The following is a 41,312-nucleotide window of genomic DNA, read 5'->3' as shown; positions in this document are numbered from 1 at the left end:
ACGCTTTCCTCCTTCAGAGTCAAACACTTTTTTCAGCGTTTTTCTCCGGCGGGCCGAATCACTCCGCGCCCTGCTGAGCCGTCTGCGTTGCCGCTTTGCCGTCTCAGTGGTGGCGCATTATAGGGCGAGTCTGAGGAAGCGCAAGTGCAAATTTAAACTTTTTTATCGTTCGCTTATAATTTGAGCTAATCGCCCTGTTTTAGCCCTTTTTAAGGCGTGCAGGTAGATCCGCGAGGCTATCAATCACCCAATCTGCGGCTGCCTCGCCCTCTTCTGTCACCGGTTTACCGGTGCGCACCAGCACTTTTGTGCCGACGCCAGCGGCCAATGCAGCCTGCATATCTTCCAGCTTATCGCCCACCATATAAGAAGCAGCCATGTCGATATTCAATTCCTGCTGCGCAGAGAGCAGCATGCCTGGCTGCGGTTTCCGACAATCACACTGCTGGCGATAGGCCTCGACCTTGGCATCAGGCAGATGTGGACAGAAATAGATGCCATCCAGATCCACATCGCGATCGGCCAATGACCAATCCATCCACTCCGTAAGCTGCATAAACTGATCTTCAGAGTACATGCCCCGCGCAATGCCAGATTGATTGGTGACCAATACCAGCGCGAAACCCATCTTTTTCAGCGCTTGCAGCGCCTCAATGGTGTCGTCGATAAACTCAAAATTATCGATTTCATGAACATAGCCGTGATCGACATTCAGGGTGCCATCACGATCGAGAAATATAGCCGGGACTTTGTTCGCCACGTAAAAACTCCTGCTGCAAATAATGCTGCACAGTATCGCATGATTGCGTTGAACGAGAGAATGGCAGATTGATTGACTTCGATTGATTTAGCCGTCTGGATGCCTTACCATCCATTCAAATTTCACACAGCGTGGCTGGGTGAAAGCCGACACACCACGGAAAACGCATTGCGATAACAATTAAACTAATGATTAAACTCGAAAATATCACCAAAGTGTTTCAGCAAGGTTCCCGAACTGTACAAGCGTTGTCAAACGTTAGCTTGCACGTTCCTGCTGGACAGATTTATGGCGTTATCGGCTCATCTGGAGCGGGTAAGAGCACGTTGATTCGCTGCGTCAATCTATTAGAGCGCCCCACCTCGGGCCGCGTGTTAGTGGACGGTCAGGATCTCACCGCCCTTTCATCCAGTCAGCTTACGCTGGCGCGTCGTCAGATTGGCATGATCTTCCAGCATTTTAATCTGATGAACTCACGCACCGTTTCTGGCAACGTGGCGCTGCCGCTTGAGCTGGGCAATTTGTCACGCGCTCAGATCAAACAGCGCGTCACCGAGTTACTGGAGCTGGTTGGCTTGGCGGACAAGCATGACAGCTGGCCGGCTAACCTCTCGGGCGGTCAGAAGCAGCGCGTGGCGATTGCCCGCGCCTTGGCCAGCAACCCCAAAGTGCTGCTGTGCGATGAAGCCACTAGCGCACTCGATCCCGCCACCACGCGCTCGATTCTTGAATTGCTCAAAGATATTAATCGCCGTCTTGGTATCACCGTTCTGCTGATCACGCACGAAATGGATGTGGTTAAGCGCATTTGCGATCAGGTCGCGGTGATCAGCCACGGGGAATTGATTGAAAAAGACAGCGTGAGCGAAGTGTTCTCGCACCCGAAAACGCCGCTGGCGCAGCAGTTTATTCAGTCAACGCTGCATCTGGATATTCCAGAAGATTACCAACAGCGCATGGCCGCGACGGCCTCAGCGCAGAGCGTGCCCTTGCTGCGCCTGGAGTTCACGGGAAAATCGGTCGATGCGCCGCTGTTGTCTGAAGTCGCGCGACGCTACAACGTCAATAACAATATTATTAGCGCGCAGATGGACTACGCCGGTGGCGTCAAGTTCGGCATTATGCTGGCGGAGATGCACGGCAGCGCGCCAGATACACAGGCTGCCATTGCGTGGCTGCAGGAAAATCATGTGAAAGTAGAGGTATTGGGTTATGTCTGAAGCGATGATGTGGTTACTGACGCGCGGCGTCTGGGAAACGCTGATGATGACCTTTGTCTCCGGCTTTTTTGGTTTTGTACTCGGTTTGCCAGTCGGCGTTTTGCTCTACGTCACTCGCCCAGGCCAAATTTTGGCCAATACAGCCCTGTATCGCGTGCTGTCCGCGGTAGTGAATATCTTCCGCTCAATCCCGTTCATTATCTTATTGGTGTGGATGATTCCCTTTACGCGGGCCATCGTCGGCACGTCGATTGGTCTGCAAGCGGCCATTGTGCCCCTCACCGTTGGCGCCGCGCCTTTCATTGCCCGTATGGTAGAAAACGCGCTGCTGGAGCTGCCAACGGGTCTGATTGAGGCATCACGCGCCATGGGTGCGGCACCGCTGCAGATCATCCGTAAAGTGCTGCTGCCTGAAGCGCTGCCGGGGCTGGTCAATGCCGCAACCATTACGCTGATTACCCTGGTGGGCTACTCGGCGATGGGTGGCGCGGTGGGTGCAGGCGGCTTGGGTCAAATAGGCTATCAGTATGGTTACATCGGCTATAACGCTACCGTAATGAATACCGTGCTGATTTTGCTGGTTGTACTGGTGTATGTCATACAGTTCTGTGGTGACCGCATCGTGCGTGCTGTGTCCCATAAATAAGTTAACAACGTCGATACTCCTCTATTAAGGAAGGGATATGTCTTTTACATTTAAAAAGATTGCCGCTGTGGGTGCTCTGATTGGCGCTATCGCGCTGGCTGGATGCGATCAAAAAGCCAAAGATCCAAATCATATTAAGGTTGGCGTCATCGTGGGCGCGGAGCAGCAGGTCGCGGAAACCGCAGTTAAAGTGGCCAAAGAGAAGTACAACCTGGATGTTGAACTGGTGACCTTCAACGATTACGTGCTGCCAAACGAAGCGTTAAGCAAAGGCGATATCGATGTGAATGCGTTCCAGCACAAGCCGTACCTCGATCAGCAAATCAAGGATCGTGGTTACAAGCTGGTACCGGTTGGCAACACCTTCGTTTACCCGATCGCGGGCTACTCCAAGAAAATCAAATCGCTGGATGAGCTGCAGAACGGTGCGCAGATTGCTATCCCGAACGATCCTACCAATCTGGGCCGTTCACTGCTGCTGCTGCAGAAAGTGGGCCTGATCAAGTTGAAAGATGGCGTGGGCCTGCTGCCGACCTCACTGGATATCGTGGAAAATCCCAAGAACCTGAAGATTGTTGAGCTGGAAGCGCCGCAGCTGCCGCGCTCTCTGGACGACCAGCAGATTGCGCTTGCCGTCATTAACACCACCTATGCCAGCCAGATTGGCCTGACGCCAGCTAAAGACGGCATCTTTGTCGAAGATAAAGATTCGCCTTACGTTAACCTGCTGGTTAGCCGCGAAGATAATAAAGACGCGGAAAACGTGAAGAAATTTGTTCAGGCCTATCAGTCTGATGAAGTCGCTGAAGCCGCAAACAAAATCTTCAACGGTGGCGCGGTAAAAGGTTGGTAATCTCCTTTTACGCCATTGGGCAGCTCAGGCTGCCCTTTTTTATGGGTTTGGCTTCCCCAGCCGCGCCTTCCGTGCTGTCAGCGGCATAACCGCGCGAAAAATTTGGCTTATGCCGCTGACTTGTTATTTAATCCCGTCCTTGTTTCAATAACGCCACTTTTTGCCATATGAGGATGTTGCCATGCGCTTTTTACCGCTCTGCTTGTTAGCATTAATGCTAACCGGGTGCGTTCATGAATATCACCCCATAAGCAGTGCCCCCGTTCGTCCGCAGCATTCATCCAGCGAACCACAGCGTAAGCCTGCCACGCGACCGGCCCCGGTTAAAATTTATACCGACGCGACTGCGCTCGTGAGCAACCCATTCCGCGATCTCGGCGAGGTGTCCGCGGAAGACTGCCAGAGCAGCAATCAGGATTCGCCCCCGAACATGAATACCGCGCGTAAACGCCTGCAGATCAAAGCCGCAGGAATGAAAGCCAACGCCGTGTTGCTGCACAAATGCGAAATCGTCTCCAGCACGCCGGGCTGCTACCGCCAAGCCGTTTGTCAGGGCTCAGCGCTGAAAGTCTCTAATCAATGAGCGACTTTGCCTTTGCGCAAATCGGCGTGATTCATTCCCCGTGGAAAGAGAAATTCGCGGTGCCGCGCCAGCCCGGCTTGGTGCAAGACGGCGGTGGCGAGTTGCATTTGCTGCCGCCGTATAACCAGCCGGAAGCCGTGCGCGGGCTGGAGGCGTTCAGTCATCTGTGGGTGCTGTTTGTGTTTCATCAAACCCAAGCGGGCGGCTGGCGGCCCACCGTGCGCCCACCGCGCTTGGGGGGAAATGCGCGCATGGGCGTATTCGCCACGCGCTCAACCTTCCGCCCAAATCCGATCGGTATGTCGTTGGTTGAGCTGAAAGGCATTCGCTGTGACAAACAGCAGGTGATTTTGCAACTCGGCAGCCTGGATCTGGTGGACGGCACGCCAGTGGTAGATATTAAGCCTTATCTGCCGTTTGCCGAAGCCCTGCCAGACGCGCGCGCGGGCTTTGCGCAGCACGCACCGGATGCCAGCATGCCGGTACGTTTCTCGGCGCTGGCGCAGAGTCAGCTACAGCAGCAGCAGCACACCCATCCGCATCTGGCGCGTTTTATCAGTGAGGTTCTGGCGCAGGATCCCCGCCCCGCCTACCGAAAAGGCGAAACGCAGGAGCGTGAGTATGCCGCCTGGCTGCTCGACTTTAACGTGCGCTGGCGCATCGACGATCGCGGCACGGAAGTGATCGCCCTGGACCCGCGCGAAAACAAGCTTTTGAGTGATTGATCTCGCTGGTACACTAGCCGCCAGCAAATTTTTCGTTCGTATCCTTCCGTACAACTGGAATCGTAATCAATGCGTACTACTCAATATCTGCTCTCCACCCTTAAGGAGACGCCTTCCGATGCGGAAGTCATTAGCCACCAGCTGATGCTGCGCGCCGGGATGATCCGCAAACTGGCTTCTGGACTTTATACCTGGCTGCCAACCGGCATGCGCGTGCTGCGAAAAGTTGAAAACATCGTGCGCGAAGAGATGAATAACGCCGGTGCTATCGAGATTGCCATGCCGGTGGTTCAGCCTGCTGACCTGTGGGAAGAGAGCGGCCGTTGGGAACAGTATGGCCCGGAGCTGCTGCGCATTAAAGATCGCCACGAGCGCCCTTTCGTGCTGGGTCCCACGCACGAAGAAGTGATCACCGATCTCATCCGTAACGAACTGAGCTCGTACAAACAGCTGCCGCTGAATCTGTACCAGATTCAGACCAAATTCCGCGACGAAGTGCGCCCGCGTTTTGGCGTCATGCGTTCACGCGAGTTCATCATGAAAGATGCGTACTCGTTCCATACCTCGCAGGAATCACTGCAGGAAACCTATGATGCGATGTATCGCGCCTACAGCCAAAGCTTCAGCCGCATGGGGCTGGACTTCCGTGCGGTTCAGGCGGACACCGGCTCCATTGGCGGCAGCGGTTCGCATGAGTTCCAGGTGCTGGCGCAGAGCGGTGAAGACGATGTGATCTTCTCTACCGAGTCCGATTACGCGGCCAACATTGAGAAAGCGGAAGCGGTCGCGCCTGCCGGTGAACGTGCCGCGGCCACCCAGGCGATGACGCAGTTTGCCACCCCACATGCCAAAACCATTGCGGAACTGGTCGAGCAGCATCAGATTCCGGTTGAGAAAACCGTGAAAACGCTGATCGTGAAAGGCGCAGAAGAGAGTGGTCACGCGCTGGTTGCCCTGCTGGTGCGCGGCGATCACGAACTCAATGAAATCAAGGCGGAGCATCTGGATATTGTTGCTGCGCCACTGGAGATGGCCAGTGAAGAAGCGATCCGCGCCGTAATCGGTGCCGGTTTTGGCTCGCTGGGCCCAGTGGGATTAACCATGCCGATCGTCGCCGATCGCACCGTGGCCAAAATGAGCGACTTCGCCGCGGGCGCAAACATTGATGGTCAGCATTTTGCTGGCATCAACTGGGGCCGCGATCTGCCCGAACCGCGCGTTGAAGATATTCGTAACGTCGTAGAAGGCGATCCTAGCCCGGATGGCAAAGGCGTACTGCAGATCAAACGCGGTATTGAAGTCGGCCATATTTTCCAGCTCGGCACCAAATATTCTGACGCGATGAAAGCTGCGGTGCAGGGCGAAGATGGCCGCAACCAGATCATGACCATGGGCTGCTACGGCATTGGTATCACGCGCGTGGTGGCTGCCGCCATTGAGCAGAATCACGACGAGCGCGGTATTATTTGGCCAGCGGCGCTGGCGCCGTTTGAAGTGGCGATTCTGCCCATGAACATGCACAAATCTTTCCGCGTGAAAGAGCTGGCCGAGAGCCTGTATAACGAACTGCGCGCCAAAGGCGTTGACGTGATTCTGGACGATCGTAAAGAGCGTCCGGGCGTGATGTTCGCGGATATGGAACTGATTGGCGTGCCGCACACCATCGTTATCGGCGATCGCAACCTCGATAACCAAGAGATCGAGTACAAGGCCCGTGCCGCCAGTGAGAAGCAGATGATCAAGCAGCATGAGATCGTCGACTTCCTGACCCGCGCGCTGAACAAGTAATGGCAAACGCCTCCTGCGGGAGGCGTTTTTTTTAGCGCACTTTCCCGCGCAGGGCTTTAACGCTGCTGCGTCGGGTTTTCCCCTCCAGTCGTCGCTCTTTAGACGCACGCGTCGGCCGTGTGGCCCGCCGCGCTTTCTCTACGGTGGTCAGCTCGCGAATCAAATTGATCAGCCGCTGAATAGCCGCCTCGCGATTCATCTCCTGGCTGCGGTACTCCTGCGCTTTAATGATCACCACGCCTTCCGCCGTGATCAAATGGTGACGGGCCTCGAGCAGCCGCGTTTTATAAAACGGCGGCAGCGACGACGCCTGTATATCGAACCGCAGGTGAATGGCCGTGGACGCTTTGTTCACATGCTGGCCGCCCGCGCCTTGGGCGCGGATGGCGGTAATTTCGATTTCGCTGTCCGGTAGCAGCACGGTACGTGAAATTTCAATCATGCTGCGTTTGACCCAGCGCAAAGCGCGTTGTTGCAAAATCCCCTTTTGATGGCCTTCTCCTTTTTAGTGCCGCTTCGCCGTACCATACGCGGCGGCCATTCTCTTTTTTCTTCGTGTGCTGCGCCGATGCGCTGGCTGATTTCCATGAAAATCCTGTGATATAGTCGCCAGTCAACCAGAGTATTTATGCTCTGCTGAGGAGGTGTACGTGCAAAAGTATTGTGAGTTAGTTCGCCAAAAATATGCCGAAATCGGCAGTGGCGATCTGGGTTATGTGCCAGACGCAATCGGCTGCGCGCTGAATGCACTGAATGATATTGCCGCTAATTCTGCGCTAAACTCTTCTGTCAGGGAACAGGCAGCCTACGCTGCTGCAAACTTATTGGTGAGCGATTATGTTGACGAATGAAGCTTATAAACCCATCAATTGTGATGACTACGACAACCTCGAACTCGCCTGCCAACGACACTGGATGCTGAAGCTGGAGTTAAAAAACGGCAGTCGGCTTGAGGCAAAAGCCGTTGATATGGTCTCACGGAAAAATGTTGAGTACCTGCAGGTTGATCTCTCCGGCGAGTCCCGTGAGTTGCGTCTCGACCACATCGCCAGCTTTAGCCATCCTGAGCTCGGCACCGTTATCGTCAGCGAAGACGAGTAGCGCCTTCAGGCGGGAAGTCCCTTCCCGCCTTCTCCCTCAGGGCTTCATCGCCGCGTAATACGCCGATAAATCCTCCATATCCTCATCACTCAATCCGGCGACAAACGCCTTCATCACCTCTGCCTGACCACCGTTGCGCTCGCCGGTTTTATACGCTTGCAGCGCATGCTGAAGGTAAGGCGCGTTTTGTCCCGCCAGATGCGGATAGATCGGCACCGCACTTTTGCCATCGCCACCGTGACAAGCTACGCAGCGGGCCGCTTTCGCCGCCCCCGCGCTGGCCTCACTAGCGGCCAGAACCGGCCATGCTGCGCTGAGAATCACCCATGTGAATGCCTGCTTGATCATGCATGTGCCTGTTGTTGTGATAACCAGATAGCTCGCCAGGCTGGCATCCCCTGACGTGCGGCACCTTCCCGTGTAACAAACAGTCCCGGCGCGGCAATCAACGTCTGGTTGTAGTAAATCAGGGGCGTGCGTTCCCGCTGCCACGGCGGCACACCCAGCTCCTGCCATAGCTTTTTCATCTCTCGCCCGCCGGCACGTCCCTGCAAATGGTAGTAGCCGTGCGCCGCAAAGCGTATGGTCACCCCCTCATCCGGCGTAGGGAGCCGCATTTCGCCCGCGTCGTGGCTGGCGCGAAGTTCACCCAATCCATCCGGCAAGCGCAGCGATGCTTCGCCGATATGCCAAGTAAGCACATACTCACGTAATGACGGCTGCGGCGGCAGCCAGTAAAGCCGCTGGCGATAGCGCCGCAGCGTAAAGGTGCCGAAACGCAGGCAAGGATTCGCATCCTCCCGGCTTTGCATCACTTCTGTGGTAATGCGTTTCAACGCCTCGCGTGAGGGCATGGCGCCGCCTTGCTGGGCGATCCAGCGCCGCAGCAGCGCATGACGCCGCGCCTCGCTGGCCGCCAGCAGCGGATGAAACGCCAGCGCGCCGTGGGGATCGCACAGTTCTGTCAGCTGCTCGGCGAGCAGTTCATCCAGCAGCTGTTCTTGCTCTGCACATAACGCCGCGCTGCGGGCGCTTGCGGCGCTGAAATGCGGCCAGCGCGCCTGAAGCAGCGGTAAAACATGCAGGCGCAAAAAGTTGCGATCGAAGCGGCTATCGCCGTTGCTCTCATCTTCAATCCAGCGCAGCTGATGCGCAGCGGCGTAGGCTTCCAGCTGCTCACGCGAGGTGTGCAGTAGCGGCCGCAGATGCCAAAAACCGTCCAGCTGGCGCTGGGTCGGCATCGCCGCTAATCCCGCAGGACCGCTGCCGCGCTTGAGCGCCAACAGCAGCGTTTCGCACTGATCGTCCAGATGCTGAGCGGTAAGTAAGCGCTCACCGGGTTGCAGCTGATGCCGCAGCGCCTGATAGCGCGCCTCGCGCGCGGCCGCCTCAACGCCCTGCATTTTGGCATCAAGCTGCACATGGAGCACATCACAGGCGAGATGCCACTCTTGGCACAGCGCCTGACAGTGCGCTGCCCAGCGATCCGCGTTGGGGCTTAAGCCATGGTGAACGTGCAGCGCGCGCACCCGCAGTTGCGGCTGCTGACGCTGCCAGCTCAGCAGCTGATGCAGTAATACCGTGGAATCGAGCCCGCCGCTAAAGGCCACAACGCAATGGGCGTCCGGCGGCAGCAGTGAGGCAAGATGAGAGAAGGACATGCGCACGTTCCATCAGGGCGAGCCGCCTGATTGCGGCTCGCGGGCGCTATTTTACGCCTGATACAGCTCCAGCGGCAAACCGTCTGGATCGCGGAAGAAGGTACACGCCTTGCCGGTGAGCGCATCAATGCGGATCGGTTCGCACGTGACGCCTTTGGCTTCGAGCGCCGCCACCGACTGTGCTACGTCCTCAACGCTAAAGGCCAAATGGCGCAAGCCACAGGCTTCCGGTCCGCTGACGCGCGGCGGCGGCGTGGGAAACGAAAACAGTTCAATCATGTACTCGCCTTTCAACGCCAGATCGCCTTTCCATGAGTCGCGCTCGGCGCGGTAATATTCACGCAGTAACGCAAAGCCCAGCACGTCGCAATAAAAAGCCTTACTGCGCGCATAGTCGGTGGCGATGATGGCAATATGGTGGATCTTTTGCAGTTGCAGCATAGCGGCTCCGAATGTCTCGTCAGCCGCCTACCCTACCCGTTCAGCACGGCGCTGAAAAGAGGCAAATATCTGAAGTTATTCTGTATTCTCTTCACGCAGCACGCGCACCAGATAGCGCCCGTCCTCGGTGAGCGTGGCGCCGTGAATGTCCGTTTCAAAACCGGGATAGTGCCGTCCGATAGTGCACAGCATCAGCAGGAAATCCAGCACCGCCCGGCTCTGCGCGGTGATCATCTCCCCCGGCATCACCAGCGGCACGCCCGGTGGATACGGCAAGATCATATTGGCTGATACGCGTCCCACCAGTTCGCGCAGCTCCACCGTTTCCACCTGCCCCTGCACCTGGCGCTGGAATGCCTGATGCGGCGTCATTTTGGCTTCCGGTAGCACGTCAAATGCTTTCAACATCAGGCGCGGCAGGTCGTGCTGCACGATCAGCTGATGAATGCCCTGCGCCAGCGTTTGAATACGCATCGTGCGATAGAAGTCGGGATCTTCGGCATACAGATCCGGCAGCATGTTTTTGACCCGCAGATTGAGATCGTAGGCGCGTTTAAATTCGGTCAGTCCACGCAGCACGCTCATGGCTTTGGTTTTATCAATACCGATGCTAAACAGGAACAATAGGTTGTATGGCCCAGTTTTTTCCACCACGATCCCGCGCTGATCGAGGAATTTCGCCACCAGCGCTGCGGGTATCCCCTCCTGTGCCATGTCGCCCAGCTCGCTCATGCCTGGCGTCAGAATAGTGACTTTGATGGGATCGAGATACATATGATCGCGATCGGCCTGCTGAAAGCCATGCCACGCTTCTTCGCCCGGCTGGATCGGCCAGCATTCCGCTTCGTCGATCTCCTCAGGCTGCCAGATATCAAAGAACCAGCCGTCACACTCCTCACGCAGGCGTTGGATCTCCCGGCGGAAATGCAGCGCCCGTTCCACCGAACGGTTGATCAAGCGCTTACCTGGATTACCGCGCAGCATGGCCGCCGCCGTCTCGATCGAAGAGACAATGCCGTAGCTCGGCGACGTGGTGGTGTGCATCATATAGGCTTCGTTGAAGGTGTCATGATCGTAGTCGCCTTTGATGTGGATCAGCGAGGCTTGTGAAAACGCCGCCAGCAATTTGTGCGTGGATTGCGTCTCATAAATCACTTTGCCGGGAACGCGATCGCCGCTCATGCCGCTTTTACCGGCATAAATGGGATGGAAATTGGTGTAAGGCACCCATGCAGAATCGAAATGAATGGAGGGGACGTCGAGCGTCTTTTTGATGAACTCGGTGTTGTACAGCAGTCCGTCGTAGGTTGAGTTGGTGATCACCGCGTGCACCGGCCAGCTGGCGCGCGGTGTGCTCTCCACCTTTTGCTGAATGCTGTCGCGGGTAAATTCCCGTTGAGGAATACCGCCCAAGATGCCCAGCGCATTGCGCGTGGGTTTGAGCCAAACCGGTACGATGTCGCTCATCATCAGCAGGTGCGTGAGCGACTTATGGCAGTTGCGGTCAATCAACACGGTGCTGCCGGCGGGCGCGGCGTACATGCCAACGATCTTGTTCGAGGTTGAGGTGCCATTGGTCACCATGTAGCTCTGCTCGGCCCCGAAGGTGCGCGCGATATACTCCTCGGCTTCCAGGTGCGGGCCGGTGTGATCCAGTAGCGAACCCAATTCAGTGACGGAAATCGAGACATCCGCTTTCAGCGTGTTTGCGCCAAAAAAGTCGTAGAACAAACTGCCTACCGGGCTTTTCTGGAACGCCGTGCCGCCCATGTGGCCCGGCGTGCAAAACGTGTATTTGCCCTCTTTCACATAGGTGAAAAGCGCGCGGGTGAGCGGCGGCATAATCTTGTCGATGTATTCATCGGTGTACTGACGGATATGGAGCGCAATGTCATCCGCGGCGTTGAGCGTGTATTCAAAAAAGTGCAGCGCCATGCGCATCTCATTGATACTGACGTCCATCTGGGAGTGGGTATTGATAAACGCGTACAGCGGGAGCGACTCGTTGAGCTGATGAATGTCGCTGCACAGCGCCAGGCTGTAGTCATCCCAGTCAAAAATCACGCCACAAATACGCGGATTGTGTTCAATCAGCTTGAGTAAATCGCTGGCATTGCTGGGGTAAACCGTCTGGAAGCCCTGTAGCTTAAGCGCCGCATCCAGTTCACGAATGGGTTCATCTTTGTAGAACGCGCCGTGCGGTCCCATGATTGCAATGATATTCAATGCTCACCTCCTGTGGTGTTGTCGCACTGAATAAGGATAGCGAAATGTGGCGCAGCGCAGACCTGGAATGCTCTGCTGTTGTCATTTTCGGGAAAAATAACGGATTGCAGCCATAAAAAAAGCGGACCGAAGTCCGCTTAATCAGCCTCTGAGCCGATCTATCAGGCGTAGCCGTAGCTCATCAGGCGCTGATAGCGACGGTCGAGCAGCTCTTCGGTGCTCAATCCATCCAGTTCTGCGAGGTCAGACAGCAGCTGAGTTTTCAGTGAAGCCGCCATGTCAACCGGATGACGGTGCGCACCGCCCAGTGGCTCGGGCACGATGGAATCAATCAGTTTCAGCTCTTTCAGACGCTCAGCCGTAATGCCCATCGCTTCTGCGGCCAGCGGCGCTTTGTCAGCGCTTTTCCATAAAATCGATGCGCAGCCTTCCGGTGAAATCACCGAGTAGGTGCTGTACTGCAGCATGTTGACTTTGTCGCCCACGCCAATGGCCAGCGCGCCGCCGGAGCCGCCTTCGCCGATCACCGTGCAGATCACGGGAATTTTCAAGCCAGACATTTCGCGCAGGTTGCGAGCGATGGCTTCAGACTGACCGCGCTCTTCCGCGCCCACGCCCGGGTAGGCACCCGGCGTGTCGATGAAGGTGATCAGCGGCATCTTAAAGCGCTCGGCCATTTCCATCAGGCGCAGCGCTTTACGATACCCTTCTGGCGCGGGCATACCAAAGTTACGACGAATTTTCTCTTTGGTTTCACGGCCTTTTTGATGACCAATGATCATCACGGGACGGCCGTCAAGACGCGCAATCCCACCAACAATCGCTTTGTCGTCGGCATAGGCGCGGTCACCTGCCAGCTCGTCAAACTCATCAAACGCGTGACGAACATAATCCAGCGTGTAGGGACGCAGCGGATGGCGCGCAAGCTGCGCAACCTGCCATGCTCCTAAGTCCGAGAAGATTTTACGGGTCAGCTCAACGCTCTTCTCGCGCAGACGCTGCACTTCTTCATCCAGATTAATATCGTGTTTTTCATCCGAACGGCCAATAGACTTCAGCGAATCAATTTTCGCTTCCAGTTCAGCAATAGGCTGCTCAAAATCCAGGTAATTAAGACTCATAATGTTCCTGTTTTAGTCAAACTCCAGTTCCACCTGCTCCGATCCCACCAACGACCGTAAATCGTTAAGTAGACGATCGCTGGGCGAAATGCGCCACGCAGCACCAAAACGTAGCTTCGCCCGCGCATCTGCTCTCTGATAGTAGAGATGCACCGGAATTGTCCCCGAGCGATGCGGCTCCAGGGACTGGCGGAGACGGTTTAAAAGCTGGTCATCAATTTGCCTGTCCGTCAGCGAGATAGCAAGTCCGCGCGCGTATTTTTCCCGCGCTTCGTCGATGTCCATGACTTCACGGGCGGTCATTTTAAGCCCACCGCTAAAGTCATCAAAGCTGACCTGTCCACTGACGATCAGGATACGGTCTTTCTCCAGCAACTGCTGGTATTTGTCTAACGCATCGGTAAATAGCATCACTTCAAGACGACCTGAACGATCGTCCAGCGTACAAATACCAATTCGGTTTCCGCGCTTGGTGACCATTACGCGGGCAGCGATGACCAGCCCCGCCGCCACGGTAATTTTACCACGTTCCGTTGGGTGCATGTCTTTCAGGCGCATGCCGCCAACGTAGCGCTCGATTTCTTTCAGATACTGATTGATCGGATGGCCGGTGAGGTAGAGGCCAAGCGTTTCCCGCTCACCGTCCAACTGCACCTGTTCAGGCCACGGCGTGATGCTGGCATACGATTTCTCTACCTGTTCAGGCTCTTCCGCCAACACGCCGAACATGTCAGCCTGGCCTATCGCTTCCGCTTTAGCATGCTGATCCGCCGCTTTGAGCGCATCGCCCAGCGCGCTCATCAACGCTGCGCGGTGCGGCCCGAGGCGATCAAACGCACCGGACATGATCAGCTTTTCCATGACGCGGCGATTAAGCTTTTTGGTGTCCGTACGGGCGCAGAGATCAAACAGCTCTTTAAAGTAGCCGCCCTGATTTCGCGCCTCAAGGATCGCTTCAATCGGGCCTTCGCCTACGCCTTTGATCGCGCCGATGCCGTACACGATTTCGCCTTCATCATTCACGTGAAACGGGTAAAGTCCGGCGTTGATATCGGGCGGCAACACTTTCAGCCCCATCCGCCAGCACTCGTCCACCAGGCCGACCACTTTCTCGGTGTTATCCATATCGGCCGTCATGACCGCTGCCATAAACTCGGCGGGATAGTGGGCTTTCAGCCAGAGCGTCTGGTAGGACACCAGCGCGTAGGCTGCCGAGTGCGACTTGTTGAAGCCATATCCCGCAAACTTCTCAACCAGGTCAAAGATTTTCATCGACAATTCGCCGTCGATGCCCATGCTCTCCGCGCCGTCTTTAAACACCGAGCGCTGTTTAGCCATCTCTTCCGGTTTCTTTTTCCCCATCGCACGGCGCAGCATGTCTGCGCCACCCAGCGTGTAGCCGGACAGCACCTGCGCAATCTGCATAACCTGTTCTTGATACAGGATGATGCCGTAAGTGGGTTCAAGTACCGGCTTCAGTGACTCATGCTGCCACTGGATGTCAGGATACGAGATCGCCTCACGCCCATGTTTACGGTCAATGAAGTTATCGACCATGCCGGACTGCAGCGGGCCGGGACGGAACAGCGCCACAAGCGCGATCATATCTTCAAAGCAGTCTGGCTTCAGGCGCTTGATCAGATCTTTCATGCCGCGCGATTCAAGCTGGAACACCGCCGTGGTTTCTGACCGCTGCAGCATGTCGAAACTTTTCTTGTCATCCAGCGGAATGGCCGCAATATCAATCGGTGGTAATCCCTGCTTTTCACGGCGCGGGTTAATCATCTTGAGCGCCCAGTCGATAATCGTGAGCGTGCGCAGCCCCAGGAAGTCAAACTTCACCAGCCCGGCATATTCCACGTCGTTTTTATCAAACTGCGTGACCGGGAACTGACCGTTTTCGTCGCAGTAGAGCGGCGCGAAATCAGTAATTTTGGTCGGGGCAATAACGACGCCCCCGGCGTGCTTACCGGCGTTACGCGTGACGCCTTCCAGCTTGCGCGCCATGTCGATCAGCGCCTTGACCTCTTCGTCTGCCTCATAGATTTCGGGCAGTTGCGGTTCAGCCTGGAACGCTTTCTCCAGCGTCATGCCGGGATCGGGCGGGATCAGCTTGGAGATACGATCGACGAAACCGTAAGGGTGGCCCAGCACGCGTCCAACGTCACGAATCACCGCTTTCGCCGCCATGGTACCGAAGGTGATGATCTGCGAGACTGCCTCACGTCCGTACATCTCGGCGACGTGATCGATCACCTGATCGCGTTTCTCCATGCAGAAGTCGACGTCAAAGTCGGGCATGGAAACGCGCTCAGGGTTAAGGAAGCGTTCAAACAGCAGGTCAAATTCCAGCGGATCCAGGTCGGTGATTTTTAACGCATAGGCCACCAGCGAGCCCGCGCCGGAACCACGGCCCGGTCCAACCGGAATGCCGTTGTCTTTCGACCACTGGATAAACTCCATCACGATCAAAAAGTAGCCGGGGAAGCCCATCTGGTTAATGACATTAAGTTCAATGTCCAGACGCTCGTCGTATTCCGGACGGCGTTCGGCACGCACTTGCTCATCCGGGAAGAGAAATGCCAGGCGCTCCTCAAGACCTTCTCGCGATTTCATCACCAGAAAATCTTCGGTAGACATCTCTCCTGTGGGGAACTGCGGCAGGAAATATTCGCCGAGACGCACGGTAACGTTACAGCGCTTAGCAATCTCTACGCTGTTCTCCAGCGCTTCGGGAATGTCCGAAAACAGCTCGCACATCTCCGCTTCGCTGCGTAAGTATTGCTGAGGACTGTAATGACGGGGACGCTTGGGATCGTCGAGCGTATAGCCGTCGTGAATAGCCACGCGGATCTCATGCGCATCAAAGTCGTCGGGTTCCAGGAAGCAGACGTCATTGGTGGCCACCACGGGAACGCCCTGCGACACGGCAAGCTCCACTGCCGCATGCAGATACGTCTCTTCGTCCGGCCGGCCCGTGCGGGTCAGTTCGAGGTAGTAGCGATTCGGAAAATACGTTTGATAAAAGCTCAAACACTGCGTGACCAACCCAGCATTGCCGCGCAGCAGGCTGCGCCCCACATCGCCACGACGACCACCCGACAGCAGAATCAACCCTTCGTTGAGTTCCGCCAGCCACTCACGATCGATGATGGGGCCGGCAATGCCGTAACCACGCTGATAGGCACGGGAAATCAGCAAGGTGAGATTCTGATAACCCGTATTGTTGGCTGCCAGCACGGTGAGCGGCGTGAGTTCGTCGCCCATCAGCTCGCTCGCGATCTGGAAGTCTGCGCCGATAATCGGTTTGACCCCTGCATCGTGGGCGCTGCCGTAGAAACGCACCAGCCCGCAAAGGTTCATGTAGTCGGTGATGGCGATTGCAGGCATGCCCAGCGCCGCGGCTTTTTTCACCAGCGGTTTGGTTTTCGCCAAGCCATCAACCATGGAGTAATCGCTATGGACGTGCAGATGTATAAAACGGGGTTCAGCCATATCAGTTTCCGGTTAAAACAGCGTCAGGCTAGTACAGCGTAGCGGGCTGCGAGGCGGCCAGCACCTCAGCATCAATCAGGGCATTACGCACCGGCGCAAAGCTGCGTCGGTGATGCGGAGTCGCCCCGAACTGCATCAGTTTTTCTCGGTGCAGCGCGGTAGGATATCCTTTGTGTTGCGCAAAGCCATACTGCGGAAATAATCGATCCAACTCGGCCATTTCACCATCGCGCGTGACTTTGGCGAGGATGGACGCGGCGCTGATCTCCTGTACCACACTGTCGCCCTTCACCACCGCCTGCGCAGGCATCGCCAATGCCGGGCAGCGATTGCCGTCAATTAACACAAAATCTGGCGTGATGGATAAGCCAGCGACCGCGCGCTGCATCGCCAACATAGTGGCGTGCAGAATGTTTAACCGATCGATCTCCTCTGGAACCGCTCGGCCAATGCACCACGCCAGCGCTTTATCCTTGATTTCGTGATACAGCGCCACGCGGCGTTTTTCAGAGAGTTTTTTGGAATCCGCCAATCCTGCAATCGGCCTGGCCGGATCGAGGATCACCGCCGCCGTGACCACATCGCCCACCAGCGGACCGCGTCCGACTTCATCGACACCCGCAATGTACTGCGCGACAGGATACGTAAACTCAGCCATGGGCGATCTCCAGCACGGCATCCGCTGCCTGTTCGTCAGCATTCCAGCGAATGTGTTGGTGTAATTCCGTGAAAGTGTGCAGCAGCGCATCCCGCTCAGGGCCCGCGTGCAGCAGCGGCTCCAGGGCGGTGGCCAAGGCTTCTGGCTGACACGCCTCCTGGAGCAGCTCTTTAACCAGCTCGCGTCCAGCCAGCAGGTTGGGCAATGAAACGTAAGGTGTTTTCACCAGACGTTTTGCCAGCCAGTAGGTGAAGGGCTTCATGCGATAGCCCACCACCATCGGACATTTCGCGAGCATACACTCTAACGCTGCGGTCCCGGACGCCAAAATCGCGGCATCGCTGGCGATCATCGCCTGGCGGCCTTTGCCATCCAGCAGATGCATCGGCAGCTCGGGCGCCACCTCCGCTTTAATCTGTTCAAACTGCGTGCGCCGCCTGGCGTTCACCAACGGCACAACGATTTCAAGCTTCGGATAGCGCTGGCGTAATAGCTGCGCGGCGCGCAAAAAGTCTGCGCTGAGCATCTCCACTTCCGCCCCGCGGCTGCCCGGCAATAATCCTAAACAGAGCGCGTCGTCGGCAATGCCCAGTTCGCGCCGCGCAGCAGATTTGTCCGGCTGCAACGGCATCGCATCAGCCATGGTATGACCAATAAAGCGGCACGGTACGTTAAAGCGATCGTAAAACGCCTTTTCAAACGGCAGAAACGCCAACACTAAGTCAGTGTTGCGGCCAATTTTAAACACGCGCTTCTGGCGCCACGCCCAGACGGAGGGGCTGACGTAATGAATGGTACGAATGCCCGCGCGTTTGAGGTTGCCTTCAAGCGTGATGTTGAAATCTGGCGCATCAATGCCGACAAACACGTCCGGCTGAAGATCGATAAAGCGCTGCGTTAAGGTTTTACGGATGTGCAATAATCGGCGCAGCCGTCCGAGCACTTCCACAATGCCCATCACCGCCAGCTCTTCCATCTCGTACCAGGCTTCACACCCTTCTGCCTGCATGAGCGGTCCCGCCACGCCCACAAAGCGCGCATCAGGATGACGAGCTTTAAGGGCGCGAATCAGGCCGGCACCAAGAATATCGCCGGAGGTTTCTCCGGCGACCAGGGCAATCGTTAAGGGACGCACTGACATGAACTAACGAATCAATCCACGGGTTGAACGGGCAAAGAAGTCGTAGAAAGGCTGCACTTCACTGTGCTGCTGCGCCAGTGCCTCGATTTCAGGTTTTACCTCATCCAGCGTTCTGCCGCTGCGGTAAAGCAGTTTGTAGGCATTACGGATGGCATGCAGCGCTTCTTTGCTAAAGCCGCGACGCTTCAGGCCTTCGATGTTAATACCGAATGGCGTGGCGTGGTTGCCCTGTGCGATCACGTACGGCGGTACGTCCTGCGCGACGCCTGAGCATCCGCCCACCATCACGTGGGCACCAATAGTGCACCACTGATGCACCGCCGTCATGCCGCCAATAATGGCGAAATCGTCCACGGTAACGTGACCACCGAGCGTGGCATTGTTAGCAAAGATACAGCGATTGCCAATCACACAGTCATGCGCGATGTGCGCGTTGACCATGAGCAGGTTATCACTGCCAACTTTGGTCACGTTGCCGCCTTGCGTGGTGCCGCGATGAATCGTCACGCTTTCGCGAATACGATTACGATCGCCAATTTCCACACGGGTTGGCTCGCCAGCATATTTGAGATCCTGGTTCACCTCACCGATGGAAGCGAACTGGTAAATCTGGTTGTCTTTCCCAATACGCGTATGGCCGTTCACCACGACGTGCGATTTGAGCATCGTGCCTTCACCAATCTCCACGTTCGCCCCGATGAAACAAAATGGGCCGATGTGAACATTGGCGCCAATTACGGCACCCTCTTCAATAACGGAACTGGGATGGATGTTGGCAGTTGGATCAATCACTAATTATGCCTCCCGGCTACGGGCACACATCATGGTTGCTTCACAGACAATTTTACCGTCTACGGTGGCGACGCCCTTGAAGCGCGTCAGACCACGACGGGTTTTCTCGAAGGTCACTTCCATGATCATCTGATCGCCTGGAACGACAGGACGCTTAAAGCGCGCTTCATCGATTCCGGCGAAGTAATAGAGTTCACCTGGCTCCAGTTTTCCCACGCTTTTAAACGCCAGAATACCGGTTGCCTGCGCCATCGCTTCCAGAATCAGAACGCCTGGGAAAATCGGCTTACCAGGGAAATGGCCCTGGAAAAACGGTTCATTAACAGAAACATTCTTCACCGCGCGCAGGTACTTGTGCTCTTCAAACTCCAGCACGCGATCAACCAGTAAGAAAGGATAGCGGTGCGGCAGCAGTTCTAAAATCTCTTCAATTTTCAGAGTATGCGTTTCAGTTGTCAAAATACTCTTCCTGTCCTAAAAATTCTGATGGCAACAATAATACGGCCTGCACGGATCGTAACGATCTCCCGCAGGCCGCAAATCAGTTCGGTGGCGCAAGCTTACCAGCGTTACCTACTTTGGCATGGGACCAAGCCCGATGCGGAGAGGAGGTACGCAGCTTTGTTATGTAAGCCGTTAGCGTGGGATGTGCTTAGTCGTCTTTGCCGACCTTGCGCTCAATGGCTTTTAAGCGTTTGCTCATGTCATCGATGTTCATCACCAGCGCTGCTGTTTTACGCCAGGTTTTGTTGGGTTGCAGTGGAATCCCCGACGAGTAAACCCCGGGCTCTGTGATGGGACGCATAACCATGCCCATGCCGGTGACGGTCACTTTGTCACAGATTTCCATATGGCCGTTAATGACGCTGGCGCCGCCAATCATACAGTAACGTCCAATCTTCAGACTACCCGCCATGATCACACCCCCTGCAACGGCGGTGTTATCCCCAATCACGACGTTATGCGCAATCTGACACTGGTTGTCTATGATAACACCATTGCCGATCAGAGTGTTATCCAGCGCACCGCGATCGATGGTGGTGCAGGCGCCAATTTCCACTTTATCGCCAATAATCACCGTGCCTAACTGGGGGATTTTCACCCAATTACCGCGATCGTTAGCATAACCAAACCCGTCAGCACCGATAACGGTACCGGACTGAATCAGACAATCCTGACCAATCTGTACCTCGTGATAAACGGTGACGTTGGCCCATAAACGGGAGCCGCGGCCAATACGCGTCTGCTTACCCACAAAACAGCCTGGGCCAATCACGGTATCATCACCCAGCTCTACGCCGGACTCAATGACCGCATTTGCACCCACCGAAACGTTCTTACCCAGCTTTGCTGTGGGATCAATCACCGCACTGGGCGCGATATTTTGCGCGGGCTGCGGCGTTGTGTCCAGCAGTTGTGCCATACGTGCATAGGTAAGATAAGGATTTTTCACCACCAAGGCGGCCGTTTTACACCACGCCAGATCCGCTTCCGTCAGCACCACGGCTGAAGCCTGAATGTGTTCGAGCTGCTCGCGGTAGCGGCTGTTTGCTAGAAAAGTGATTTGACCAGTGGTGGCGGATTGCATAGAAGCAATGCCGGAGATGGCGATATCGCCATCTCCGTGCAATTCTGCATCCAACTGCTGGGCTAAATCAGCCAGTCGAATCGATGACATTAATTATTTAACCTGTTTAACAACGTCAGCAGTGATGTCTTTGGCATCAGAAGAGGAGTACAGCACGGCCTGAGAATCCAGCACCAGATCGTAACCCTCGCTTTTCGCTACAGACTGAACGGCTGTCTGGATTTTAGCCAGCAGCTTGTTACGCTCTTGCATCTGGCGAGTCTGATTGTCTTTGTCGAAAGCCTGCGCTTTTTGCTCAAAGGCAGCACGCTCAGAAGCGATCTGCTTCTCTTTTTTGCTGCGGTCGCTGGCTTTCATGGTTGATGCATTGCGCTGCAGATCTTGCATCTCACCCTGGATTTTTTGCTGCTGGGCCTGCAGCTCAGAGGCACGGCCTTTGAACTCGCTTTCCAACTGCTTGGCAACCGTCGCGCGCTGCGGAGACTGCTGGAACACCTGGCTCAGGTTAACAACGGCGATTTTATCGGCCGCCTGGGCACCCGCAGAAGCAGCTAATGCAACACCCAGAGCAGCAGCACAGAACAACTTTTTCACTATAAACTCCTTACCTCAACGTGTGTGTTTGCAGCGTGTCGCCCTCAAGGCGACACGGGTGCAAGACGGTATTTACACTTCCTTGTTCAGAGCCTTACCAGGTTTTACCAATGTTAAACTGGAACTGCTCTGACTTGTCTCCCTCGACTTTCTTCACCGGCTGGGCATACGAGAATACCAACGGGCCCAGCGGCGACATCCACTGCAGGGCAACACCTGCAGAGACGCGGATATTGTTTGGATCGCTGTAATCTGGAATACCCGCTGCACGCGACTCAGGGGTGTTCTCCCATTTCGTATCCCACACGGTACCGGCATCCATAAACACCGAGGTGCGCACCGAGTTTGCATACTTCTCGCTCAGGAACGGCGTGGGGGTAATCAGCTCCAGGCTGGCAATCGCCATGGCGTTACCGCCGACGGCATCGCTGGATTTACAGATACCGTTTGGATCGGTCAGATTACAGTTCGAAGAGTGGTCATTAAAGTACGCCGCTTTTGGACCAATGGTATTGGACTGGAAACCGCGAACCGTGCTTGAGCCACCGGCATAGAAGTTCTCGTAGAACGGCATCTCTTTGCCATCCAGGCCACCGCCGTAACCAACGCGTCCACGCCCCAGCACAACCCACGTCCCATCGCGATTCAGCGGAACATACTGTTGCGAATCCAGCGTCGCTTTGTAGAACGCATTATCTGAGCCAGGAATAGTCACTTTACCGTTCAGGTTAGTGCGGTTACCGCGCGTTGGGAAGAAGCCGCGGTCCAGCGTGTTATACGTCCAACCGTAGTTGAAGGTATAGTCATCGGCGGAGAAATCACCGCGGCTGTTGATGCTTTGCGGATGGCCTACGGAATCAAGATAACGCCACATCGCCACCTGCGGACGCATGTCCGACAGATCGTTATGGACGTAGCCTAATCCTACACGCAGCGTATTGTTTTCATTGACCGGGAAGCCCAGCGTACCGTCTAAGCCATAGCTTTTGTTGGTATAGTCAGACAGGTCAGCGTTGTCGGCTTTGAAGTCGTTATAGAACAGACGTCCGCCCAGGCTCACGCCATCGACCGTAAAGTAAGGATCGGTCAGGGAGAATTCTGCGTAAGTCTGGTAGTCGTTTTTGGTACCGCTGATGCCGACCGTATTACCGGTGCCCAGCCAGTTGTCCTGGGTGACACCCACCTGGAAACTGACGCCGCTCTCGGTACCGTAGCCCACACCAAAGTTAAATGTTCCGGTGTTACGCTCTTTTACTTTGTAGACGACATCCACCTGATCTGGCGACCCCGGAACGCGCTGAGTGTCCACATCGACCGTCTCAAAATAACCGGTGCGGTTAAGACGCTCTTTACCCTGGTCTACCAAGTCGCTGCCCAGCCACGCGCCTTCCATCTGTCGCATTTCACGACGTAAAACCGCATCTTTAGACGTGTCATTCCCTTCAAAGCGAACTTTACGGACGTAGTAGCGGTTACCCGCATCGACGTTGATGTGGAGCTTAACGGTTTTATCGGCGTCATTGATTTCAGGCTGCGTCACCACGCGTGGGTAAGCATACCCGTAGCGGCCCAGCAGCTTTTTGATGTCATCTTCCATCTGCGTCACCTTGGTGCCGTTGTACAGCTCACCATTAGGGATTTGCGTCAGATGTTCAATTTCTGCCGAATGACCAGCCATGCTGCCGTTCACGATCACGCCGGCAATTTTGTATTGATCGCCTTCGGTGACGTTAACGGTAATGTAGATACCTTTTTTGTCTGGCGTCAGGCTGACCTGCGTCGAATCAATGTTGAAGCGCGCGTAGCCGCGATCCAGGTAGAAGCTGCGCAGGGTTTCGAGATCGCCTGCCAGTTTCTGTTTCTGGTATTTACGATCGCCCACGACATTCCACCACGGCACTTCATCACGCAGCTGGAAACGTGAGATCAGTTCGTCAGAGCTAAACGCTTTGTTGCCAACGATGTTGATCTGCTGAATTTTTGCAGAAACGCCTTCCTGGAAGACAAATTTCAAATCAACGCGGTTACGCGGCAGCGGCGTTGCAATGGCTTTGACGCTGGCGGTGTATTTTCCGACGCTGTAGTAGAAATCTTCCAGCCCCTTCTCAATGGAAGAGAGGGTGGTGCGGTCAAGCGCTTCGCCCACGCGCACGCCTGAAGCTTCAAGGTTCTGCTTCAGCTGCTCCTCTTTCACGGCTTTGTTACCTGAAAAAGTGATGCTGGCAATGGTTGGACGTTCTTTCACCTGAACAATCAGGGTTGTTCCGTCGCGCAGAACCTGAACATCTTCGAAGTTACCGGTGGCAAACAGTGACCGAATGGTATTTCTGATGTCATCATCATTCACCGTGTCGCCGACGCGAACTGGCATGCTGAGGAGAGCCGCGCCGACGGCGACTCGCTGTAGACCTTCGAAATGAATGTCCTTCACTACGAAATCGTCTGCACCGTAAACGGTGGCGCTGCTAAACAGCAGCGACGCTATGAGCAACTTTTTCATCGCCATCGTTGTTATGCGTTTTCCTAACACATCCCTCACCTGCTTGCGTTCCAGCATTACAGGCGTGAGAAATCATTGAAAAGTGCAAGCCCCATTAACAGCACCAGCAAAATAGAACCGATGCGATAGCTGAAGTCCTGAACTCGTTCGGACACCGGTCCACCTTTGATCTTTTCGATCGCCAGAAAGAGCAGATGTCCACCATCTAAAACCGGCAGAGGGAAGAGATTAATGATGCCCAGGTTAACGCTGATCAGCGCCAGGAACATCAGATAATAAATCACCCCGTACTCTGCTGATAAACCCGCCCCCTGCGCGATCGAAATCGGTCCGCTGAGGTTATTGAGTTTGACGTCTCCGGTTATCAGCTTGCCCAGCATGGAAACCGTGAGCTTCATCAGCTGCCAGGTTTTGACACTGGCTTCGCCAATCGCGGCAAACGGCCCATATTGTTTTACCGTCTTGTACTCATCTGGCAGCGGGATTACGCGTGGTATAACGCCCGCAAAGCCCGCTGCTTTATCCCCGGCTTTAGCCTGCGGCGTAAGCGTTACCGCGAGCGGCTCCCCGTTGCGCTCAATATCCAATGCCATGGGTTTACCCGGATTATCGCGAACCTGCGCCGCAAAATCCTGCCACTGCATCAATGGCTGACCCTCGACTTTAACGATCCTGTCGCCAGCTTGCAAACCAGCGAAACTGGCTGGTGAGTCAGGCTGAACCTCTGCCAGCGTCGTTTCAATCTGCGGCCCGCGAGGACGGATACCTAAAGCGACCACGGGGTCCTGTTTATCCGGTTCAAACTGCCAGTCGCGCAAATTTAACTGCTTTTGCTGCGTCGCGTCCTGACCAAATTGAGAGACGGTAAGTGTCGCGCTGCTGTCACCAATTTTGCCCACCAGCGCCATGCGCACCGCATCCCAATCAGGCGTTTCGATACCATCTACCGCTTTAAGTTCCATGCCGGAAGTAATTTGCGCTTCGGCGGCGACGGAGCCGCTCATTATTTCGCCAACAACCGGCCGAACGCCGGGAACGCCGTGAATAAAAACGACCCAGTAGGCGAACACCGCAAAGATAAAATTCGCGACAGGACCTGCGGCGATAATCGCGGCGCGCTGCAGCACCGTTTTATTGTTGAACGCCTGATGACGAAGCTCTGGGGGCACGCTCTCGACGCGCTCGTCCAGCATTTTGACATAGCCGCCGAGCGGAATCAGCGCAATCACGTACTCCGTCCCTTGGCGGTCAGTACGTCGCCACAGCGCTTTACCAAACCCCACCGAAAAACGTTCCACCTTCACGCCGCAGCGACGCGCGACCCAAAAGTGGCCAAATTCATGCACGGTAATCAATACGCCCAGCGCGACGATAAAGGCGACCAAACTCCAGAGAATACTTAACATGGCTGCCGAGTCCTCAGAGTGTGCGGAAAACCAGCAGCAGCAAGCAGGCGAAAACCGGCACTGCCGCTGTCAGGCTGTCTATACGATCGAGGATACCGCCGTGTCCAGGAATCAAGTTTCCGCTGTCTTTGATACCCGCTTCGCGCTTGAACATACTTTCCGTCAGGTCGCCGAGCACCGAGGCCAGCGTAGCAACAACGGCACAGATGATGAGCGTAACCGGCGCCACCGCCAGCGGGGCAAACACGGCAAACAGCCAGGCAATGATCGCCGAGGAGAGTAAACCGCCAAAAAAGCCTTCCCACGTCTTACCGGGCGAGACTTTGGGCGCCAGCTTGTGCTTGCCAAACAGCCGGCCGAACATGTAAGCGCCTGAATCAGCGCCCCACACCAGTACCATGATGAACAGCAGCCACCATGCGCCCGCAAAGTGGTCGCTTTCGTAGTGATATTGACGCAGCGCCACCATGCCCCAGAAAAACGGCACCACGGTCAGCACGCCAAAAATCAGACGCAGCGGACGCGATGAACGCCATAGCGCGGCGGACGCTGGATAAGACAAAACGAGAAGCAGCGCAACCAGCCACCATCCCAGCGCGGCCCAAAGTGAGCCTTCAACTTGGTACTGATGCAAATTGCGTTGATAAGGTTGAAGCGTGAAGAGCATTGCCGCGAGCAGCAGGCCGCAAATGACGGCCAGCCAAATACGCTGCTGGCGAGTTTTTAAACCCGCCAGTTGCCCCCATTCCCAGGCGGCAAGCATGCAAATGACAATTGTGGTAATCGCAAATCCGGACAGCGGTAACCAAAAGAGTGCAGCAATCACCAGCGGAATGAGAATGAATGCGGTGATTAAACGAGACTTCAGCAAAGATTACCCCCAGGTAGCTTAGGCGCCGCCTGGTGCAGCGCCGCCGTAGCGTCGCTCCCGCAGAGAGAATGCATTCAGTGCACCTTCAAAAACGTGTTCATCAAAATCAGGCCAAAGAACATCGGTAAACCAAAACTCAGCATAGGCGATTTGCCACAGCAGGAAGTTGCTAATCCGATGCTCTCCCCCGGTCCTTATCACTAAATCTACCGGCGCCAGTTCCTGCATACAAAGATGCGGTGCCAGGCTCTCTTCGGTTATTTGGTCAGGACGTAACAAACCTTCCTGCACCTGTTCAGCTACCTTCTTCACTCCCTGAATAATATCCCAACGCCCACCATAGTTAGCGGCAACGTTAAGCGTTAGTCCATCATTATGCTGAGTGAGTTCCTCGGCGCGACGAATACGTTCCTGGATGCGATTGTTGAAGCGACTGATGTCACCAATGATGCGCAGCCGGACATTGTGCTTGTGTAGGCTTTTGACTTCGCTGTCCAATGCCCAAACAAACAGTTCCATTAAAGCCGTGACTTCCTGCACGGGCCGGCTCCAGTTTTCACTGCTGAACGCATAAAGCGTGAGCGCTTCTAGCTTATGGCTAACCGCAAAGCTGACGGCCCGGCGTACTGATTTTACGCCGGCTTTGTGGCCTGTAATACGCAGTTTGCCCTGATTTTTTGCCCAGCGACCATTGCCATCCATAATGATGGCCACGTGACGTGGTGTGCAATATAACCCGTCATCGATTGTATTGTGATTGTTGGACGACATAACGCGTAATAATTCCTTTGATCAGAAATGCTGTGGTTTCTGAATACATTGTGCCTGCGGCAAACTCCGGCAAACATGCAGGATGACATCGAAACAATGTCGAGCCGAAAAACGCGAGCGAGCGACTATACCATTTTCACCGAGAGCGAACAAATAGCGGGACAATCAACCTGCTAAACCAAAGCGCGGCAGCATCTCCGTGGCGCAGCGTCGCGCGATTCCATCGATCTCCATCACCGCGTCAATGCTGTCTGGCTCCTGAACGTTCAGGGTTGCCAGTACCTCACTGTTAATGGCCGCGATATCGGTAAAACGAATCTGATGCTGCAGAAATGCCGCTACGGCAACTTCATTGGCCGCATTCAACAACGTGGTGGCCGCCTGACCTGTTGCGCAGGCGTCAATTGCCAGCTTCAGGCAGGGATAGCGCGCGTAGTCGGGCTCAGCGAACGTGAGCGCTTTCATTCGGGTGAAATCCAGCGGCGTTACGCCAGCAGAAATACGCGCGGGCCACGCCATGCTGTGGGCAATTGGCGTTCGCATATCCGGTGAACCCAGCTGCGCCAGAACGCTTCCGTCGCAATAACGCACCATCGAATGGATCACCGACTGCGGATGCAGGATAACTTCCATTTGTGCGTCGGTGGCGTTAAATAACCAGCGAGCTTCAATGTATTCAAGACCTTTATTCATCATGGTGGCCGAATCAACGGAAATTTTACGCCCCATTGACCAGTTCGGATGCGCACAAGCCTGATCTGGCGTCATGGCCGACAGATCCGCCAATGGCGTGTCACGAAAAGGACCACCCGATCCCGTAAGGAGAATCGACTCAATGCCGTTTTCCCGCAGATCAGCGTACCCCAACTGATGCTGTATGGAAGCGGGTAAACTCTGAAAAATGGCGTTGTGCTCGCTGTCCACCGGTAATAACTGGGCCTGATGCTGACGGACTGCCTCCATAAACAAGCGGCCGCACGTGACAAGTGACTCTTTGTTGGCCAGCAGCACCGTTTTGCCCGCGCGAATAGCAGCTAAGGTCGGCTGCAGGCCCGAGGCGCCCACAATGGCCGCCATCACCTGATCGACCTCGTCTAATGCCGCCAGCTCGCAGGCTGCCTGAACGCCGGAGAGCACTTCCGTCGAGATATTCAGTGCTCTCAGTCGCTCACGCAGCGCCTGCGCCGAAGATTCATCGGACATTGAGGCATAGCGCGGCTGGAATTGTTGGCACTGTTCGGCCATCAGCGCCACGTTTTGCCCTGCGACCAGCGCCGTTACCTGATACAACTCTGGATTGGCGGCTATCACCGCTAAGGTGCTGGTTCCAATGGAGCCGGTTGAACCCAATAGCGTTAATCGCTTCATCTTGCTATCCCTGTGAAGTCATAGATGGCGCCCGCCATCGCAGCGGGCACAATGTAAAACGCCGCCAGAGTCGTGCAACGTCTCTGAACGGCGTTTTATACCTGATATCCCTTGCGCGCTACACGCCCGAGGCTGTTATCGCCCGCAAGCACGACGCGAATCTCGGCAGATATCAGATACAGCAGGCAGCGATGGAATTAAAACTCCATCAGCTCCTTCTCTTTCTCGGCCAGTGCCGCATCAACGTTTTTGATACGTGCATCGGTCATTTTCTGGATCTCTTCCTGCGAGCGACGTTCGTCGTCTTCGCTGATCTCTTTGTCTTTCAGCAGCGCTTTGATTTTATCGTTGGCGTCACGGCGCACATTGCGCACGGAAACACGGCCCTGCTCTGCTTCACCGCGTACGATCTTGATCAGATCTTTACGGCGCTCTTCGGTCAGCGCAGGCAGCGGAACGCGAATATCGCTGCCCGCCGAGCTCGGGTTTAACCCCAGATCGGAAGCCATGATCGCTTTCTCAACCGCTGGCCCCATGGAGCGGTCAAAGACGTTGATTTTAAGCGTACGAGAATCTTCCACCGTTACGCTGGCCAGCTGGCGCAGTGGCGTTGGCGTGCCGTAGTACTCCACCACAATGCCGTCGAGCAGCGAGGGAGAAGCGCGACCGGTACGCACTTTGCTGATGGTGTTTTTAAACGCTTCCACGCATTTGTCCATGCGCGTTTCAGCATCTTTTTTAATATCGTTAATCACGTTGAAACCCTTGGATTCGGTTTGACCTGGCCATTTCCGAGCGAGTCGGAAGCGGTATCGATAAACATCGATGATCCTGATACCCGCTACCGTTGACGTTGCAGAATATCTACAGGTGCGTGCGCTTGAATAGCGCCTTTGCCCACTTCTGCAACGACGAGGATGACGGATAAAATGCGCGGCAAATATGCATCACGCCCACAGAATATACCTTATTTTATCTTGCGTCGGGTATTAATGCGTAATCAGGGTACCTTCTTTTTCACCCATGACCACACGACGCAGTGCGCCAGGCTTGTTCATATTAAAGACGCGGATCGGCAATTGGTGATCGCGCGCCAGCGTAAAGGCAGCCAGATCCATCACCTTAAGCTCTTTATCCAGCACCTCGGCATAGCTGAGCTGGTCGTACAGCGTTGCGTCCGGGTTTTTCACCGGATCGGCAGAGAACACACCGTCGACTTTGGTGGCTTTCAGGACGACATCCGCTTCGATTTCAATACCACGCAGGCAAGCAGCCGAGTCGGTGGTGAAGAACGGATTGCCGGTACCCGCGGAGAAGATCACCACGCGATTGTTGCGCAGCAGGCTGATGGCTTCCGCCCAGCTGTAGTTATCGCATACGCCGTTCAGCGGAATGGCAGACATCAGACGCGCGTTGACGTAAGCACGGTGCAGTGCATCGCGCATGGCCAAGCCGTTCATCACCGTCGCCAACATGCCCATGTGATCGCCGACGACGCGGTTCATGCCCGCCTGTGCCAGGCCCGCGCCACGAAACAGGTTACCACCACCAATGACCACACCAACCTGGATGCCCAGCTCAACCAGCTCTTTCACCTCTTGTGCCATACGGTCAAGCACACTCGCGTCGATACCAAAACCTTCGGCGCCTTGCAGGGCCTCGCCACTCAGTTTTAGCAGGATACGTTGATATACAGGTTTTGCGTTGGTCGCCATGGTCAATTCTTCCTGGAAGATATGATGAATGAGAAGTTAGATGTGATTGATCATCCGCTTAGCGTCGTAAAAAAGCTATTGGGATGAGACTGAAAATGCGGTCTACGCGAAACGCAGACAAAAAAGAACCGCCTTTCGGCGGCTCTTACAAACCATTAAGACTTTTTAGACATGGCAGCAACTTCTGCTGCGAAGTCAGATTCCACTTTCTCAATGCCTTCACCCACTTCGAAGCGGATAAAGTTGATGACGTCAGCGCCTTTCTCTTTCAGCGCCTGGCCAACAGTTTTGCTTGGATCGATAACGAAAGCCTGGCCGGTCAGAGACACTTCGCCGGTGAATTTCTTCATGCGGCCTTCAACCATTTTCTCAGCGATCTCTTTTGGCTTGCCAGACTGCATCGCGATGTCCAGCTGAACCTGGTACTCTTTATCAACCACGTCCGCAGAAACGTCTTCTGGCTTCACGAACTCAGGCTTGCTTGCCGCAACGTGCATTGCGATCTGCTTGCTCAGCTCTTCGTCAGCACCGGTGGTAGAAACCACAACGCCGATACGCGCGCCGTGCTGATAGCTGTTCAGCTCTGCGCCTTCCAGGATAGCAACACGACGGATGTTGATGTTCTCACCGATTTTCGCAACCAGTGCAACGCGCTCTTCTTCGAACTGCGCTTTCAGAACTTCTACATCAGTGATTTTGCCTTTAACAGCCGCGTCCAGGGCTTTGTCAGCAAACGCCTGGAAACCGCCATCTTTAGCAACGAAGTCGGTCTGGCAGTTAACTTCCAGAATCACCGCGTAGCCGTCAGCGATTTTGGTTTTGATCACGCCATCAGCAGCAACGTTACCGGCTTTTTTAGCGGCTTTGATTGCGCCAGACTTACGCATGTTCTCAATTGCCAGCTCGATGTCGCCGTTCGCTTCGGTCAGCGCTTTTTTGCAATCCATCATGCCTGCGCCAGTACGCTCGCGCAGTTCTTTTACCAATGCAGCGGTAATTTCAGCCATTCAAGAATCCTCGATTCGTCTCCGGGTGTTCTCACACGCGCAGAAACTTGTTGCGGAAAAGGTATTCTGCCCCGCTCACCTCAGGGGAACGCGACAAAATGAGATAAAATAAAGGGGCCGTTTAGGCCCCTTAACAGATCACATCTGATGTCTAAGGGCGCTCAATGAGAGCAAGCCTTATTAACCTTCTAAGGCAGCTTCTTCAGCCTGCTCAGCCAGGTCCTGTGAACGGCCTTCGCGAACGGTGGTCGCAACAGCATTCAGGTACAGGCTTACAGCACGGATTGCATCGTCGTTACCTGGGATAACGAAGTCAACGCCGTCTGGATCAGAGTTGGTATCAACGATAGCAAATACTGGGATACCCAGGTTGTTTGCTTCTTTGATTGCGATGTGTTCGTGGTCAGCGTCAACAACGAACAGTGCATCCGGCAGACCGCCCATATCTTTGATACCGCCCAGGCTGTTTTCCAGCTTGGCCAGCTCACGCGCACGCATCAGCGCTTCTTTCTTGGTCAGTTTGTCGAAAGTACCGTCCTGAGACTGAGTTTCCAGATCTTTCAGGCGTTTGATTGACTGACGAACGGTTTTCCAGTTGGTCAGCATACCACCCAACCAGCGGTGGTTAACGAAGAACTGGTCGCAGCTCAGTGCTGACTCTTTTACCGCTTCGGCAGCCGCGCGCTTGGTACCTACAAACAGAATCTTGCCTTTACGGGAAGAGATCTTGTTCAGCTCAGCCAGGGCTTCGTTGAACATAGGTACGGTTTTCTCAAGGTTGATGATATGAACTTTGTTACGCGCACCGAAGATGAATGGCTTCATTTTCGGGTTCCAGTAACGGGTCTGGTGACCGAAGTGAACACCAGCCTTGAGCATGTCGCGCATGGAAACAGTTGCCATGATTACCTCTAAAAGTTTGATTGGGGTTGGGCCTCCATGCATCCCATACAACCGACCTTTTTCAAGGCACCCCGGCGTATGTGTCGATGCATGTGTGTTTTAGTACACATAGTGAGATTTTCACGCTTCCGGCCTGCCCGAAGGCTGACACAGAATCGTCGGCGCGCTTTATACCATACTGAGCAGTAATACGCCAACAGTAGTTGCGTGTTTAAGGCATGGGCAATCACGATTTGGCAGCCCTTTTGCTGACTGCTAACATGTCTGCCACAGAACTCATTATTGTCGAAAATATCGGCGATCGCGGAAATATTAATGGCTATTTCAATCAAAACCCCCGAAGAAATTGAGAAAATGCGCGTGGCGGGCCGCCTGGCGGCTGAAGTGCTGGAGATGATCGCGCCGCACGTGGTGCCCGGCGTGACCACTGGCGAACTTGACCGCCTCTGCCACGAACATATCACCCAGAAACAGCAGGCGGTTTCTGCCTGCCTCGGCTATCACGGTTTCCCAAAATCGGTATGCATCTCCATCAACGAAGTGGTGTGCCACGGCATCCCTAGCGACGATCGCGTGCTTAAAGATGGCGATATCGTCAACGTGGATGTCACGGTCATCAAAGATGCGTATCACGGTGATACCTCAAAGATGTTTATCGTCGGCAAGCCAACCATCTTGGGCGAGCGCCTGTGCCGCGTGACGCAAGAGAGTCTTTACATTGCGCTGCGTCTGGTGAAGCCGGGTATTCGCCTGCGTGAACTGGGCCGCGCGATTCAGAAATACGTTGAGGCGCAAGATTTCTCTGTGGTACGGGAATACTGCGGGCACGGCATTGGCAAGGGCTTCCATGAAGAACCGCAGGTGCTGCACTACGATGCGGACGACAGCGGCGTGGTGCTGCAGGCGGGCATGACGTTTACCGTTGAACCCATGGTCAATGCTGGCGATTACCGCATTCGTACCATGAAGGATGGCTGGACGGTGAAAACCAAAGATCGCAGCTTGTCCGCGCAGTACGAGCATACTATTGTGGTGACAGAAAACGGCTGTGAGATTTTGACGCTGCGTGAAGACGACACCATTCCAGCGGTGCTCAATAACGCGTAGGCGTTCTCGTTACAGTATCAGGCCGGCTCAATGCCGGCCTTTTTTATGGCGCAGACGAGGCATGTCGATGAGTGGTAGCGTGACCGAAGCAGTACACAAAGGCCTGACCGATTCCCCCGCCAGCTGGCCCGATGAAGCCCTGACGCGTGATAACCTCAAACAGTATCTGGAGCAATTTCAGCAGCACCTCGGCATGGCCTTTGACGCCGGCACCGATGTTGAATCCCTGATTGATACCCGCACGCTCTTTATTGATCGCCTGCTGCGTCGGCTCTGGCGCTTCTTTGGGTTTGATCAGATGAGCGACATTGCGCTGGTCGCCGTGGGCGGCTACGGGCGCGCGGAGCTGCATCCGCTTTCAGATATTGATGTCCTGATCCTCAGCCGCCAGCCGCTGGATGACGACGCCGCCCAGCGTACCAGCGCCCTGCTGACGCTGATGTGGGATCTTAAACTGGAAGTCGGCCACAGCGTCCGCACGCTGGAAGAGTGCCTGCTGGAAGGGTTATCCGATCTTACGGTCGCCACCAATCTGATCGAATCGCGCATGTTGACTGGCGACGTGGCGCTATTTTTAGAATTGCAGAAAAATATTTTTAGCGAGGGTTTCTGGCCCTCTTCGCGCTTTTTTGCCGCCAAAATTCAAGAGCAGCAGGATCGCCACCAGCGCTATCACGGCACCAGCTACAACCTCGAGCCTGACATAAAAAGCAGCCCCGGCGGCCTGCGCGATATCCACACGTTACAGTGGGTGGCGCGCCGCCATTTTGGCGCTACCACCATGGATGAAATGGTCGGTTTTGGCTTTATTACCGAAGCGGAACGCAACGAAATCAACGAGTGTCAGACCTTTCTATGGCGTATTCGCTTTGCGCTGCATCTCACGTTGCCGCGCTACGACAATCGTCTGCTGTTCGACCGCCAGCTGACCGTGGCTCAGCGCCTCAACTATGTTGGCGAGGGCAACGAGCCGGTTGAGCGCATGATGAAAGATTTTTACCGCGTAACGCGCCGCATCGGCGAACTCAATCAAATGCTGTTACAGCTGTTCGACGAAGCCATTCTGGCGCTCTCCACGACCGAAAAACCGCGCAGCATTGATGATGATTTTCAACTGCGTGGCAACCTGATCGATCTGCGCGATCCCAGCCTGTTTGAACGCGAGCCTCAGGCGATTCTGCGCATGTTTTATGTGATGGTGCGTAACGCGCATATTGCAGGCATTTACTCCACGACACTGCGTCAGCTGCGCCATGCACGCCGCCACCTCAAGCAGCCGCTCAGCCAGATCCCGGAAGCGCGGCAGATCTTCATGGCCATTTTGCGCCATCCGGGCGCGGTCAAGCGCGCCCTGCTGCCGATGCATCGCCATAGCGTGCTCTGGGCATACACGCCGCTGTGGGGCAACATTGTGGGCCAGATGCAATTTGACCTGTTTCACGCCTACACCGTGGATGAGCACACCATTCGCGTGCTGCAAAAACTGGAGAGTTTTGCCAGTGAAAGCACGCGGCCTATGCATCCGCTGTGCGTAGAGCTCTGGCCGCGTCTGCCCCAGCCAGAGCTGCTGCTGATGGCCGCGCTGCTGCACGATATCGCCAAAGGACGCGGCGGCGACCACTCTATTCTGGGCGCGCAAGATGCGCTGGATTTTGCCGAACTGCACGGTCTCAACTCACGCGAAACCCAGCTGGTAGCGTGGCTGGTGCGCCATCATCTGCTGATGTCGGTGACGGCTCAGCGCCGTGATATCCAGGATCCCACCGTGATTCAGCAATTTGCTGAAGTGATGCAAAACGAAAATCGCCTGCGCTACTTGGTGTGCCTGACGGTGGCGGACATCTGCGCCACCAACGAGAGCCTCTGGAACAGCTGGAAACAGAGCCTGCTGCGTGAGCTGTTCTTTGCCACCGAAAAACAGCTGCGGCGCGGCATGGAAAACAGCCCGGATCTGCGCGAGCGCGTCCGCCATCATCGCTTACAGGCGCTGGCGCTGCTGCGCATGGAAAATTTGGACGAAGCGCGGTTACACCACATCTGGAGCCGCTGCCGTGCGGACTATTTTTTACGCCACACGCCGAATCAGCTGGCCTGGCACGCCCGTCATCTTATTTACCACGATCTCACTCAACCGCTGGTGCTGGTGAGCCCACAGGCCACGCGCGGCGGGACTGAAATCTTTATCTGGAGCCCGGATCGCCCCTATCTGTTTGCCGCCGTGGCGGGAGAGCTCGATCGGCGTAATTTAAGCGTGCACGATGCGCAAATCTTTACCAGCCGCGACGGCATGGCAATGGACACCTTTATTGTACTGGAGCCCGACGGCAGCCCGCTGGCGGCCGATCGTCACGCGATGATCAAGCAGGCGCTGGAGCAAGCGATCGCCCAGACCGAGTGGGTGCCGCCACGCACCCGACGCCAATCCTCTCGCCTCAAGCACTTTAGCGTAGAGACTGAGGTGAAGTTTCTGCCCACGCATACCGATCGCCGCAGCTACCTTGAACTGGTGGCGCTGGATCAGCCAGGCTTGCTGGCGCGGGTGGGCGAAGTCTTCGCCGATCTCGGCGTATCGCTACACGGCGCGCGCATCAGCACCATCGGCGAACGCGTGGAGGATCTGTTCATTCTGGCCAATAGCGAACGTCGGGCACTTAATGCGCAAATGCGCAATGAATTACAGCAACGGTTGACACAGGCCCTTAATCCAAACGATAAAGTGTGACCCTGGTTCACCTGATTGCTGCCAATCAGGCGAACCGACCTTTCGAATTGTGTCTGGTTATCCCAGACGCCCTTATGACAGACTCAGGAATTAAATATGCAACAGTTACAGAGCGTTATCGAATCTGCCTTTGAGCGCCGCGCCGACATTACGCCCGCCAGCGTGGACAGCGCTACCCGTGAAGCTATCAACCAGGTCATCGGTCTGCTGGACAGCGGTGAGCTGCGCGTCGCTGAAAAAATCAACGGCGAATGGGTAACGCATCAGTGGCTGAAAAAAGCGGTACTGCTGTCTTTCCGCATCAACGACAATCAGGTCATTGACGGCGCAGAAACGCGCTTTTACGACAAAGTTCCGATGAAATTCGCCAGCTGGGATGAAGCGCGCTTTAAAAACGCAGGCTTCCGCGTGGTCCCGCCCGCTGCGGTGCGTCAAGGCGCGTTCATTGCCCGCAACACCGTCCTGATGCCTTCGTATGTCAACATCGGTGCCTATGTGGATGAAGGCTCGATGGTCGATACGTGGGCCACGGTAGGTTCTTGTGCGCAGATCGGTAAAAACGTGCATCTGTCGGGCGGCGTGGGCATTGGTGGCGTCCTGGAGCCGCTGCAGGCGAATCCAACGATCATCGAAGACAACTGCTTCATTGGTGCACGCTCTGAAATCGTTGAAGGCGTGATTGTTGAAGAAGGCTCCGTGATCTCGATGGGCGTATACATTGGCCAAAGCACCAAAATTTACGACCGTGAAACCGGTGAAGTGCACTACGGCCGCGTCCCGGCTGGTTCGGTCGTGGTTTCCGGCAACCTGCCTTCTAAAGACGGTAGCTACAGCCTCTACTGCGCGGTGATTGTGAAGAAAGTGGATGCGAAAACGCTGGCAAAAACCGGTATCAACGAACTGCTGCGCACCATCGACTGATCCCTTCCAGGGTAGACTTTCACGTCATGACGGGCCTGTATTCAGGCCCGTCATTTTTTGTTTACACTTTGACCACCCCTTGATGATTTGCGCCGCGAATTAACTGGTGCGTTTATTTTTCATCCAGGTCATAATCCGCGCCAGTTAAATCCGACCGCGCACTGTTCCCGGTTTTGCGTCTACAGTTGATAAAGTCTGCCGAAAGCGTTCAGGCCTTGGCATGCTGCTGCCGCCTGAATGAGGATCACCCTGCTGCGCGCTCACCACATCCTGGATGGAAATAAACGCTATGTACGATAATCTGAAAAGCTTAGGTATCAGTAATCCCGACGACATTGACCGCTACAGCCTGCGTCAGGAAGCCAGCAACGACATTCTTAAAATCTACTTCCGTAAAGATAAGGGCGAGTTTTTCGCAAAAAGCGTGAAATTCAAATACCCGCGTCAGCGCAAAACCGTCGTGGCCGATCACACCAGTCAGGGCTATAAAGAAGTGCAGGAGATCAGCCCAAACCTGCGCTATGTGATCGATGAACTCGATCAGATCTGTCAGCGTGACCAGGTTGAAGTGGATCTGAAGCGTAAGATCCTCGACGATCTGCGTCATCTGGAAAACGTCGTGTCGAACAAAATTGCTGAAATCGAATCCGATTTGGAGCAGCTGACCCGTAACGGGCGCTGATTTTTGGCACCGCCAGGCCAGCGCACGCTGGCCTTTTTTATGCCTCAAACGCCTGATCGGGCCGTCTTTTCTAGCTTTGTTCATCCAGCTGCAGCGCGATGTAGAGCAGCAAACGGTCATCAAAATTGCCCAATTTTAGCCCCGTCAGCTCAGCGATGCGGTTCAGGCGGTACTCCAGCGTATTACGATGAATAAACAGCGCGCGTGCGGTGGCGCTGGGCTGCACATTATGGCTGAACCATGCCACCAGCGTGCGGCGCAGCAGGCCGTTGCTGTCGTGCGCTTTAAGCTTCACCAGCGGACGGGCCAGCTCGTTGGCCTGCCAGCCGCCGCGCAGACTATCCAGCAGCACCGGCAGCACCAGATCCTGATAAAAATAACAGCGCTGCGATGGCATGCGCTGTTTCCCCACTGTCATTGTCGTGCGCGCAGTACGCCAGGAGCGCGCAATACTGCCCGGTCCGGTAAAAAAATTCCCTAACGCAATGCGCATGCGCACTTGTCCGCTCTCTTTCATGCGCTTCAGCAGCTGATCCACACGGCGGCGATGCTCATCCTGATCGTAACGACCGTGCGGGTTGAGCGCCGGTTTCAGCACCACCATTTCCGTCAGCGATACAATGGCGATCAAATTGTCGCGGTCCGGCGTCGTGAGCAGCGTTTGCAGCTGCTGCAGCTCGGCCATTGCGCTGTCAACGCCCAACTGCCCGCTGTCTACTTCAATTACCGCCGCCACGCGCGGTTCATTGAGATCGATACCAAGGCGCTGCGCCCACTCGTTCAGCGCGGGCGACACGGTTTCACTGCGGATCAGATTCAGCACCAGCTCCTCACGCAAACGGCTGTCTTGAGCCAGCAAATGCAGCAACCGCGCCTGCTCAAGCATCATTTCCGCCGCCATGCACACCAGTTCGCCATAGTGACGCAGCGATGCTGGCTGGCCGGTGAGCCCAATCACGCCGACAATTTCACCGTCAATGTGCAGCGGAAGATTGACGCCGGGCCGCACGCCGTGGAGGTGCTTGGCCACGGCTTCATCAATGTCCACTACCCTGCCCTGCGACAGCGCCAATAGCGCGCCTTCGTGCAATTCACCAATGCGCGTCCGGTCGCCGCTGCCAATAATGCGACCGCGCGCATCCATCACATTGACATTGCTATCAATAATTTGCATGGTGCGGGCGACAATGTCCTGCGCCAGCCGCGCATCAAGAGGATAGAGAGCCATCGACCCCTCGCGTAATAAAGCAAAACCAGCAGAATACGCAGCGAAAGCAACGCTGGCATTGTGCAACCGCCCATAGCGGGACAGTGATTACAGGAATTGCGGTGGAGGTCACACTCAGTGGCTTATCGCCGAGCAGCGGGCACAAAAAAAGCGGGCTGGCGCCCGCTTAGATAGCGTGATGCTGCGCTTACTGCATCAGCAGATAGAGGCTGCTGTCGCCGCGCTGAACGTTCAGTGCCAGCACAGACGGTTTAGTATCGAGGATTTTGCGCAGTTCTCCCAGATTTGCCACCGGCTGCTGGTTAACGCCGAGGATCACATCGCCTTTTTTCAGACCGATGCGCGCCGCCGCGCTGCCTGGCTTCACGCTGTCAACGCGCACGCCTTTTGGCGCATTGCTGAGATCGGCGCCTTCAATGCCGTTGTAAATCGTGGCGGACTGCACCTTATCCTGCGTGCTCTGTTGCAATTCGACCGTGACATTTACCGGTTTACCGTCACGCAGCAGGCCCAGCTGGAGTTTGGTACCCACCGGCAGCGAGCCCACTTCAGCACGCAGCGCCGCGAAGCTGGTCAGCGGTTTGCCGTTCATGGATACCACCACGTCACCGGCTTTCACCCCGGCTTTTGCCGCGGCGGAGTTGGGCAGCACCTGGCTTACGAAGCCGCCGCGCTGGGCATCAACCTTCATGGCTTTCGCCAGCTCAGAGTTGAGCTCTGTGCCGACGATCCCCAGCTCACCGCGTTTAACCTGACCGTACTCAATCATCTGCGCGGTCAGGTTTTTCACCATCGCGCTGGGGATAGCGAAACCGATACCGATGTTGCCGCCATCTGGCGCCAGAATGGCCGTATTGATCCCGATCAGCTCGCCGTTGAGATTCACCAGCGCACCGCCCGAGTTACCGCGGTTAATGGCCGCATCGGTCTGGATAAAGTTTTCGTAGTTTTCGACATTCAGGCCGCTGCGCCCCAGGGCCGACACGATGCCGGAGGTCACGGTTTCGCCCAGTCCATAAGGGTTACCGATAGCCACGGTGTAATCCCCAACGCGCAGGTTGTCAGAGTCCGCCATCTTAATCGCGGTGAGGTTTTTCGCGTCTTTGAGCTGAATCAGGGCGATATCCGACTGCGGATCTTTGCCGATCACTTTGGCATCATAGCGACGACCGTCGCTGAGCTGGACCTGAATTTTAGTGGCGTTATCAACCACATGGTTGTTGGTGACCACATAGCCTTTGTCAGCGTCAATGATGACGCCCGATCCCAGCGCGCGAAATGCCTGTTTTTGTGCATCTGCGCCGCCGTTAGGGTCGCCGCCGCCCTGGCAAAGCGGCGAGGCCTGGAAGGGCGAACCATCCTGACAGAACGGCGAATCGTCGCCGAAAAATTGCTGGAACTGCTGCGGCATACGCGGCGTTTTAACGGTGGTGCTGCCTTCTACGCTAATACTGACAACAGAAGGCATCACTTTTTCCAGCATGGGCGCGAGGCTCGGCAGCTGTTGGCTTGAGGAAGACGCGGTTTCTGCCGCGAATACGCTAACCGGACTCATCGCCATGCCAAGACTGAGCGCAAGCGCCAAGGCTAATGTGTTCTTTTTCATTGTTGTATCTCTCTGAAATTAACGTCCAGACCGTTGCTGTGGTCGTGATATGAGATGTATTTTTTAGCGCGAAGTTCCTGAATAAGTGTTGGCTAAAGGTAAAAAATTATTCTCCATCTTTACAAATGAAAGTTTATTCTACCGCCATTAAACGCCGATATTCATCCCATGCGTAATTATCCGTCATTCCACTAATATAATCCTGAATCAATCTTGAACGATAATAGCGTTCCCACAGAAGCCGCTGATATTTATGCTCCACAATACGTGCACGCATCTGCTGCTGATACGCCTTGCGGTGCTTTCCGGAAAGCTTATGAAAAAGCCGGGTTTCAATGGGATGGCCGGGCAAAAAATCATCGTTCATCAAGGTGGTAAACTGCTCATAGTCGAGCTGCATCAGCGAATGATAGATTTCCAATAATCCTTTAATGACCCGATAACCCTGTAATTCCAGCTGTTCAACCTCAGGGTGGTTAAATACCCGCTGGCGCGCCACGGTTTTAAACAGGGATAATAAACGCCCTTCCTCGCCATCATCCTCAAGCAACGCGTGATTAAAGTTACCTTCAAAGATAGCCGGCAGGTTATCCACAAATCGACGCACTGCATGTCCTACTAATACGCTTTGAACGTTCACCCGCAGCGACATGAAAAATTGATCGCTGAGGCTGCGGCGTTTTTTCTGATTCGCCTCTTTCCATGCCTCGCCGATGGTGCGGCTAAATGCATCACCATTATTCACCGGCCCCCAAATCGCGAGCATGTATTTATAAAGTGCTTCGACATCAAAGATATCTTTTTCTACCGCGTCGTCGAGGTCGGCGATGCAGTACGAGATATCGTCTGCCGCCTCCATAATCCAGGTCAACGGAAATCGGTGATGCTCTTTAATATTGGTCGCTGCACGCAGCTCGGCGACATATTCACGCTCCGATAAATAAAACCCCGGTTTTTTCATGAGTACGCTGAACGCGTCGGGCTTATTTCCCTGCCACCAGGCGGGAGCGGTATATTTCAAAATACAGGCGACTTGGGCATAACTTAAATTCAGCTGCAGCAGCGTGTGTACCAGTCGAATCGCCTGTGCGTTACCTTCAAAATGGCACAAA

The 41,312-nt window shown here is 55.2% G+C and carries 38 protein-coding genes (1 of these 38 only partly in view); 12 read left to right on the top strand and 26 right to left on the bottom strand.

Features of this window, described 5'->3' with window-relative positions:
* Positions 1 to 199: 199 nt before the first annotated feature.
* Positions 200 to 760 (bottom strand): D-glycero-beta-D-manno-heptose 1,7-bisphosphate 7-phosphatase, encoded by a 561-nt coding sequence (gmhB, locus tag LU196_RS11360; protein WP_232759392.1) that lies wholly within the window; start codon positions 758 to 760, stop codon positions 200 to 202.
* Between the two features lie 188 nt (positions 761 to 948).
* Between gmhB and metN the strand changes: the two genes are divergently transcribed.
* The 6 genes from metN to proS all read left to right on the top strand — a co-directional run bounded on the left by metN (position 949) and on the right by proS (position 6,575).
* The gene (gene metN, locus LU196_RS11355; protein ID WP_232759391.1) at positions 949 to 1,980 is read left to right on the top strand and encodes a methionine ABC transporter ATP-binding protein MetN; all 1,032 of its coding nucleotides are present in this window, start codon (positions 949 to 951) and stop codon (positions 1,978 to 1,980) included.
* Positions 1,973 to 2,626, top strand: a complete 654-nt coding sequence (locus tag LU196_RS11350) for a methionine ABC transporter permease MetI (RefSeq protein WP_232759390.1) — start codon at positions 1,973 to 1,975, stop codon at positions 2,624 to 2,626. Before metN ends, LU196_RS11350 begins: the two co-directional genes overlap by 8 nt.
* 37 nt (positions 2,627 to 2,663) lie before the next feature.
* Positions 2,664 to 3,479: a MetQ/NlpA family lipoprotein gene (locus LU196_RS11345; protein ID WP_232759389.1), complete on the top strand. Its 816-nt coding sequence runs from the start codon at positions 2,664 to 2,666 to the stop codon at positions 3,477 to 3,479.
* Positions 3,480 to 3,660: 181 nt separating this feature from the next.
* Complete coding sequence (rcsF, locus tag LU196_RS11340) at positions 3,661 to 4,062, top strand: Rcs stress response system protein RcsF (RefSeq protein WP_232759388.1); 402 nt, start codon at positions 3,661 to 3,663, stop codon at positions 4,060 to 4,062.
* Complete coding sequence (tsaA, locus tag LU196_RS11335; protein WP_232759387.1) at positions 4,059 to 4,787, top strand: tRNA (N6-threonylcarbamoyladenosine(37)-N6)-methyltransferase TrmO; 729 nt, start codon at positions 4,059 to 4,061, stop codon at positions 4,785 to 4,787. Before rcsF ends, tsaA begins: the two co-directional genes overlap by 4 nt.
* A 69-nt stretch (positions 4,788 to 4,856) precedes the next feature.
* On the top strand, positions 4,857 to 6,575 hold the full coding sequence (proS, locus tag LU196_RS11330) for a proline--tRNA ligase (RefSeq protein WP_232759386.1): 1,719 nt from the start codon (positions 4,857 to 4,859) through the stop codon (positions 6,573 to 6,575).
* A gap of 31 nt (positions 6,576 to 6,606) precedes the next feature.
* Here the strand turns inward: proS and arfB are convergent, their stop codons facing one another.
* Complete coding sequence (gene arfB, locus LU196_RS11325; RefSeq protein WP_232759385.1) at positions 6,607 to 7,017, bottom strand: alternative ribosome rescue aminoacyl-tRNA hydrolase ArfB; 411 nt, start codon at positions 7,015 to 7,017, stop codon at positions 6,607 to 6,609.
* Positions 7,018 to 7,225: 208 nt separating this feature from the next.
* Here arfB and LU196_RS11320 point away from each other — a divergent pair, with 208 nt between their 5' ends.
* Both LU196_RS11320 and rof read left to right on the top strand, forming a co-directional pair.
* Entirely contained in the window at positions 7,226 to 7,426 is a 201-nt protein-coding gene (locus tag LU196_RS11320; RefSeq protein WP_013507964.1) for a YaeP family protein, read from the top strand.
* Positions 7,413 to 7,676 (top strand): Rho-binding antiterminator, encoded by a 264-nt coding sequence (rof, locus tag LU196_RS11315; protein WP_232759384.1) that lies wholly within the window; start codon positions 7,413 to 7,415, stop codon positions 7,674 to 7,676. Before LU196_RS11320 ends, rof begins: the two co-directional genes overlap by 14 nt.
* 36 nt (positions 7,677 to 7,712) lie before the next feature.
* On the opposite strand, the gene LU196_RS11310 is transcribed toward rof, so the two are convergent.
* The 21 genes from LU196_RS11310 to rpsB form a co-directional block, all read right to left on the bottom strand.
* Complete coding sequence (locus tag LU196_RS11310; protein ID WP_232759383.1) at positions 7,713 to 8,024, bottom strand: cytochrome c; 312 nt, start codon at positions 8,022 to 8,024, stop codon at positions 7,713 to 7,715.
* A complete protein-coding gene (gene tilS, locus LU196_RS11305; protein WP_232759382.1) occupies positions 8,021 to 9,337 on the bottom strand; it encodes a tRNA lysidine(34) synthetase TilS in 1,317 nt (438 codons plus the stop codon). The genes LU196_RS11310 and tilS overlap by 4 nt, the downstream gene beginning before the upstream one ends.
* 51 nt (positions 9,338 to 9,388) lie before the next feature.
* Positions 9,389 to 9,778, bottom strand: a complete 390-nt coding sequence (locus LU196_RS11300; RefSeq protein ID WP_232759381.1) for a VOC family protein — start codon at positions 9,776 to 9,778, stop codon at positions 9,389 to 9,391.
* A gap of 75 nt (positions 9,779 to 9,853) precedes the next feature.
* The gene (locus tag LU196_RS11295) at positions 9,854 to 12,004 is read right to left on the bottom strand and encodes a lysine decarboxylase LdcC (protein WP_232759380.1); all 2,151 of its coding nucleotides are present in this window, start codon (positions 12,002 to 12,004) and stop codon (positions 9,854 to 9,856) included.
* A gap of 161 nt (positions 12,005 to 12,165) precedes the next feature.
* Entirely contained in the window at positions 12,166 to 13,125 is a 960-nt protein-coding gene (accA, locus tag LU196_RS11290; RefSeq protein ID WP_232759379.1) for an acetyl-CoA carboxylase carboxyl transferase subunit alpha, read from the bottom strand.
* 12 nt (positions 13,126 to 13,137) lie between these two features.
* Positions 13,138 to 16,620 carry a DNA polymerase III subunit alpha gene (gene dnaE, locus LU196_RS11285; protein WP_232759378.1) on the bottom strand — a complete coding sequence of 1,161 codons (3,483 nt, stop codon included), beginning with the start codon at positions 16,618 to 16,620 and terminating at the stop codon, positions 13,138 to 13,140.
* A 28-nt stretch (positions 16,621 to 16,648) separates the two neighbouring features.
* Complete coding sequence (gene rnhB / locus LU196_RS11280) at positions 16,649 to 17,278, bottom strand: ribonuclease HII (RefSeq protein WP_232759377.1); 630 nt, start codon at positions 17,276 to 17,278, stop codon at positions 16,649 to 16,651.
* On the bottom strand, positions 17,271 to 18,419 hold the full coding sequence (gene lpxB, locus LU196_RS11275; protein ID WP_232759376.1) for a lipid-A-disaccharide synthase: 1,149 nt from the start codon (positions 18,417 to 18,419) through the stop codon (positions 17,271 to 17,273). Before lpxB ends, rnhB begins: the two co-directional genes overlap by 8 nt.
* 3 nt (positions 18,420 to 18,422) lie before the next feature.
* Positions 18,423 to 19,211, bottom strand: coding sequence for an acyl-ACP--UDP-N-acetylglucosamine O-acyltransferase (gene lpxA, locus LU196_RS11270; protein WP_232759375.1), 789 nt, complete (start codon positions 19,209 to 19,211; stop codon positions 18,423 to 18,425).
* 3 nt (positions 19,212 to 19,214) lie between these two features.
* Positions 19,215 to 19,670 (bottom strand): 3-hydroxyacyl-ACP dehydratase FabZ, encoded by a 456-nt coding sequence (gene fabZ, locus LU196_RS11265; protein WP_013507953.1) that lies wholly within the window; start codon positions 19,668 to 19,670, stop codon positions 19,215 to 19,217.
* Between the two features lie 193 nt (positions 19,671 to 19,863).
* Positions 19,864 to 20,889, bottom strand: coding sequence for a UDP-3-O-(3-hydroxymyristoyl)glucosamine N-acyltransferase (lpxD, locus tag LU196_RS11260; protein ID WP_232759374.1), 1,026 nt, complete (start codon positions 20,887 to 20,889; stop codon positions 19,864 to 19,866).
* 3 nt (positions 20,890 to 20,892) lie between these two features.
* Positions 20,893 to 21,393: an OmpH family outer membrane protein gene (locus LU196_RS11255; protein WP_232759373.1), complete on the bottom strand. Its 501-nt coding sequence runs from the start codon at positions 21,391 to 21,393 to the stop codon at positions 20,893 to 20,895.
* Between the two features lie 94 nt (positions 21,394 to 21,487).
* Entirely contained in the window at positions 21,488 to 23,899 is a 2,412-nt protein-coding gene (gene bamA / locus LU196_RS11250) for an outer membrane protein assembly factor BamA (RefSeq protein WP_232759406.1), read from the bottom strand.
* 50 nt (positions 23,900 to 23,949) lie between these two features.
* Positions 23,950 to 25,299, bottom strand: a complete 1,350-nt coding sequence (rseP, locus tag LU196_RS11245; protein ID WP_232759372.1) for a sigma E protease regulator RseP — start codon at positions 25,297 to 25,299, stop codon at positions 23,950 to 23,952.
* 13 nt (positions 25,300 to 25,312) lie between these two features.
* On the bottom strand, positions 25,313 to 26,170 hold the full coding sequence (cdsA, locus tag LU196_RS11240) for a phosphatidate cytidylyltransferase (RefSeq protein WP_232759371.1): 858 nt from the start codon (positions 26,168 to 26,170) through the stop codon (positions 25,313 to 25,315).
* Between the two features lie 18 nt (positions 26,171 to 26,188).
* Positions 26,189 to 26,941, bottom strand: coding sequence for a (2E,6E)-farnesyl-diphosphate-specific ditrans,polycis-undecaprenyl-diphosphate synthase (gene ispU / locus LU196_RS11235; protein WP_232759370.1), 753 nt, complete (start codon positions 26,939 to 26,941; stop codon positions 26,189 to 26,191).
* A 165-nt stretch (positions 26,942 to 27,106) separates the two neighbouring features.
* Positions 27,107 to 28,309, bottom strand: coding sequence for a 1-deoxy-D-xylulose-5-phosphate reductoisomerase (ispC, locus tag LU196_RS11230; protein ID WP_232759369.1), 1,203 nt, complete (start codon positions 28,307 to 28,309; stop codon positions 27,107 to 27,109).
* Between the two features lie 197 nt (positions 28,310 to 28,506).
* Complete coding sequence (frr, locus tag LU196_RS11225; RefSeq protein ID WP_232759368.1) at positions 28,507 to 29,064, bottom strand: ribosome recycling factor; 558 nt, start codon at positions 29,062 to 29,064, stop codon at positions 28,507 to 28,509.
* A gap of 234 nt (positions 29,065 to 29,298) precedes the next feature.
* On the bottom strand, positions 29,299 to 30,024 hold the full coding sequence (gene pyrH, locus LU196_RS11220; protein ID WP_232759367.1) for a UMP kinase: 726 nt from the start codon (positions 30,022 to 30,024) through the stop codon (positions 29,299 to 29,301).
* A 155-nt stretch (positions 30,025 to 30,179) separates the two neighbouring features.
* A complete protein-coding gene (tsf, locus tag LU196_RS11215) occupies positions 30,180 to 31,031 on the bottom strand; it encodes a translation elongation factor Ts (protein WP_232759366.1) in 852 nt (283 codons plus the stop codon).
* A 180-nt stretch (positions 31,032 to 31,211) separates the two neighbouring features.
* The gene (gene rpsB, locus LU196_RS11210) at positions 31,212 to 31,934 is read right to left on the bottom strand and encodes a 30S ribosomal protein S2 (RefSeq protein WP_232759365.1); all 723 of its coding nucleotides are present in this window, start codon (positions 31,932 to 31,934) and stop codon (positions 31,212 to 31,214) included.
* A gap of 315 nt (positions 31,935 to 32,249) precedes the next feature.
* On the opposite strand from rpsB, the gene map reads away from it, so the two are divergent.
* The 4 genes from map (at position 32,250) to LU196_RS11190 (ending at position 37,366) form a co-directional block, all read left to right on the top strand.
* Positions 32,250 to 33,041: a type I methionyl aminopeptidase gene (map, locus tag LU196_RS11205; RefSeq protein WP_232759364.1), complete on the top strand. Its 792-nt coding sequence runs from the start codon at positions 32,250 to 32,252 to the stop codon at positions 33,039 to 33,041.
* Between the two features lie 67 nt (positions 33,042 to 33,108).
* Positions 33,109 to 35,763, top strand: a complete 2,655-nt coding sequence (glnD, locus tag LU196_RS11200) for a bifunctional uridylyltransferase/uridylyl-removing protein GlnD (protein ID WP_232759363.1) — start codon at positions 33,109 to 33,111, stop codon at positions 35,761 to 35,763.
* Between the two features lie 96 nt (positions 35,764 to 35,859).
* Positions 35,860 to 36,684 (top strand): 2,3,4,5-tetrahydropyridine-2,6-dicarboxylate N-succinyltransferase, encoded by an 825-nt coding sequence (dapD, locus tag LU196_RS11195; protein WP_232759362.1) that lies wholly within the window; start codon positions 35,860 to 35,862, stop codon positions 36,682 to 36,684.
* A 289-nt stretch (positions 36,685 to 36,973) separates the two neighbouring features.
* On the top strand, positions 36,974 to 37,366 hold the full coding sequence (locus LU196_RS11190; protein WP_232759361.1) for a DUF3461 family protein: 393 nt from the start codon (positions 36,974 to 36,976) through the stop codon (positions 37,364 to 37,366).
* Between the two features lie 70 nt (positions 37,367 to 37,436).
* Here the strand turns inward: LU196_RS11190 and LU196_RS11185 are convergent, their stop codons facing one another.
* The 3 genes from LU196_RS11185 to dgt form a co-directional block, all read right to left on the bottom strand.
* The gene (locus tag LU196_RS11185) at positions 37,437 to 38,594 is read right to left on the bottom strand and encodes a CdaR family transcriptional regulator (RefSeq protein WP_232759360.1); all 1,158 of its coding nucleotides are present in this window, start codon (positions 38,592 to 38,594) and stop codon (positions 37,437 to 37,439) included.
* 187 nt (positions 38,595 to 38,781) lie between these two features.
* Positions 38,782 to 40,200 carry a serine endoprotease DegP gene (gene degP / locus LU196_RS11180; protein ID WP_232759359.1) on the bottom strand — a complete coding sequence of 473 codons (1,419 nt, stop codon included), beginning with the start codon at positions 40,198 to 40,200 and terminating at the stop codon, positions 38,782 to 38,784.
* Between the two features lie 133 nt (positions 40,201 to 40,333).
* A protein-coding gene (gene dgt, locus LU196_RS11175) for a dGTPase (protein WP_232759358.1) crosses the window boundary here: on the bottom strand, positions 40,334 to 41,312 show its 3' portion. The gene runs 515 nt beyond the window's last position; only the last 979 of its 1,494 coding nucleotides appear in the window; the start codon falls outside the window, past its right edge — the gene reads right to left on this strand; the stop codon is at positions 40,334 to 40,336.

The organism is Pantoea sp. Mb-10 (assembly GCF_021272205.1).
Classification (GTDB): domain Bacteria; phylum Pseudomonadota; class Gammaproteobacteria; order Enterobacterales; family Enterobacteriaceae; genus Pantoea.
The sequence above is the reverse complement of the archived record's forward strand: the minus strand, read 5'-3'. Positions and strand labels throughout refer to the sequence as shown.

Coding starts and splice junctions, on each gene's coding strand:
- rseP (WP_232759372.1), bottom strand. CDS start 25,299: ATGTTAAGTATTCTCTGGAGTTTGGTCGCCTTTATCGTCGCGCTGGGC.
- pyrH (WP_232759367.1), bottom strand. CDS start 30,024: ATGGCGACCAACGCAAAACCTGTATATCAACGTATCCTGCTAAAACTG.
- lpxD (WP_232759374.1), bottom strand. CDS start 20,889: ATGTCATCGATTCGACTGGCTGATTTAGCCCAGCAGTTGGATGCAGAA.
- LU196_RS11350 (WP_232759390.1), top strand. CDS start 1,973: ATGTCTGAAGCGATGATGTGGTTACTGACGCGCGGCGTCTGGGAAACG.
- lpxB (WP_232759376.1), bottom strand. CDS start 18,419: ATGTCAGTGCGTCCCTTAACGATTGCCCTGGTCGCCGGAGAAACCTCC.
- tsf (WP_232759366.1), bottom strand. CDS start 31,031: ATGGCTGAAATTACCGCTGCATTGGTAAAAGAACTGCGCGAGCGTACT.
- glnD (WP_232759363.1), top strand. CDS start 33,109: ATGAGTGGTAGCGTGACCGAAGCAGTACACAAAGGCCTGACCGATTCC.
- LU196_RS11300 (WP_232759381.1), bottom strand. CDS start 9,778: ATGCTGCAACTGCAAAAGATCCACCATATTGCCATCATCGCCACCGAC.
- ispU (WP_232759370.1), bottom strand. CDS start 26,941: ATGTCGTCCAACAATCACAATACAATCGATGACGGGTTATATTGCACA.
- LU196_RS11345 (WP_232759389.1), top strand. CDS start 2,664: ATGTCTTTTACATTTAAAAAGATTGCCGCTGTGGGTGCTCTGATTGGC.
- rof (WP_232759384.1), top strand. CDS start 7,413: ATGTTGACGAATGAAGCTTATAAACCCATCAATTGTGATGACTACGAC.
- rnhB (WP_232759377.1), bottom strand. CDS start 17,278: ATGGCTGAGTTTACGTATCCTGTCGCGCAGTACATTGCGGGTGTCGAT.
- proS (WP_232759386.1), top strand. CDS start 4,857: ATGCGTACTACTCAATATCTGCTCTCCACCCTTAAGGAGACGCCTTCC.
- rpsB (WP_232759365.1), bottom strand. CDS start 31,934: ATGGCAACTGTTTCCATGCGCGACATGCTCAAGGCTGGTGTTCACTTC.
- tsaA (WP_232759387.1), top strand. CDS start 4,059: ATGAGCGACTTTGCCTTTGCGCAAATCGGCGTGATTCATTCCCCGTGG.
- accA (WP_232759379.1), bottom strand. CDS start 13,125: ATGAGTCTTAATTACCTGGATTTTGAGCAGCCTATTGCTGAACTGGAA.
- ispC (WP_232759369.1), bottom strand. CDS start 28,309: ATGAAGCGATTAACGCTATTGGGTTCAACCGGCTCCATTGGAACCAGC.
- LU196_RS11310 (WP_232759383.1), bottom strand. CDS start 8,024: ATGATCAAGCAGGCATTCACATGGGTGATTCTCAGCGCAGCATGGCCG.
- map (WP_232759364.1), top strand. CDS start 32,250: ATGGCTATTTCAATCAAAACCCCCGAAGAAATTGAGAAAATGCGCGTG.
- arfB (WP_232759385.1), bottom strand. CDS start 7,017: ATGATTGAAATTTCACGTACCGTGCTGCTACCGGACAGCGAAATCGAA.
- dnaE (WP_232759378.1), bottom strand. CDS start 16,620: ATGGCTGAACCCCGTTTTATACATCTGCACGTCCATAGCGATTACTCC.
- tilS (WP_232759382.1), bottom strand. CDS start 9,337: ATGTCCTTCTCTCATCTTGCCTCACTGCTGCCGCCGGACGCCCATTGC.
- bamA (WP_232759406.1), bottom strand. CDS start 23,899: ATGGCGATGAAAAAGTTGCTCATAGCGTCGCTGCTGTTTAGCAGCGCC.
- metN (WP_232759391.1), top strand. CDS start 949: ATGATTAAACTCGAAAATATCACCAAAGTGTTTCAGCAAGGTTCCCGA.
- LU196_RS11190 (WP_232759361.1), top strand. CDS start 36,974: ATGTACGATAATCTGAAAAGCTTAGGTATCAGTAATCCCGACGACATT.
- rcsF (WP_232759388.1), top strand. CDS start 3,661: ATGCGCTTTTTACCGCTCTGCTTGTTAGCATTAATGCTAACCGGGTGC.
- LU196_RS11185 (WP_232759360.1), bottom strand. CDS start 38,594: ATGGCTCTCTATCCTCTTGATGCGCGGCTGGCGCAGGACATTGTCGCC.
- dapD (WP_232759362.1), top strand. CDS start 35,860: ATGCAACAGTTACAGAGCGTTATCGAATCTGCCTTTGAGCGCCGCGCC.
- degP (WP_232759359.1), bottom strand. CDS start 40,200: ATGAAAAAGAACACATTAGCCTTGGCGCTTGCGCTCAGTCTTGGCATG.